Here is a 56032-nt window from a genome sequence, read left to right as displayed (position 1 = left end):
TGCCGGACGGCAGGGTTCTGGCCGCGGGCGCGGGCTACGACGGCGACGTGCACCGCTGGGACGCGGCAACCGGCGAACGCCTCGGCCCGCCCATGCCCGGCCACTCCCCGGCCCTGCGGGCGATCGCGACCGCCACCCGCCCCGACGGCAACCTCACGATCATCTCCGGCGACGAGACCGGTGCATTGCGCCGCTGGGACGGGGCCACCGGCTCGCCGGTCAGCGCGCCGCAGCGCACCGCCGCCGAGACCCTCACAGGCCTGACCGTGCTCACCCGCGCCGATAATCGTCAGGTCCTCGTCGGATGCTGCGACTCCGGCCTGCTGCACCAGTGGGACCCCCACACCGGTGAGGTCCTGCGGGCCCCGCTGCCGGTCCTCGCCCGCGCCGACGTGCTCCAAGCGTTCTTGGACCCGGCGGGCCGGCCCGCTGCCCTGGTCCTCGGCGAGAACCCCGACGACAGCCATGGCGACCTCATCGCGGTCCGCTGCGACCTGGAGACCGGCGTCGAGCCCGACGACCTGCTACCGCAGACCGCCTGCGCCGTTTATGTCGACGTCGGCCGCACCATGCTGGTCCTGGGCGAGCCCGACGGTAGCCTGGTCGTCCGCCCGTGGTGAACGCCGCGAGCGCTGACGAGGGTGTAGACGGGACCCAGGCGGGTAGCCCCACCACGATGGTGCTCACCGAGGACGAGGCGCTCGAGCTGCTCGCCTATCTTGTCACCGCCGCCCGAACCCAGCTCGACGAGGCCGCGGAGTACGGCCCCTTGCGGCTGCTGACCGCCGCGCAGCGGCTTGCCGGCTACATAACGCCTCGGGTGTCACCTGAGACGCGCGCGCTGCTGGAGGGCCCGATCCAGCACGTGCCGCAGACGGCGACGCGTTCGGCCGACCCGGACGGGTACGCGGCCTCGCTGGACACCGTGTGCCGCGTCCTCGCAGAGCATCTCGTCGCTCGATACGGCATCGATCGGGGTGCCCGGTGAGCCGTGACGCGCTCGAGGTCATCAGGACGCGCCGAACCGTGCGCGCGATGACGAGCGAGCCCGTACCGCGCGACCAGTTGGAGCGAATCCTGGACGCCGCCGCGCACGCCCCGAGCGCGGGCAACCGCCGCCTGCAGCGTTTCGTCGTGATCGATGATGCCGCGACGCTACGCGTGCTGCGCATGGTCTCGCCCGGCATGCTCCAACGCCCGGCGGCGGCCGTCGTCATCTGCGTCGACGTGGCACGCGCCATGGAGTACGGCTTCTCGGCGACGAGCAGCGGTCTCTTCATCGATGTTGGCACCGCCGCGCAGACGATCCTGCTGGCTGCCCACGCGCTCGACCTCGGGTCTGGACCGGTCACCTCGTTCAGCAAAGCGGCCGTCAGCGCAGTCCTCAACCTGCCCGCCCGGTGGAGCCCCGAAATGATCGTGTGCCTCGGCCACGCCGCCGCGACGCAACCATCTCCGGTGGGCCCGCACCGGCGGCGCACCTGGCGCGACCTCACCCACTGGGGCCGTCTGGACAGCAATGCGAACACAGCAGCCAGCTCGTGAGCTGTTTGCGTCGCGCAGTCGTCAGGATGGCGTACCGCAGTGGTTGGCCCTGGTTAGCCGAGCAGGTGCCGGGTAGACGCGCGTGCAGGTTCAGCATCGGGTGACGGGCGAAGGGAGCGGGCATGCGCGCGGTACAGGTGGCGAAGCCCGGAGCGGATTTCGAGCTGGTCGATCGGCCGGTTCCACAGCCCGGACACTGGCAGGTCCTGGTGCGCACCGCAGCCTGCGGCGTCTGCCACAGCGATGTCATGACCAAAGACGGCATGGCCGGCGCCTATCCCCGCACGCCCGGGCACGAGGTGGCGGGCACGGTCGAGGCGGTCGGCGACGGCGTGGCGCAGTGGCAGGTCGGCCAGCGTGTCGGGATCGGGTGGTTCGGCGGCGCCTGCTTCACCTGTACGCCCTGCCGAGAAGGTGACTTCATCTCGTGCCGCGCCGCGCGGGTCACCGGTCTGTCGGCCGACGGCGGCTATGCCGAGTACGTCCTCGCTCCGGCCGACGCCCTCGCGGCCATCCCGGACGAGCTGTCCGACGTCGAGGCCGCGCCACTGATGTGCGCCGGGGTCACCTGCTTCAACGGGCTCCGCGGCAGCGGCGCCCGCGCGGGCGACCTGGTCGCCGTCGTCGGGCTGGGTGGGCTCGGCCATCTCGGCGTGCAGTTCGCCAACAAGATGGGCTTCGAGGTGGTGGCCATCGCTCGCGGCGAGGAGAAGGGCGAGTTCGCCCGGCAGCTCGGCGCGCACCACTACCTCGACAGCACGGTTGTCGACGTCGCCGCCGAACTGGCACGGCTGGGCGGCGCCCGCGCCGTGCTCTCCACGGTCACCAGCTCCGCGGCCACAACGGCGACCGTGGGCGGCCTGCGGCCACGCGGGCGGCTGGTCGTGATCGGTGTGCCAACCGAGCCCCTGCAGGTGTCCGCAGCCGACCTCATCCTCGCCAGTCGGCTGGTGGCCGGCCACGCGTCCGGTACCGGCATGGACAGCGAGGACACGTTGCGCTTCGCCGCGTTGACAGGTGTGCGGCCGATCGTGGAGACGTTGCCCATGGCGGAGGCGAACCGTGGCTACGCGAGGATGATGGCCGGACAGGCGCGCTTCCGGATCGTGCTCACCACTCGGTGACCGCCCCCAGAGCCGGCCACACCCTCATATTGCGTTTCGCGCCCAATTGTTTCCATGGGCGCCATTTCTTCCTTTCCGGCTAAATTCGCCACAGGCCCGTTCTTGGGCTGCCCCTGCCGGGCCTGGATCTTCCGACCTCGGCGGCAACTGTCGGCTGGGCGACAAGGAGTCACCTGCAACCTCAGGGTGCGGTCCTGCGTGTTGTCGTCGAACGGCCGGGGATCGCCGGTCGCCGATGGGAAGGAAGGGCAGTGTGGTCACCTTGCTTGACGGGGGCAGTCTTGGGAGCCTGTCCGACAATGGACCGCCGCGCGATGTTGTGTTCGAGGATTTCTACGCGGCGCACTTCCGGCCGCTGAGCATCCAGCTGTTCGCGTACACGGGCGACATGGCCACGGCGCAGGACATGGTGCAGGAAGCGTTCTGCCGGGCGTTGGCGCGGTGGAAGCGCGTCGCGGCCATGGACGATCCGGCCGCTTGGGTGCGACGGGTCGCCTGGAATCTGGCCACCAGCCGGTGGCGGCGGACCCGGGTCGCCGCGCAGTTCGCTCGGCGGCAGCGCGAGGAGCACGTAGCGGCGCCCAGCCCGGACCGGGTGGCGCTGGCGCAGGCCCTGAGCACACTGCCGGCCCAGCAGCGCCGCGCGGTGATCCTGCACTATTTGGCCGATCTGCCGATCGGCGACATCGCGCGTCAGGAGGGTGTGGCCGAGGGGACAGTCAAATCCTGGCTGCACCGCGGGCGTATCGCTTTGGCAGCTCAACTCACCGACAAGGAGAACTACCGTGGCTGATTTCAACGACCAGTTCCTCGCCAGCGCGTTCGCGGAGTTCCGTGGCGAAGTCGAACCTCACGTCAAGCCCGCCGGTACCGCGGCGGCTCACGACACCGTGCACCGCCGGCACCGAGTGCGGATGATCACCGCGACCGCACTCGCCGCACTAGCGGTTGCCGCGCCGGTGGCCGCGTATGCGGCGGTGACCGGCGACCCGCACGGCCCACCACCGGCCGTGACCGGCGACGCGCCCAGCGACCTGCCCAGCGCCACGTCCAGCGATCCGGCATCGCTCGAGCCGAGCGTGGCGCCGGCGGTTGCCGGGTCCGCGGCACCGGACGGCCGGATCAGCAAGGCGGACCTGAGCAACGCGACGCTGAACATCCCGGCCTGGCCCAAGGGCTTCGACGAAATCTGCCCGACCGGCAAGGTGAAGTTCAGCGGTGGCAAGGCAGGGGACCGCGGCCTGGCGGCGCTGCAGGGCGACCCGGTGTACGTGGACGTCGACCACGACGGGGCGCTGGAGACGGTCATCCTCATCTCGTGCAGCCCGCAGGGCAGCGACTACCAGGTCGTCGCCCTCGACCGGGACACCACCGGCAAGATCGTCACCCTCGGCAAGGTCGTCGGCTCCGCCGGCAACACCGGGAAGGAGGGCTCGGACATCATGACGATCTGGGCGATCAAGGCCGGCGACAACGGCCAGGTCCGGGTCGACGTGGGCGAGTTCCGGCCCTGCTGTGAGATGGCGCAGGCATCCCAGCACCAGTGGCGTGAGTACGGCTGGAACGGCAGCCGGTTCACCCAGACCGGCGGACCGGCCGAGTTCGGGCCCAACCCGAAGGTCACCGATCTGGTCATCACCGCCGACCGACTGATCATGACCAAGCAGAGCGACGGCTCGTGGGCGGGCACCCTACGGGTGAACATCCACAACGCGGCCAAGGTCGCCACACCGGGCAAGGTGTGGTTCGGCCTCTCCATCGACGCCGGTTGGCAGTCACAGCCGGGCACGGACTGCCCCCTCAACCACGACAGCCCGCAGAACTGCACGCTGCCCGGCATCGGCGCGGGAGCGGACCGATCCCTCACCATTCGGCTCACCGCGCCGGCCGGCTCGTTGAGCACCAATAGCAGCCTGTACGCCCATGCGGTCGACGCCAACGGTCTCGTATATCCGGACCGTAAGGAGTTCGGGGGAGTCGTCGCGAACGTACAGGTGGTCCAGGGCTGAGCCCGGATCGACGGCCCGCCACGGATCTCGGTCCGTGGCGGGCCGCCGCTGTCCTGTCTGGGTAACGAGCACAACCACGATCGACAGAGCCCTGGACGCCGACGCGTGCGCAGGTCGGGTACCGTCGGCGGAAACTCTGTGATCGACGGGGCCTGAGGTGAACAGACGCGCACTGTTTCGAGGTGGTCTGCTCGTGACCGCCGGCGCCGCCCTCGGGGCGGCCGCGGTTACGATCCCCCGCGCCTGGCCACAGGGCCACCTCCCGTTCGACGGCGGATACGCGCCGGCTGCCGACCGGGTTGACTACGACGTCCAGGGGCATGTCGCGGTCACCTGGCACGTGGAGACGTCCGAACCGGTGGTGGCGTTCACGTTCGACGACGGGCCGGCTCCGAAGTGGACCTCCGAGGTGCTGGACGTGCTCGAGCACCACCAGGTGCCGGCGACGTTCTTCCTCGTCGGGAAGAACGTGGCGGCCCACGGCGACCTGCTGCGCGGCCGGCTGGACCGGCACGAAGTCGGCAACCACACGTGGTCGCACCCTGACCTGGCGAGATTGGACGCGCCGACCATCGACAACCAGTTGGCCCGGACACACGACACCATCCGGGCGGTGAGCGGGCGTGAGCCGAAGCTCTTCCGTCCGCCATACGGCCACCTCGGCGGGTCCACGCTCATGGCGGCCAACAAGGCCGGCTACAGCCTGGCGCTGTGGTCGAAGAAGATGAACGAGGACCTGTACATCAAGAACCCGCCCGGGCAGGCGCAGGACATCATCGAGAACGCCCGTCCCGGTCAGATCATCCTGGCCCACGACGTCGGCACCGCCAACCGTTACGTGGCGCTCAGCCAGCTCGGCGCGATGTTCACCGGGCTGCGCCAGCGCGGCTTCCGGTTCGTCACCGTGTCCGAGTTGATGGCGATCGGCCGGCCGACGCCCGCGAAGGGCTGATCAGGAGGTTCGCGGTATGCGCGGAAACGGGATGATCCGGTGATCGAGCGCTGGGAAACTGTCGAGGCCATCACGGCCGCGCGTGACCGGTTCGAGGCCGCCATTCCTGGTTGGCGACCTCCTGCGGCGTTCGGCATCGCCCGTGACGGCGCTGGAGGGCCATCGTTCGTGCGGGTCGGTAGCGCCGAGAACCGGCTCCCGGCGGCGGTGCTCGCCACGGTCTGCGACCACACCGGCGGATCGGGGTCGTATCGCCTCGGCCGCGACGACCTGGAGCGGGCCATCCGGCTGCTGGCTCCGGCGCGGGCGTGCACCGACCTCGAGCACCCGAACCTCGTGGCTTGGCAGTGGTTGCATGCCGACCTGGCGCCCGATGAGGACGTGGTGGCCGTGTTCGCCGCCGATCTGACGGACGCGGCCGGCGACCGGTATGCGGCGGCGCTGCTGGCGGCCGTATTCGCCGGGCGGGTGGAGAACCCGGACGGCACGACGACGCCGTGATCCAGGCCAGCGGGTCACGGTCCTGACCGGTGTCGCGTCAGGAGGCGACGGCTTGGGAGCCGTCGGTCAGTGCGATCATGGCGCGGCGAATGCGGCTTTCCGCCGCCGGGTCGGCGCCATCGGTGAGTGCGACGTGGTGCAGCACGCCGACGACGGCCAGAGCCAGCGCCTCCGTGTCGGCGGCTGCGGGGATCCGTCCGACTCGCTGCTCGGCGACCAGGTATTCGACGATCGCGCGTTCGAGTGCCTGTAGCGCGGCGCTCCCGTCGCCCAGTACCGCTTCGACGTTTGCCGCCAGCGCCGGCCGGTAGGCCATCAGCCGGGTCATGGCCAGCAGCGTGGTCAACGGGGTCGTGAGGACGGCCTCGCTGAGATTCCCGGCGACCGTCCCGGTGCCGGCGCGCCCCGGAAGGCCGGCCGCGGCGACGGAGATCTGGAAACTCCGGTCCACCGCGTAGCCGACGAGGAAGTCGTCGAAGTTCGTGAAGTGTGCGAACAGCAGCCCCGTGGCGACGCCGGCCTCGCGGGTCACGGCTCGGCTGGTGAGCCGGCTGGGGCCTTCTGCCGCGATCACACGTTCCACGGCGGCGAAGAGTTGCTGCCGAGGTTCGGGGATGGCGACTCCACGAGGCATGCCCGAATTCTAGGCGCCGGCCACCACCGTGTTGCGCATCGGATGAGCACATGCTCATACTATTTGAGCAGATGCTCATTCTGGCCTCGGGAGTACGGATGAAACGAGCGGTGATCGTCGGCGCCGGCATAGCCGGTCTCGCCACGGCCCTGCGACTGGGACAGGAGGGGTGGCACACGCTCGTGGTGGAGCGCGCCTCGGCCCGGCGAAGCGGTGGCTACCTGGTGAATCTGCTCGGGGCCGGCTACGACGCGGCCGAGCGGCTCGGGCTGATCCCCGCCCTGTCCGACCGCGCGCTGGGCCTGTTCACCACCGTGCTGGTGCGGGCGGACGGGCGGCCGAAGCTCACGGTGCCGCCAGCCGTCGCCGAGGCCGCTCTGGGCGCCCGCACCATGTCGGTGTTCCGCGGGGACCTGGAGACCGCGCTGTACGAAGCGGTACGCGACCGCGCCGAGTTCCGCTTCGGCACCACCGTCTCGTCCATCGACCAGGACGCCCACCGGGTAACGGTCAGGCTCAGCGACGGCACCACCCAGGACGCCGATCTGCTCATCGGCGCCGACGGCGTTCACTCCGCCACCCGTACGGCGGCGTTCGGGCCTGATCACCGGGTCGACCTGCCGTACGTCGTGGCGGCGTTCCCGCTCGCCCATCCCGTGGCGGACGTGCCCGAGTCGTCTGCCACGACCTTCATCGGTCCCGGGCGCACGGCGGCGATCGTCAACCTGGGCCCGCAACGGTCCTCGGCGTTCTTCACGTACCGCTGCGCGAACCCGGGTCTGGAGCTGGAACACGGACCGGTGAACGCGCTTCGCACGGCCTTCGGCGACCTGGCCGCAGGCGTGCCCGAGGCGATCCGCGACCTCGAGAAGGACCCCGCCGGCGCCTACTTCGACCGGGTCAGCCAGGTCGTCATGCCACGATGGAGCACCGGCCGGATCGCGCTCCTCGGAGACTCGGCCTGGTGCGTCACGCTCTTCGCCGGGCACGGCGCGGCGCTGGCGCTCGCCGGCGCCGACCAGCTCGGCACCGCGCTGCACCGGCACGGTCAGGACATCCCGGCGGCCTTGGCGGACTGGGAAGCCGGCCTGCGACCTGAGGTCACCAAGCGGCAGGCGCTCGCTCACCGAGGCATGCACCAGTACGCGCCGCCCAGCCGCTTCCACGTGTGGATGAACGACGTCACGATCCGAGCGATCACCCTCCCCGGCATCCGTGGCATCGTCCGGCGCGGCATCGAACGACAGAACCGCTGAAGCGCAGACCTCAAGCCCGGACGCCGTGATCGCCTTCCGTCGCGGTGTGGGTGTAGTCCTTCAGCGTGATCGCGTCCGCCTTGCTGAACTGCTTCTCGAGCAGGCTCTTCATCGGCCAGACGCCCATCATCCGCATGGAGAGCGCGCGCAGTCTGATCATCAGCTGGGTCCTGGGTGCGAAGCCGCGCATGCCCCCGGGTGGCAGTTGCATGCCGCTGGCCACGTACGCCGCCATCTGTTCCTGGTAGGCCGCGAAGGCCGTCTCCACCGGGCCTGCGGCGGCCAGTTCGCCGGCCAGCACGTACGCCCCGACCAGGCTCATGCTCGTGCCGAGACCAGCCAGCGGCGAACCGCAATAGCCGGCGTCGCCGAGCAGCACCACCCGCCCGCGCGACCAGCGATCGACGCGCACCTGACAGATCGAGTCGAAGTAGAGATCCGGGGCGTCCGGCATGGCCGCGAGCAGGGCGGGCACCCGCCAGCCGACGCCGGCCATCCGCTCGGCGAGGACCTGCTGCTGCTCCACACGGCCGAGGCGGTGGTAACGGTCCGCGGCGGTGAAGCTCAGGCCGGCCTTGGCCGTCCCGCCGCGCTCCGGCCGCAGGCTGGCGACCCGGCCGCCGGGGGCGTTGAACATGAGGAACCAATGGTCGAGGTCGCCGGGGTCGGGCACGGTGAAGTACGCCCCGTAGCCACCGAGGTGGCTGACGAAGTCCCGCTCGGGGCCGAACGCCAGAGCGCGCACCCCGGAGTGCACGCCGTCCGCGCCGACCACGATGTCGAACCGCTCGGCGCCGCCCTCGGCGAAGGTCACGTCCACCCCGCCGAGGTCCTGGCTCAGCGCCACGATGCGATCGCCGAACCGGTAGGTGCTGGTGGCCGCGGTCGCCTCGTAGAGGACCCGGCTCAGGTCGCCGCGAGCGATCTCGATCTCCGCGACGATGCCCTCGCCGCCGAAGAGCTCGGCGGGCATCTCGGCCAGCCGGCGTCCGGTCGCGTCGACCAGCGCCACTCCGCGCTCGTCCACCCGGTTCGCCAGCACCGCGGGCATCAGGCCCATCTGCTCCACCACGCCGCGCGCGACGCCGCGGATGTCCACCGCCTGGCCGCCCGGGCGCGGACCCGTGGCCCGTTCCACGATGGTCACCTCGGCCCCGGCTCGGTTCAGCCAGAACGCCAGGGCTGGTCCGGCGATGCCGCCGCCGGAGATCAGAACGCGCATGTCTTCCTCCTTGCGTACTCCGTACATTGATGTACTAGCCAAGGTATTGGGCCGTATTGAGGCTGGCAAATTGCACTAGTACAGTCGCCGATGAGGCAGCGGGCGTACTAGGACGGAGATAGTGATGGGCGAGGCGGTGCCGCCGTACCGGCGGATCGCGGCTGAGGTGCGCCGGCGGATCGAGGCGGGAGAGCTACGCCCGGGCGACCGGGTGCCGTCCGCCCGTGCGATCACCGAGGAGTGGGGCGTCGCGATCGCCACCGCCACCAAGGCACATGCCGCGCTGCGCGAGGAAGGACTGACCGTCGCGCGTCCCGGTGTCGGTACGGTCGTCGCCGGGCCGGCGCCGCGTCGCGACCACGAGCTGACCCACGAGCGGATCGTCACGACCGCCATCGCGATCGCCGACGCGGACGGTCTGGCCGAACTTTCCATGCGCCGGATCGCCGTCACCCTCGGGGTGGCCACGATGTCGCTCTACCGGCACGTACCCAGTCGCGACGACCTGACGTTGGCGATGATCGATGCGGCCTTCGGCGACCTGCGGTTGCCACCCCGGCTCCCCGGTGGATGGCGAGCCGGCCTGGAGCTGTGCGCCCGCCGGCAGTGGGCACTGTTCAAGCGGCACCCGTGGCTCGGCCCGTCGATGTCGCTGACCCGGCCGCAGCCAGCCCCCAACGCGCTGCGGCTCACCGAGTGGGTCATCGCCGCGTTCGACGGCACGTCCGTCCCGCTCGATCAGCGGATGTACATCCAGATCCTGCTGTTCAGCTTCGTCCGGGGCGCGGCAAGCGCGCTGGAGCCGGAGGCCGAGGCGATGCGGGAAAGCGGCCTGACCGCAGACCAGTGGATGGACTCCCAGGCAGCCGCCATGAACCGGCTGAACATCACCGGCGGAATGCCGAACATCCAGCAGCTGACTACCGCCGACTTCGACTTCGACCTGGACAAGCTGTTCGAGTTCGGCCTGGCCCGGCTGCTGGACGGGATCGACCTCTTCGTCCGGGCACACGCCGAGTAGCCCGGACGACCGTGTCCGGCCTGCCTCGGCGGCCACCGACTTCACCTTGCGTACCAGTGGTCCGCCCACTGGCAAGGGCGGACTATTGGGGTATGGCCGTCCAACTGAACCACACCATCGTGTCGGTCCACGACAAGCAGGAGTCGGCGGAGTTCTTCGCCGAGATCCTGGGGCTCGACAAGCCGGCGCCCTTCGGCCCGTTCTTGACCGTGCAGGTCGACAACGACGTCTCCCTCGACTTCGCCGACGACCTCGGGCCGGTCCATCCGCAGCACTACGCGTTTCTGGTCAGCGAGAGCGAGTTCGACGTGGTCTTCGGTCGAATCCGCGCACGCGGCCTGTCGTACTGGGCCGACCCGGGCCAGCGCCGGCCGGGCGAGATCAACACCCGCGACGGCGGTCGAGGCGTCTACTGGCAGGACCCTAGCGGGCACTTCCTCGAGATCCTCACGCGTCCGTACGGCAGCGGAAACTGAACGCTGACGCCGACCGCCGGCCCGGTCACGGATTCGGCAGGGGGTTGTCCGGCCACGCTGCCGGATCGTCGCCGCCCAGCCACTGCAGGGTCGCGGCGAGTTCGCGCACGGCCGATCCCTTGTAGGAGCCTTCGGCGACCATCGACAGTGTCGTGCCGCCGCCCATCCCGATCTGGATCTCCAGGATCGGGCGGCCGCCGTCGCCGGGGTGCTCGAGAACCCGGGCCGGGCGGCCGCCGAGCGTCTCGTTGGCCGCCGCGGTGGCTGGGCCGTCGCCGCGCTCCGTGGTGAATTTGACGTACGAGGCGCCGATCGCGATGGTCGTCGCGGTACTGCGGGACGGCCCGCCGAAGAACGTCATGCCACACGAGTCCGCCTTGGTGCCGGCGGGTACCGACGGCAGGCGGAAGGGCACGGCGCAGCGGTACGTGCGGTCGACGCGCACGCTGTTCGCCACCGCGAGCGCCGCGGCCTCGTCGAGCTGGCCGTACACCTGCAGCCAGAGGCCGTTGGCGAGGCGCCAGCGCAGCGTGCCGTCGCCGGACCGGGAATCGTGCGCGAACGTGCCGGAGCGGCCGTTGACGACGACGGACCGCTGCGCTCCGGTGAGCGGCTCGAAGTCGGTGGTACCACGGGAAAGCCGGACGGTCAGCATCGACCCACCCTGGATCATCACCCACTCACCGTCGGCGGAAGTGTGGTACTGCACGACGGAGGCGGGGAACGGCAGGGCGTCCATGCCGAGATGCACCAGCCACGGGCGGCCGACCTGGGCAGGGTCGCTCAGCGCGCTCGGCGGCCCGTCGGCGGGCGGCAGGAGCGGCGGCGCCGTCATCTTCGGCGGCGCGGCGGCGGTCGTGGACTTCGCACTGGGCGCGGGCGACGGTGCGGCGATCGTCGCGGGTGGCGCCGCCGGCATGCCGTCCGCGGTGGTGGGCAGCAGCGCGGCGGTCAGAGCGATGGCGGTACCGGCGACGGCGACGGAGAACGCCGTACCCGCCACGATCGCCACCCGGCGGCGCCTGCGGTGGCGGATGCCGCCCGCCCTCGCCGCGGCCAGCAGCCGCTCCACGTGCACGTCGTCGTCGGCGACCCGCGCCAGCGCCTCGGTGACCACCCGGTCGAGTCCCGTCACGACTTCCCTCCGTTGAGGGTCAGGCCGACCGAGCCGGCGCCGGATTCTTCCTTCGCCAGCCGGGTGCGTAGCGTGTCCAGGGCGCGTTTCACCTGGCTGCGTACGGTCTCCCGGCTGCAGTTGAGCAGTGCCGCGATCGCCGCGTCGTCGAGGTCCTCGTAGTAGCGCAGTACCACGGCGGCACGCTGTTTCGGTGGCAGCGCGCGGATCAGCCGCCACGTCGCGTCGCGCTCGGCGGCCTCCGCGCCCAGGTCACGAAGGCCGGGCACATCCTGCGGCTCGGCCACCGCGACCTCCCGGTTGGACGCCAGCCGCCACCGGGAGATGGCGGCGTTGACGAGCATCCGGCGCAGGTACGGCTCCGGCGGGTCGGCCGTGATCCGATCCCAGCGCACGAACGCCCGGGCGAGCACCTCCTGCACAAGGTCCTCGCCCTGGTGCCGGTCGCCGGTGAGCAGGCGTCCCAGCCGCACCAGCGCGGCGCCGCGTTGCCGTACGTAGTCATCGAACTCCACGCGGAAGCCCTCCCGTCGCGCGTGCCATCATCGAACTGCACGCGGCGGCGAGCCCCGGCTGTTGCATCGCCGCACGTTCACCCGCTAGACCGTGATCTGGGTCACTATTGATCACCACGTACGAGGTTGCGGGCAGGTCCACACAAACCGCGCGGTGCGCGATTTCGGCGCCCTGGGTACAGTGACCCACGGTCACGTCCACGAGGGCACCGCCCCCGGTGCCGGGCGGGGCTGCCGCCTAATCGCCGCACCGTGGCGAGCCGGGGACCCACGGTAACGTTGGGGTGAATCCGCCCTTCCTCGGAAGGGTGGTAGGGGTCGTTCCGTCCCGAACCCGTCAGCTAACTCGGTCGGCGGCCGACGGAAGGAACAACGAACCAGATGTCACCGCGACATCCCTACCGGCGCACGTTCATCACGCTGCTGGCGGCGATCGTGCTCGGGGGGCTCGCCGTCACACCCGCCGCGGCCGAGCCCGGCGGCGACACCGGCGACGAGGGCTCCGGCGCCAACCCGACGCTCAACTCCGTCCTCGAGAACACGACCCGCAAGTGGTCCGAGGCCAATGAGCGGCTGAACGCCTCGATCAAGCGTCAGGGCGAGCTCAACGCGCAACTGCAGGCGACCGAGGCGCAGCTGGCGGTGATCCAGGATCATGTGGCCGCGATCGCCGCGGCGGCGTACCGCACCGGCCCCCTCACCACGTTCGCCGCCCTGATGGACGCGAAGACCCCGGACAGCTTCGCCGAGCGGGCCGGCTCCATCAACGAGATCGCCCACCACAACAACAACCTGCTGCACCAGGCCAAACAGCTGCGGGACGACCAGACCGCGCAGAAGAAGGCGCTCGACGGCGAGATCGCCACGCAGCAGGAGCAGAAGCGCATCATCGAGCAGCAGAAGAAGGACGCGGAGAAGGCGCTCGCGCAGGCCGGTGGGCCGAGCAGGGGCTTCATCACCGCCAACCTGCCGACCGCCGACCCGGTGCCGCGCAACGCCAACGGGTCGCTGCCCAAGGAGTCGTGCAGCGTCAAGGACCCCACGACCAGCGGCTGCCTCACGCCACGCACGCTGCACGCGATGCAGCAGGCGCAGAAGGACGGCTTCAAGCGGTTCGTGTCCTGCTACCGCCCGAGCGGGCCGTACGAGCACCCGAAGGGCCGCGCCTGCGACTTCTCGGTGCAGACCAAGCCCGGCTTCGGCGGGGTGGCCACCGGCGACGACTACACCTACGGAACCACCCTGGCGACGTACTTCGTGAAGAACGCCGACCGCCTCGGCGTCATGTACGTCATCTGGTTCAAACAGGTGTGGACGCCGACGGTCGGGTGGCACCACTACTCGGGCGTCGCCGGAGACCCCTCCAGCGACCATACGAACCACGTGCACCTCTCGATCCTGTAATCCTCACGTTCCCGGGCGGCCGGTCGACAGCGGAACGTCGACCGGCCACCGCGGCTCAGAGGATCTCCGTGTCGCGCAGGAGCCGCCACAGGCCGGCGCCGTCGGGGGCGCCCAGCCAACGCCGATCGTTGAGCGGGACCCGCTTGGAGCTGCCGGCCACCCCCGGGAACGCGCCGGCCAGCACCGCCTGGGTCGGCGAGAGGTGCCGGATCGCCACCGCGGCCACGCTGTCGGGGTGCTCGGCGGCGAACTCGGCGTAGATCTCCGGATCGTGCTGCCCGTCGTCACCGACCAGCAGCCAGCGGATGTCCGGGAACTCCTCGGCGAGGCGGGCCAGCGACGCCCGCTTGTGCGCCTGGCCGCTGCGGAAGAACCGGTCCGGCTGCGGGCCCCAGTCGGTCAGCAGCAGCGGCCCGGCCGGGTACAGGTGCCGGGAGAGGAACCGGGACAGCGTCGCGGCCACGTTCCAGGCGCCGGTCGACAGGTAGAAGACCGGCGCGCCCGGGTTGGCGTTGACCAGCCGCTCGTACAGCACCGCCATGCCCGGCACCGAGGCGCGGGCGTGCTCGTCGAGCACGAACGTGTTCCACGCGGCGAGCAGCGGGCGCGGCAGCGTGGTGACCATGACCGTGTCGTCGACGTCGGAGATGATGCCGAAGCGGGTGCCGGGGTCGATCATCCGGATCGGCGCCTCGACGGCGGCGCTGTTCTCGGTCTGCAGCGTGACGGACGCCCAGCCGGGCGCGAGGTCGGCCTCGACGACGACGTCGATGAACCCGCCGCGGTCGCAGCGCACCTCGCGGGTCTGGCCGCCGGCCTCGATGCGCACCAGGGCGTCGCTGACCGACACCGCGGTGAACGAGCGCCAGCCGCGCAGCTTCTTGAGCCGCTTGGCCGGCTTGGGGTCGATCCGGGCCAGCAGCACGCGGCCGAGCACCCGGACCCACCCGGGCCGCTCGGCGGTGGCGCAGGCGCCGTACCCGGTGTACGCGGTGACCGCGACCTTCCACCCGCGCCGGCGCAGCCGCCGCTCGAGGACGTTGTGGATCGCGTCCTCGATGCGGGCCGCGCGGTGCAGCGGCAAGGGCTCGCTGCTCGGCGTGTTCGGGATCAGCGACACGGCCCCACCCTGTCACAGCCCGCCAGGGACCGCACCCCGCCCGGGGATCAACCCTGGGTGACCACCACACGACGGTGGGATGAAACCGTCGCGAGCGACTCCGGCTTCGTGGCCGCCCGAGCCGGCCCAAACGTGAGTTGTTTTTCCTGATTGCCGCTGTTGCGCAACTTGTCCGCTCCACACTGGGTGCCAAAGCCGCACAACCTGGGAGGACAGCGTGGAACAGCACAAACTCACGATCGACATGAACGAGGCCACGGTCGGACAGCTGCGCGACCACCACTTCGCGTTGTTCGGGCTCCACGCGATCGCCACCTCGGCGAGCGGCGCGCCGACGATCTGGCTCTCCGCGCACTACCTCGACCGCCACCTCGAGCTGGCGTGGACCGAGACGTACTCGATGTTCACCGCACGGCACATGCCGCACGCGCCGAGCAGCAGGGTCGTCGTCACGCACAACTACCCGGCGCCGCTGGGCAGCGTGCTGACGGTCTCCGGGAACGACGGCGCCGGCATCGTGACCCCGGGCGGACCCGCCGGGCACATGGAGATCGACAACGTCGGCCGGGTCGACCTCAACGCCGGGCTGTGCATCCACGACACGCACGGGATGTACCAGCCGGCCGGCGTCTTCGACCTCGTCGACGTGGACCTCTTCCAGCCCGTGCCCAAGGTCGCGTTCTTCTTCTCGCCGATCCCGCACATGGCCGGCGAGATCGCCACCCGCTCGCTCGGGCCCGGCGTGCTGCTGGACTACCAGATGGCCCGCAACCGGTCGCTATCGATCGAGTACGACATCCACGAGGGCTGGAGCGTGGCGAACCGGCCGTACGCTCGGGCGATCGCCGCCAACGAGCCGCTCAGCCCGCTCCTGCTGATCCGCTCGTCGGCGCTGCAGGCCCTGGCGATGCAGCGGCAGCGCTCGACTACTCGTTGAGCACCCAGCGCACCTCGTGCGCCTCGGTCGGGTCGGGCAGCTCCCAGCGCCCGGCCAGCCGGTCGATCACCGCGGCCGGCACCCGGCGGGGACGCGCCCGGTTGCGCCGGTGCACGACGTCCGGCGGCGCCTCCACGCTCACCAGCTCGACCCGCGCGCCGTAGCCGGCGGCGAGCCCGATGCACCGCGAGCGCAGCGCCCGGGTCACGTTCGTCGCGTTCCAGACGTACGGCGTGGCCGCGCGCAGGTGCTCGCGGGCGCGCGCGTACGCCGCGGCGATCACCGGGCCCTGGTCATCCGTCGGCCGCACGCCGAGCTCGTCGCGCAGGTCGTCGAGGCCGACAACCGGCACTCCGGGCCGGTTGGCCGCGATCCAGTGGTCCTTGCCCGAGCCCGGCAGCCCGGACATCACGGTCACCGTGCAGCGCGTATCGTCGAATGCCGCGTAGTCCGGGTCCCGGCCCGGGGTGCGGAAATATTCGAACCGCGCATGGTCCGAGGCGAAGGCGCGCGGTCCGTCGAGGCAGCCGATTTCCCGGGTGTACTCCATGAAGAGCGCGACCTCGTCGAGCAGCGCCCCGGCGCCGGGTCCGCCCCGCGCGAGGACGTCGGCGGTCGCCAGCAGCGCGAGGTCGTCGTTGCGGGCCAGCAGGCTGACCCGAAACGCGACGCGGTCGAGGTCCGGGCGCTCCAGCGCGCCGAACGGCAGCCCCCGGTGGCGCACGAGCGCGCACACGTGCTCGCGCCAGGCGATCGGCACGCCCATCTCCCACAGCCGGCGCCGGGCGGCGAGCTCGCCGCGCCGGGCCGAACCCGGATCGCTACCGCCCACGAGCAGGGCGGCGGCGAACAGCCGCGCCCGCTCGGCGGGCGGGCGGGCCCGCCACCGGTCCAGCCCGGCGAGGGCCGCCACGGTCCGGCGGGCGTGCGCGTCCGCCTCGGGCTCGAGGTCACGCAGCTCGTCCCAGGGCACGGCCCAGGACGGCGGCGCCGGGCAGAGCCGCTCGAACGCGTTCACGCCCGGACCCGGTTGGCCACGATCGGCCGGTCCTGCCAGTGGCTGCCGGAGTCGAGGATCGCCGTGTGGAAGCTGGGCCGGACCCACTTGTAGCGGCCCAGCACCGCGTCCTCGTCCTCGAGCTTGAGGTACAGGCCCTCCATGTCCTCGGACATATCGGTCTCGCGCACGACCTGGCCGGGGTCGGCGCCGCCGGCGACCGCCGCCTCCCGCAGGGCCTCCCGCCAGCCGCCGGTACGGCAGGTCGACGGGCCGACCAGCTTGGTGAGCGCGGCGAGGCCGGCGAAGGACCCCTCGTGCAGCACCGGCACGGACGCGACGCTCAGGCCGGCCAGCAGCTCCCGGCGGCGCGGCGTGGACAGGAACACCTCGGACCGGCGGTCGTACACGTCGAACTCGCAGAAGTGATGCGGCAGCGCGTCGTAGAAGACCGTGTGCTTGGCATAGAGCCATTCGCCGTACACGATGAATCGGTCTCGCAGCGCCGGCCACAGTTGATAGCGCATCCCGGCCGCCCACGCCTTGAACGGGGCGAACTGTTTCTCCCGCGGGCCGCCGGTCAGGTAATGGCCGCGCGACTGCAGCAGCAGCCCGCCCTCGGCATCGAAGCTGATCGCGGCGTTGGCTCCGTCGAGCTTCTCCTCCACGACCAGGGGGCGTCCGGCCAACTCGGCGAAGGGCACCTGCGCCAGGTCGTGGTCCCCCGGCTGTAGTCGCGAACCCCGCAGATGGGGCGTCCGGGGGTACTTGCGCAGCATCACACCGTTGTACCGGAGTCGATTCGACGTGCGACACGGGTTTCTCGGGTGAGGGAAAGGGTGTTACGGCTTCCGCGCGGCGCCCCTGACCGAAAGCATCGGCGTGACACTGTTTGACCCGAATCACTTGCCCAGACATTCCCATCTGGGCAAATTGGGAGGGTAGTCGTGAAGAACAGAACCGTGAAGGGGCTGGTCCTCTTCACCGCTGCGGCCACGCTCGCGGCCGTCGCGCCGGCCTCGAGCGCCCTCGCCGCGCCCGGGGGCGACGGCTACAGCCCAGCCCCGATCCCGTGGGGCCAGTGCGCGAGCCCCGGCCTGCAGCGCCGCGGCGCCGAGTGCGGCCTGCTCACCGTGCCCCAGGACTACGGCAGGCCCAACGGGCAGAAGATCCAGATCGCGGTCTCGCGCATCAAGCACAAGGTCGCCGACAAGGACTACCAGGGCGTCATGCTGGTCAACCCGGGCGGCCCCGGTGGGTCCGGGCTGACGCTGTCGGTCCTGGGCGAATATGTGCCCAACGGCGCGGGTGCCGCCTACGACTGGATCGGCTTCGACCCGCGCGGCGTCGGCTCCAGCGTGCCGGCGTTGCACTGCGACGACGACTACTTCAACGGCCCGCGGCCCGAATACATCCCGTGGAACAAGAGCATCGAGAACACCTGGCTGAACCGGTCCAAGAACTACGCCAAGGACTGCGGCAAGGCCGGCGGCGCGCTGCTCGACCACATGACCACCGTCGACTCGGTCAACGACATGGAGTCGATCCGCAAGGCGCTGGGCGCGAAGCAGATCAACTACTACGGCTTCTCGTACGGCACCTACCTCGGCCAGGTCTACGGCACCCTGTACCCGGACAACGTGCGCCGCATGGTGCTCGACGGCAACGTCGACGTGCGCAAGGTGTGGTACGAGGCGAACCTCGACCAGAACGTGAACTTCGAGCGCAACGAGAAGATCTGGTTCGGCTGGCTGGCCAAGTACGACAGCGTCTACCACCTCGGGACCACCGCGCAGCAGGTCGAGGCGCGCTGGTACAGCGAGCTGAACAAGCTGCGCGGCAAACCCGCCGGCGGCGTGGTCGGCGCGGACGAGTGGACCGACATCTTCCTGAACGCCGGTTACTACCAGTCGACGTGGCTCGATCTGGCCGACGCCTTCGCGGGCTGGGCCAACGACCGCAACACCGACGTGATCGTGGCCGCGTACGAGGACTACATCGCCCCCGGCGACGACAACGGCTTCGCGGTCTACAACGCGGTGCAGTGCACCGACGTGAAGTGGCCGCAGAGCTGGAACCAGTGGCAGCGCGACAATTGGCGCACGTTCCCCCAGGCGCCGTTCCTGACCTGGGACAACGCGTGGTACAACGCGCCGTGCCTCTACTGGCCCGGCAAGGCGCAGAAGCCGGTCAAGGTCGACGGCTCGAAGGTCAAGAGCATCCTGTTCGTCGGCACCACCCTCGACGCGGCCACGCCGTTCGAGGGCAGCCTGCAGGCCCGCCGGCTCTTCCCGCACGGCAGCCTGCTCGCCGAGGCCGGCCAGACCACGCACGCGAACTCGCTCAACGGCAACGCGTGCATCGACGACACGATCGCGGACTACCTCGCCACGGGCAAGCTGCCGCAACGCAAGTCGGGCGACCGGCCCGACAAGACCTGCGACGCCCTGCCGCAGCCGGACCCGACCGCGGCCGCGCTGTCGGCGAAGTCGCTGCGCGCGGACAGCGAAGTGCGGGAGCCGTTCTACCCGGTACGCCACTAATTTCAGCAAGAGGGGCGCGGCCGTCGATTGGCTGGTGACGGCAGCCGATGCGCGGGGTTCTCCATTATCACGGAGTGAACGTGCTGCTTCTTGTGCATGTTCACTCCGTGATCATGGAGAACATGACGAGGGGCGCGGCCGTGACGGCCGCGCCCCTCGTCTTTGCCGGCGTTACTGCTGGACGATGAACTCGACCCGGCGGTTGACCGCGTTCGCCGCGTCGTCGGTGCCCTGGACCTTGGGCCGGCTCTCGCCGAAGCCCGTCGAGCTCAGCCGGTCGGACGCGATGCCCAGCGAGACCAGCGTGTCGAGCACCGTCTTGGCCCGCGCCTCGCTCAGCGCCTGGTTGCGCGCGACGGTGCCGGTCAGGTCGGTGTGCCCCTCGATGCTGACCTTGGTCGCCGGGTTGCCGTTGAGGATCGACGCGGCGTTCTCGACCACCGCCCGGCCCTTGGCGGTCAGCGTCGCGCTGTCGTTCTCGAACTCGACCGTCGGCAGCGCGACCAGCTGGGTCTGCACCTGCGCGGGCGCGGCCGCCTGCCCGACGACGAGCTCGTTGCGGACCGCCTGGCCCTTCGCGGCCGCCTTCGCCGCCGCCTCGGCCTTGTCCTTGACCTCCGGCGAGGCCACCGTACCGGTCAGCGTGATCACGTGGTCGGTCAGGTCGACGACGCCGGCCTTGGTGTCCTTGCCGAGCGCCGCGAGGACGGCGCCGAGCCCGGCCAGGTCGGCGCCGTCGGCGGTACGCTTGGCGTCGACGGCGAGGTCGTCCCGCACGTTCTCCGCGCCGAACGCCTGCTTGGCCGCGCCGCCGAGCTCGGCGCGGTCACCGTCGGCCGGCACCGTGCCGGTGAGCGTGACCTTGCCGTTGTCGACCAGCAGCTTGACCGCGATCGGCCGGGGCGGGGCCGATGGCTTCTCCACCCTCGGCGGCGCCTGCACGTCGACCACGCGGACGCCCTCGACGCCGAGCGTGACATCGCGGGCCTTGCCGGCCTCGCCGGCCGAGCCGACCTTCACGCGACCGTCCCGCCCGGTGAAGCTCACCTCGGCGTCGATGCCGGCGTCGGACAGCGCGACCTTGGTGCGGTCGGTGAGGTTGTCCTCGATCGAGTGCCGGTGCGGCGCCTCGAAGGCAATGACCAGAGCCGCCAGCCCGACGACCGCGGCGCCGACCGGGATCAGTGGGTGCCGCGGCCGCACCTCCCAGCGCGCGCCGCTCGTGGAGTTGGAGCGGGTCGTGCCCGCCATCACGTACGCCCGGTGTCGCGACCCGCGACCAGGCGCCGGGTCAGGTCGGCGAAGCCCTCCTCGTCCCCGTCGGCGAGATGCCGCGCCTGCCGGGCCCAGGTGACGAGGCTCGGCGCGAACCGCAGACCGGCGGCCGAGATCGCGGCCCGCAGGGTTTCGACGTCGGCGTCGGCCAACTGCGCGTACGTGCGGATGCCGGCCGCCACGAGCGCGGCGGACATCTTCGGCCCGATACCCTCGATACGCTTGAGGTCTTCCACGCGCCCGGCCTCCGCCGCCGGCGCCACGGCCTCCGCCGCCGGCGCCACGGCCTGCGCCGGCACAACGACCGGCTCCGGCTCAGCTTCGGCCGCAACCGCCTCCGGCTCGCCTGCAACCGGCTCCGTCTCGGACTCGGCTTCCACCGCAACGGCCTCCGCCACCGGCTCCGGCTCGACCGCAACGGCCACCGGCTCGGGCGCGGGTTCGATGGCAACCGGCTCGGGCTCGACTGCAACGGCCTCCCGCCCAGCCTCAGCCACCTCCGGCTCGACCGCAACGGGCTTCGGCTCCGGCTCCACCGCGACGGCCACCAGCCCAGCCTCAGCCACCTCCGACTCCGGCTCGATCGCAACGGCCTCCGGCCCAGCCTCAGCCGCAACCGACCCAGACCCGACCACAACCGGCTCCAGCTCGACCGCAACGGCCTCCGGCTCCACCGCGATGGACTCCGGCTCGGGCTCGATCGCAACCGGCTCCGGCTCGGATTCAGGCTCGACGGCAACCGGCTCGGGCTCCGGTTCCACCACCACCGACTTTTCCACGACCGGCTCATCCACCGCCGGATCGTTCACGGTCGGCTCGGGTCCGGGCTTCGCCGTGACCTCGCGACCGGCGACCAGACGGTCGGTGAGCTCCTTGAAGCCGGCCTCGTCCCCGTCGGCGAGCAGCCGGGCCTGCCGCGACCAGGTCGCGATGCTCGGCGCGAAACGCAGGTTGGCCTTCTCCAGGGCGATCTCCACAGTGGTGCGCTCGGCGTCGGCAAGCTGCGCGTACGTGGTGATGCCCGACGCACGCAGCGCCGCGCCGATCTTCGGCCCGATGCCCTCGATGCGCTCCAGATCGTCTTCCGGCGTCCCGTCCGCCTCGAAAGCGGATTCGACGTCCGCGATGAGCGCGGCGTCCACAGTGGACGTTTCGGGCTCGGCCCCGACGACCGGTTCGGGATCGGCGACCGCAACTGGCTCGACAACAGGCTCGGACTCCGCCTCGACGACGGACTCGGGCTCAGCAACGGCGACCGGCTCGGCGACACCGACCGACTCGGCCACGGCAACCGGCTCGGCCACAGCGACCGGCTCGGGCTCGGGCTCGGCAACCGCGACGGCGACCGGCTCGGGCTCGGGCTCGGGCTCGGCGACAGCGATGGCCGCGGCGGGTTCGGCGGGGGAAACGGCCGCGGCTACGGGCGCCGGGGCCGCGGGTGTGGTGGACTCGGTTACGGACTCGGACGACCGGACCCGGCGCAGGCGCAGGCCCCACCAGAGGTAGCCGACCAGCAGACCGAGGAGGAAGGCGAGCAGGATCAACAGAAGTGACTGGTTGGTGTACCAGAGCACGACAGGCCTCCGGAGGATTTGACCTACACGACGAGGAAACGCGTGATTGGGGAGTTCGCGGGCAGCCTTGCACACCTGGATGTCCGGCAACAGAGCCTGGCCGGTCGCGTCCAGCGGTGGCCGCCGGGCGTACGGAGCGCCACGAGTGACGTTTCCGCAGATCGGAGGCCTTCGAAGGAGGTCGGCCGGGTCTGGCTGGCCGGAGTACCGAGAGAAAATCGAAACGGACGGGTGCTGAACCTCACCACAACTGGAGGCGACGGGGCAATGGGGAAAACGACTCGGGTGCTCGCTCTGGCCGCGGTGGCGGCCGCCGCCGGTGGCGTGGCGTGGGCGTTGCGCGACCTTCCGGCGCAGCTCGGGGCGATACCGGCGGGCGCGCGGGCCGAGCGGATGCGCCGGTCCACGCAGTACGCCGACGGGCGGTTCCGAAACACGGTGCCGGCCGACATGCTGCCGCCGCACGCGATGCGGGGCGCGTTCGTGGAGCTGCTCACGGGCCAGCAGCGGCGCCGGCCGCTCGGCGAGATCCCGGTGACCCGCCCCGAGCTGGGCGGCCGGCTCGCGCCGGACGGGCTGCACGTGACCTGGCTGGGTCACTCGACGGCGCTGGTTGAGATCGAGGGCGTGCGCGTGCTGTTCGACCCGGTGTGGAGCGAGCGCTGCTCGCCGACGCCGTTGTTGGGGCCGAAGCGGCTGCACCCGATGCCGCTGCCGATCGGCGAACTGCCCCGCATCGATGCCGTGGTCATCTCCCACGACCACTACGACCACCTCGACCTGGCCTCGATCCGCGCGCTGTTGCGCACCCAGCAGGCGCCGTTCCTCGTACCCCTGGGCGTGGGCGCGCACCTGGAGCGCTGGGGCGTACCGCAGGACCGGCTGATCGAGCTGGACTGGGACGAGCAGGCGACGGTGCGCGGCGTCACGCTCACCGCGACCGCCGCCCGGCACTTCTCCGGCCGCCGCTTCACCCGCGACGGCACCCTGTGGGCGTCGTGGGTGGTCAAGGGCGCGAGCCGGAGCCTGTTCTACACCGGCGACTCCGGGTACTTCGACGGATACAAGGAGATCGGCGAGCGGCACGGGCCCTTCGACGCGTCGCTGATCCAGGTCGGCGCGTACAACGACGCCTGGCCGGACATCCACATGAAGCCCGAGGACGGGGCGAGCGCGCACCTCGACGTCCAGGCCCGGGTGCTGATCCCGCTGCACTGGTGCACGTTCAACCTGGCCCTGCACGCGTGGTCCGAGCCCGTCGAGCGGCTCCTGGAGGAGGCGCGGGCGCGCGACATCGAGCTCGTCGTGCCGCGGCCGGGTTACCGGGTGGACATCGATGCGTTACCGGCGCTTGAACCCTGGTGGCGGCCCATTGCGTGACCATTAAATGACCTGGTCAGGGCACGTGTTGCGACACACATGCCAGGACCGGGCAAACGACTGGTGGCCGGACTCCCCTCGGCGTACTGTATCGATACAGAAGGGTTCTGAATCGATGCAAAGGGAAGGGGGGATCCGGCGCCATGGCGGCGACGTTGCAGACCATCGCCGACGAGCTGGGCGTGTCACGGAGCACCGTCTCCAACGCTTACAGCCGGCCGGATCAGCTCTCCCCCGAGCTGCGCGCCAGGATCCTCGAGGCGGCCGAGCGGCTGGGCTACCCGGGCCCCAACCCGACGGCCCGGTCGCTGCGCCGGGGCAAGGTCAACGCGATCGGGGTGCTGCTCACCGACGACCTGTCGATGGCCTTCACCGACCCTTACGCGGTGGCCTATCTGCGCGGGCTGGCCGAGGCCGCGTCGGCGCGGGAGACCTCGCTGCTGCTGCTCAACCTGCCCGAGGACGAAGAGGCCGTCCGGCGGGTGGTCAGCAACGCCGCGGTCGACGCGTTCTGCCTGTACTGCGTGCCCGACTGGCACGGCGCGCTGGAGCTCATCCGCAGCCGCGGGGTGCCGATCGTGATCGGCGAGGACCCGGCCGCGTTCGGGCCCGAAGCCGGCTATGTCGGCATCGACGAGCGCGCGGCGGCGCGCCGGCTCGGCGAGCACATCGCCAGGCTCGGTCACCGTGACATCGCGGTCGTCGCGCACTGGATCGTCCACGGCGGCGTCACCGGCCCGGTCGACGCCGACCCGGACGCGCTGCGCTACTACGTCACCGGCGAGCGGGTGCGCGGGTTCCGCGACGCGTTCGCGGCCGCCGGTCTGCCGTGGGAGCGGGTGCTGCTCATCAACGCGGCGCGCAACGGCCGCGAAGAGGGCGCGGCCGCGGCGGCGCACGCCCTGGACCGGCTCGACCGGGCCACGGCGATCCTCACCACCTCCGACGTCCTCGCGCTCGGCGTGCTCGATGCGCTGCGAGTGCGGGGCCTGCGTCCCGGCCGAGACGTGTCGGTCACCGGGTTCGACGACATCCCGGAGGCCGAGCCGGCCGGGCTCACCACGATCCGCCAGCCCAGCGTCGAGCGCGGGCGGCTCGCGGGCGAGATCCTGCTCGATCCGCCCGAGGACCCACGACGGCGGCGCCTGACGCTGCCCGTCTCACTGGTGGTCAGGGCGACCACCGGCCCCAAGCCACTCAAGGAGAAGCCATGACCCCGTTCGCACTGCTCATCACGCTCGACACCTTCCGCGCCGAGGCGCACTCGGCCCTGCCGAACGCCCCCGTCGTCGACGACCGCCGGCCGGAATCGGCCACAATGACGAAGGTGCGCGGCCTCACCGCCCGCACGCTTCGCCGGGCCGCCGACCGAGTAGAGCCCACGCCGGCGCTCACCTATGGGTAACACCCGGTGGTAGGCGTGCAAGAAAACCAGTGAGGGAGGCAGGCCACCGCCTGCCTCCCTCACTGCTACCGGACCTCGGCCGCCTCGACGGACTCGATCCGGGCGGTGTTGGCCCGGGCGCCCAGGCCGATCGCGTCGTAGTCCTGGCGGTTGATGCTGCGCAGGATGAGCGCCCAGACGATGCCGATGACCGCGGCCACGCCGTACGCGGCCGGGAACGCCCACGTCGCGGCGCTGCTCTGGCCCGGGGCGAGGCCCAGCAGCAGGCCGAAGTTGTTGAAGACCTGCCACATGACGTAGCCGAGGGCGATCGTGGACAGGATCGGCGCGATGAGCCGTGCCCAGGCACCCTCGCCGCGGTTGTCCCGGGCGAAGTAGAAGATCACCGACAGCGAGGTCGCCGTGACGAGCAGCAGCACGCCGATGCCGCCCGAGGTACCCAGCCAGAAGAACAGGTTCACCAGCGGGTCCCAGCCCTGGATCGCGAACACCACGATGACCACGAGCGCGATGACCGTCTGGAACAGCGAGCCCGACGCCGGGGCGCCCGAGCGGGCCCGGGTACGGCCGAAGAACGCCGGGAGCACCCGCTCGCGGCCGAGCGCGAAGGCGTAGCGCGCGGTCGTGTTGTGGTAGCTCAGCGCCGCCGCCGCGATGCTGGTGATCAGCAGCACGGTGCCCACGTCGTGGGCCCAGGCGCCGCCCTTCGCCGCGAGGGTCGGGAAGAACGGGCCGCCGGTGTCCAGGGTGTCCTGGGCCGCCTTCACGGTGCTGTCCACGCCGATGCTCACCGACGCCGCCCAGCTGGTGATCGCGTAGGAGACCACCATGACCGCCAGGCCGAGGAAGGTGGCCGTGGCGACCGTGCGGTTCTTGCTGCGGGCCTCCTCGGCGAAGACCGGTGCGGCCTCGAAGCCGACGAACGCGGTGACCGCGACGGCGAACGCCGGGCCGGCCGCGCCCTGGAGCGCGCCCCACGTCCACGGCTCGAAGCTGACCGAGCCGCCGGCCGGGTTGCTGAGGAAGATGACGTCGAAGATGGTCACCACGATGAGCTCGGCTCCGAGCAGCACCATGAGGACCTTGCTGTTGACGTCGACGCGCAGCAGGCCGAGCACCGCGACGAACAGCCACAGCGCCAGGCACAGGACCCACCACTCGACGTTCACGCCGGCCTTGTCGGCCAGGAACTGCGACAGGAACGCGCCGAACGCGCCGTACAGGCCGACCTGCAGCAGGTTGTAGGCCACCAGGGCGACCATGGCGCCGCCCACGCCGAACGGCCGGCCGAGGCCCTGGGCGATGTAGGAGTAGAACGCGCCGGCGTTGGTGATGTGGCGGGACATCGCCACGTAGCCGAAGCTGAACACCGCCAGAATGATCGCGATGATCACGAAGGCGAGGGGGAAGCCGGTCGTACCGACGACGCCCCAGCCGGTCGAGACCAGCGCGCCGACGACCATGAGTGGCGCGGCCGCCGTCAGGGCGAACATGATGACAGAAGGCACGCCCAGCCGGTCACGGGCCAGTGCCTGAGATACCACGCTCGGTCGCGGGGGCGACGTTGCGGACATCGGTCCTCCATGGTTTTGAGGGGAAGGGGAGAGGGAAGTCCGACCGCGTCGTCACCCGCGCTGCGACAGCACCGAGTCGCCGACCGCCGACTCGACCTGCAGGATCAGGTCGCGCAGCGGCGGCGGCAGGGTGGTGATCGCCTGTTGAAGTCTTCTGATGTCGGCCGGTTCGCGATCCCACAGGACGTGACCGGTCAGCCCGGTCGCCTCGGCGAGGCCGGCGAGGGTCGTGTCCGCCACCCGCATCGGCTCGGCGCCCGTGAGCAGGCGCCGCAGCCGGACCACTCGCCCCGCCGGCAGGTTGACGTCGGCGGGTAGCCAGCGGGTCTCGGAGCGCAGTAGCCGCCGCACCTGAACCTGCTCGACCAGGCCGACGCGCGCCAGGCGCTGCCCGACCGCCTCGACCGCCGTACGGCCAAGGAACATCAGCCACGTGCGCACCTCGCGGTGCTGCTGCTCGGCCACCATCGTGGCCAGGTTGGTGTGTGCCAGAGGGTCGGACGGGGGATCCCGGTTGATCACCCGGAGCCGCGGACCCTCCACCAGAATCCGCTGCTCAAGGACCAGTTCGCCGAGCATCGCGCCGGCCAGCCCGAGCTCCACGGCGCGCGGCGACAACCGGGATTTGCCGCCCCGGTCGTCGTGCGCGATCAGGAAGAAGTCATCGGCCAGCAGCATAGGCCTGAACCTCTAGTCGACCGGTCTTCCATCGACCGCGCACGTCACTGCTCTTTCGTCCGGGCGACCGGCCCCACGGACCGGACGCTCCCCGGGTTCCCCAGACCCAGAGACCGACAACTGGTTAGGGCCCGAAAGACCGTGCGACCCAACGCGAAAGCATGCACTGCGTGTTGGTCGGTTCGCAACTCTCGAATGCTAAATCGTGTTAACGCAGGTCAGACAATATCGTATAGACGATAGTCCCAGGGGTTAAAAACTACGGAACGTAACGCCCGGAGTTTCGGGTGCCGACGCACGGTCGGTAACAGCCTGGCCCCGGCCACGCCGGTGATGTCCGGCCTTTGACGCGGGCGGATCGGAGAGCGTTTTCCCTATGTTCCGGGGCGAACAGTGCCGATGCGCACCCACGATCGGCGGGCGGTGATTTCACCGCCCGCCGAATTCGATGCGGAACATTCACGTGCACATGACCTGCAGTAACGCCCGGCGATCGCAGGCTTCCCGTACCGCATTCACGGTCAGTAGCCGTCCGGCCGCTCCCCTGCCCGAACCACCTCGGCCGCCTCGTCGACGACCTCGAGGAGTTCGTCGAGACCGTACCCGCCGTCGTGCCGGATGCCGTTGATGAAAAAGGTCGGCGTGCCGGCGACACCGCTTCGCACGCCCCCGACCAGATCGCGGCGCACGCGGTCGAGGTAGAGGTGCGCGCCGACCTCGTCGCCGATCTCGGCCGAGGGCAGGCCGAGCCGCTCGACGCCGACCATGAGTTGGCGGGGGTTGATGCTGCGCTGGCTGTCGAAAAGCCAGTCATGCATCGGCCAGAAGGCATTTCGCACCCCGGCCGCCTCGGACACCTCGGCGGCGAGGTCGGCGTACGGATGCACATTCGTCAGCGGGAAGTGGCGGAAGGTGAACCGCAGCGTCTCACGCCGCAGTCGCAGCAGGTCCTGCATGATCGAATGCGCCATCGCGCAGTACGGGCACTGGAAGTCGCCGTACTCGACCAGCGAGACTGGGGCGGTCTGCGGGCCGATGGTGTGGTCGTCGGGGCCCACCGGAACCGCCAGCCGGGGAACCGTGACCTGGAAGGGCGTGGTCATTCTTCTACGGTTCGCCGGACACCGCCCGGCCACGTCACCCGGGCGGGGCGCCCTTGTCACATGGGTGTGACCCGCGACACCAGCCGGGAGCTGACGGCCAGAAGGAGGCCCAGGGGCGCTACTGGGGCGTGGCCTTGAGCAGTGGGATCGAGACGCGGAAGGTGGCGCCCTCGCCGGGGGCCGTTCGCAGGGTCACCTCGCCGCCGTGAGCCGCCACCAGCGCGGCCACGATCGACAGGCCCAGGCCGGAGCCGCCAAGGGCACGGGTGCGGCTCGGATCGGTGCGGTAGAAGCGTTCGAAGACTCTTGACGCGTCTTCCGCGGACATGCCCGGGCCGTTGTCGGAGACCTCGAGGATGGCGTGCTCGGCCTCGGTTCCGACGAAGACGGTGACCTCCGTGCCGGCGGGGGTGTGGGTCAGGGCGTTGGACAGGAGGTTCTGCACGACCTGGCGCAGGCGGACCCCGTCGCCCAGGACGATGGGGGGTTCCACCTCGGCCTCGTCGTCGCCGCTGCTGGCGGTGCGCAGGCGTAGGCGGTGACCCGTCGCGGTCACGCGGGCGTCGATGAGGGCGTCGGTGGCCAGGGACAGGAGGTCCACGGGCCTCTTCTCCAAGGCGCGTTGCTGGTCCATTCTGGCCAGGAGCAGCAGGTCGTCGACCAGGAGGCCCATGCGGGTCGCGTGGTGCTCGATGCGCGCGATCGTCTCGTCGCTCTTACCCGCCTGGCGGTGAAGCTCGGCGAAGCCGCGAATCGAGGTCAACGGGGTGCGCAGTTCGTGCGAGGCGTCGGCGATGAAGCGACGCATGCGATCCTCGGAGGCGCGGGCCTGTTCCTCCGAGGCGCGGGCCTGCTCTTCGGATGCCCGACGCTCGTCGAAGGCGGTCTCGATCTGGCCGAGCATCGTGTTGAGGGCCTGCGAGAGGCCGCCGATCTCGGTGCGTGGGTCGGCCTCGGGGACGCGGCGGCTCAGGTCGCCGGCCGCGATCGCCTCGGCGGTCTGCTCGACCTCGACCAGGGGACGCAGGCTCGAACGGACGAGGAGGTAGGCGACGACCGCAAGCACCACGAGGACGAAGGCGCCGATCGTCACGCTCGTCCAGAGCTGGCGCGTGACGGTCGCGTCCACGTCGTCGAGGCTGATGGCGATGACGACCGGGGCGCGGGCGTAGCCGGGACCGCCGGGCTGGCGGGCGAAGAGCACGCGCCACTGGTGGCCGTCGCCGCCCATGGGAGACACGGTGGCGTACGCACCGATGGTGTCCCTGTCGAGCCGCGTGATGGGGCCGATGCCCTCGGCGGTCGCGGGCAGCGCGGGGCGGCGCTGGCCCGTCGCGATCGGGTTGAAGAAGCGCTCGTCGATGGCGCCATTCCGGTCGATGCAGGCCACGTAGTAGCCGTTGCGCTGCATCGGGGCGACGCCCGGACCGCCGAACTTCGTTCCGGGGCTCTCGCAGGCCATCGCGGCCTGGCGGACGCTGCCGAGGAGCTGGGCGTCGACCCGGGTGAGCAGGTAGTCGCGCGTGCTGTACACGCCGGCGGTGCCGGTCGTCACGAGGGCCGCCGCGAGCAGGACGAGCATCAGCACGACGAGCTTGACGCGCAGCGGCCAGGACTTCATGTTCGGGGCAGCCGGAGTGAATAGCCCACGCCTCGCAGGGTCTGCAGCAGGCGCGGTTCAGAGGTGTCGATCTTCTTGCGCAGGTAGGAGACATATGACTCCACGACGCCGGCGTCGCCGCCGAAGTCGTACTGCCAGACGTGGTCGAGGATCTGCGCCTTCGACAGCACGCGGCCGGGGTTGGTCATGAAGTACCGCAGCAGCTTGAACTCGGTCGGCGAGAGCTGGACCTCCTGGCCCGCCTTGAACACCTCGTGGGTGTCCTCGTCCAGCTCGATGTCGGCGAAGCTCAACCGGGAGGTCTGGGCGGCCGCACCCCCCGCGGGATCGGCGACGCGGCGCAGGACTGCCTGGATGCGGGCGAGGATCTCGGACAGGGAGAAGGGCTTGGTGACGTAGTCGTCGCCGCCGAGCGTGAGGCCCTTGATCTTGTCCTCGGTCGCGTCGCGGGCGGTGAGGAACAGCACGGGCACGCGGGTGCCCTCGCCGCGCAGCTTGCGCAGCACCTCGAAGCCGTCGAGCTCGGGCATCATGACGTCGAGCAGGATCATGTCCGGCCGGAAGCGCCGCGCCTCCTCCATCGCCTGCCGCCCGCTGGTGGCGCTCGCGACGTCGTAGCCGTGGTACCTCAGGCTCGCGGAGAGCAGTTCGACGATGTCCGGCTCGTCGTCGACCACAAGCAGCCGCGTCATGATTCGCTCCAAATACCCTCAGAGTTCCCCTGTCATGTCGAGACTGCCGCCGGATCCTGACGCTCGGATGCGGTTTCCCTGAAAACCAGCTGTGAACCGGCTGTACCGGACGCTGACAGCAGCGCGAGCAGGACGGGGAACTCGAGGTATGCGTGGTAGGAGGCGAACGCGCCGTACAGCGCCCGGCCGGAGGCGTAGTCGATCACGAACAGCACGGCGAACGCGGCGCCCAGCCCGCCGCCCAATGCCCAGGCACGCCAGCCTCGCAGCACGCCCAGACGCGCCTCGAAGGCCCGTGCGGCGTCGGGCGCGTGGCGGGGCAGGAAGTACACCCACACGAAATAGTGCATAGTCTGCAAAAATGCGAATACTACTAAAAACCGGGCACCGGTGATCGTGGTCGAGCCGGGCGGCGCGCTGGCGGCGATGATCCGGGCTGGGTCCCCGGCGAACGCGGCGACCGTCGACGGTGCGATGCCGCCGAGCGCGAAGTCGAGCGCGCCGGCCAGGATCAGCGCGGGCACGCCGAGCACCCACGCGACCTGCGTCCAGCGGAACACGGCCGCACGGCGAAGCCGGCCGCCCCACTCCCACAGGAAGAACAATGGCACGACGTTGTGCAGGTGCGCCAAGATCACGAAGTGGTACCCAGGGAAGCCCAGCGACATCGCCGCCGCCACGGTCAGCACAACCGCGGCCGCGCCGAGCCGTCGGCCGCGCAGCGCGTGGGCACAGCCCGCGGCGAGCACCGCGTAGCCGACCAGGATCTCGGCATAGCGAGCCGGCTCGCCGACGAACATGGCGGCGAGGCGGCACACGACGATCGCGCTGATCAGGCCGAGCAGGACGACGAGGAAGCGACCGCGGAGCACCGGGGCGAACCGACCGGCGACGTACCGCAGCTCGAGCACGTTGTGCAGGACGCCGAACGCGATCAGCCCGAGCACGGTGGTAGCCAGCGGCGCGTGCAGCGCCACCGTCAGCGCGGCGCCGGCGGCGAGGCCGAAGAGCAGGCTTATCTTCATCGCGTGCTACCCGCCCTGCTGCTGACCCTGGCGGTCGAGGTGCCGCTGTACACGGCGGCCCTGGTGGTGCTGCGGCTGGCGGGCATCCGGCGGGCCGCGCTGCTCGGCGTCCTGGTCAACCTGGCGACCCACCCGGTGCTGTGGCTCTTTCTCGCCCCGCACCCGGGCGCGGCGAGACTCTGGTCGGCCGAGGCGCTGGCCACCGCCGTAGAGGCACTAATCCTCATAAAGGCGATGAATCGGGATAAAGTGCTACTGGTGGTTGTCGCGGTCGGCGCGAACGCGAGCTCGCTGCTCATCGGGCTGCTGGCACCTCAGTAGCGGCCGTTCTTGGTCCGGCGGACCAGCCACACGATCAACACGACGAGCGCGGCCACGAAGACCAGGCAGCCCAGGGCCACGACGACGGCGGTACCCGCCGTGAACGACGGCGGGGGCGCCGCATCCGCCAGCACGATGTTCATGCCGGAGAGTGTGCGGTGCCCGGCTCCGGTTTGGATATCGGCTCCGCGACCCGACCGCAGACCTAATCGCGGACTTGATCGCCGGCCTGGTTCGCCGGCGGGATGTCCGAGGTCGCCGGCGGCTCGGCCGGGCGCAGCCGCTGCCACAGCAGGAACAGCAGACCAAGCGCGAGCATCCCCAGCCCGATCCAGAGGTTGATCCGCACGCCCGCGGCCTTGTCGATCTCCGCCTGCGTGTCGAAGATGCCCAGGATCGTGACGATCACGCCGTACACCGTGAAGAGCCCTCCGATGACCCGGCGGACGTCGAAGAGCCGTGCGGCCCGGGCGGTGTCGATCTTCTGATCACTCATGACGATGCTCCCGAAGCGCCCCAGGTTTACAGGAACGGCAGGTAGAAGAGGGCGGCGAGGACGAGGGCGCCCGAGCCGAGCAGCACCGGCGAGCGATACCAGGCGGTGTCCCCGGCGATCGCGTCGGCGCGCAGGTCGTGGCGGCCGATGCCGTACACCAGGCCTTGGAGCTCGGACTCCGGCTTGCTCCTGGTGAGCGGCGTGACGATCAGCGCGACGATCGTCACCACCACGAACGCGATGCCGGCGCCCCAGAACGACTCGTCCAGGTCGGAGCCGAAGGAGAACCAGCCGAACCACTTGTACCCGGCGTACGTGACGAACGCGGCGACCGTGCCGGCCAGCAGCCCCCAGAAGCCCGCCCACGCCGTCATCCGCCGCCAGAACATGCCAATGATGAACGCGGCGAACAGCGGGGCGTTGAACAACGAGAACAGCGCCTGGATGTAGTCCATGATGTTGCTGTACCCGGCCGCGATGAATGCCGTGCCGATGCCGATGAGCACGCCGACGACGGTGATGAGCCGCCCGACCTTCAGGTAGTAGGCGTCCGGCCGGTCCTTGGCCACGTACTCCTGCCAGATGTCGTACGTGAACACCGTGTTGAACCCGGACACGTTGGCCGCCATGCCGGCCATGAACGACGCCAGCAGGCCGGTCACGGCGATGCCGAGCACGCCGCTGGGCAGGAAGTCGCGCATCAGCAGCGGGATGGCGTTGTTGTACTGCAGGTCGCCGGTGCCGGCGCCGAGCCCCTTCACGGTGACCAGGGCAACCAGGCCGGGGATCACGGTGACGAAGGGGATGACGAGCTTCGGGTAGGCCGCGATGATCGGCGTGCGCCGGGCCGCGCTCATGTTGCGGGCCGACAGGCCGCGCTGGACCTCGGCGAAGTTCGTCGTCCAGTAGCCGAAGGACAGCACGAACCCGAGCCCGAAGACGATGCCCCACCACGGCGCCCCCAGCGGGTTGTCGCTGCCGGCGGTGCCGGCCCAGGTGTGCAGGCCGGCGTCGCCGAGCTTGGTCTGGCGTACCGCGTCGAACAGCCCGTGCAACCCGCCGACCTTCACCAGGCCGATGATCGCGATCGGCAGCAGGCCGGCGATGATCACGAAGAACTGCAGCACCTCGTTGTAGATCGCGCTGGAGAGGCCGCCGAGCGTGATGTAGGCGAGGACGATGAGGGCGCCGACGACGATCGCCGTCCACAGCGGCCAGCCGAGCAGCGCCTGCATGATCAGCGCGAGCGCGTAGAGGTTGACGCCCGCGATCAGCACCTGGGCCAGCGCGAACGACAGCGCGTTGAGCACGTGCGCGGGCCGGTTGAAGCGCCGGCGCATGTACTCGGGGACGCTGCGCACCTTCGAGCCGTAGTAGAACGGCATCATCACGATGCCCAGGAACACCATCGCCGGGACGGCGCCGATCCAGTAGTAGTGGACCGTCATGATGCCGTACTTGGCGCCGTTGGCCGCCATGCCCAGAATCTCCAGGGCGCCGAGGTTGGCGGAGATGAACGCGAGGCCGGTCACCCATGCCGGCAGCGAGCGGCCGGAGAGGAAGAAGTCCACGCTGTTGCGGATCGAGCGGCGGGCGGCGAGACCCACCCCGAGCACGGTGATGAAGTAGAGCGCCAGCAGGACGTAGTCGATCGTGTCCATCTGCAGGCGCAGGCCTGAGGCGAGAGTCTGCACCCGTCCCTCCTCATTTGCCGTGTGAGTGGAGCCTCAGGCACCTACCCAGGCAGGGGTCGGGATCAAACCCATCGCTGTCAGCTTAGGTGTGATGCGATCATTGTCACCAGATCAGCGGCTGCGTACGGTTTGTCCAGGAAGGCGTCGCAGCCGGCCGCCATCGCCGCGGCCCGCTCGTGTGGCAGGACGCTCGCGGTCAGGGCGATCACGGTCGGCCGGGCCGGCACCTCGGTCAGCTCGGCGGCGAGCTCGAGGCCGTTGCCGTCGGGCAGGTTGACGTCGAGCAGGATCAGGTCGACGGCCTCGGCGGCGAGCGTGTCGCGGGCGGCGGCCAGCGAGCCGGCCTCGAGGAGGTCGGCGTTGCGCACCGCCGGCGGCTCGGCCCGCGAGATGATCGCTCGCACCAGGACCCGGTTGAGCTCCTCGTCCTCGACAAGCAACACACGGCCCATCACTCGACCTCCTCTCGGGTGGAATCCGGATGCGGATCGCGGGCGTCGGTGAGGGAGTTCGCCACCGCCGCGAGGTCGATCCACTCGCGCACGCCGTCGGCGGCGGCCGAGTTGCGCGGTACCGTGCCGATGACCTTGCCGGTGAGGCGGCGCCGGTCGGCGGCGGAGAGGTCCGGCGCGGTCAGTGCCAGGACCGGGATGCCGCGCGTGGACGGCTCCCCGTCCAGCCCGGACAGCAGCGCGAAGCCGTCGACGTCCGGCATCTGCAGGTCGCAGATGATCAGGTCGAACCGGCGGTCGCGCGACAGGCGCAGGCCCTCCGGCCCGTCGTCGCAGGTCACGACGATGATCCCGGCCTCGCTGAGCTGACGTTCCACCACGGCGCGGGTGTGGTCGTCGCGGTCCACCACCAGTACCGAGGCCTGCTCCTGCGACAGCGCGGGCACGACGTGGCGGGCCAGCTGGGCCAGCAGGGCGTCGTGATCGACGGGCTTGACGAAGAAGTCCGTGGCGCCCAGGGCGAGGCCGGCGCGCCGGTCGTCGACGATCGTGGCGAAGAAGACGGGGATCGTGCTCAGCGCCTCGTCGCGCTTGAGCCGGCGGATCACGTCCCAACCGTCCAGGCCGGGCATGATGACGTCGAGCAGGATGGCGTCGGGGCGCCAGGCGCCGGCCTCCGTCAGTCCGGCCTCGCCGCTCGAGGCGGTCCGGACCTGGTATCCGGCGCCGGTCAGGTACGCCTCCAGCAGCTCGGCGGCGCGCGCGTCGTCGTCGATGATCAGCACGCGGCCGCGTCCCGGACTGGAGTCCGCGCCCGGCGCGGCCTCGCCCCCGGGCGCGGCCTGCGGCGCGTCGGCGACGGGCAGCCGGACCGTGAAGCGGCTGCCCTCGCCGGGCGCCGACGCGAGCCCGATCGTGCCGCCGTGCGCCTCGACGAGCCGGCGGGTCAGCGCGAGCCCGAGCCCGGTGCCGGCCTTGCGCTGCGCGGCCGGCCCGAGCTGCTGGAACTCCTCGAACACCCGCTCCTGGTCCTCGGGCGCGATGCCGATGCCGCTGTCGGCGACGGTGATCGACACTTCCTCGGCCTCCGGGGTGACCGTGACCGCGATCAGGCCGCCGTCTGGGGTGAACTTGATCGCGTTGGAGAGCAGGTTGTCGAGGATCTGCCGCAGCCGCAGCGGGTCCGCGCGCACCGCGGCTGTCGGCGGCACGTCGAGGTACACCTGCAGCCCCTTGCGATCCGTGAGCGGCCGGAGCGTGGTGATCACCTCGCCGACCGCGGTGTCGAGCGAGATCGATTCGAGGCCGAGCTCGAGCCGGCCCGCCTCGACCTTGGCCAGGTCGAGGATGTCGTTGATCAGCCCCAGCAGGTGCCGGCCGCTGTTGTGGATGTGGTCGACCCACTCGGCCGGCACGCTGCGCCGATCGTCCTCGGCCGGCTCGGCGCGCATCAGGTCGCTGAAGCCGATGATCGCGTTGAGCGGCGTGCGCAGCTCGTGGCTCATGCCGGCCAGGAAGTCGCTCTTGGCCTGGCTGGCGTGGGTGAGCGCGGCGACCGAGTCGGCCAGCCGAGCGGCGAGGTCGCGCTGCTCGGCCAGCACCGCGCCGCGCTCGGCGAGCACCCTGGCCTGTGTGCCGAGCACGCCGGTCAGGCGCAGATCGTCGATGCTGAACAGGGCGCGGTAGCGGTCCAGCAGCAGCGCCGTGCCCACGCCCTCGATCCGCAGCACGGTGGCCAGCCGGGCGCCGGTGGCCTGCGCCAGCGGGTGGTCGGCGCGCAGCGGCACCGGCTGGCGGGTCGCGGCGAGCCCGGCCAGGTCGAACTCGAGTGGCGCGTGGGGCAGCCGGGTGCCGGAGCGGCAGACCGCGGCGATGCGTTCGAGCCGGCCGCCGGCGTCCGCCTCCCCCAGGAGCAGCACGACGTCGGTACCCGTGGTGTCGTGCACGACGTGCACGAAGCGCCGCCAGATCTGGCCGGTGCTCACGTCGGCCGGCAGCCGCTGGAGGTCCTCGGTCGCCTCGTACCAGACCGTCGCCGACATCATCCGGCGCATCCAGCCGGGCGGGACGAAGGCGAGCAGGTACAGCAGCGCGCCGGCCAGCCCGACCAGGCGCCCGGCCGGCTGCAGCCAGACCCGCTCGCCCGGGTAGCGCGCCGCCGCCGTGACCAACAGCAGCAGCATCACCGGGAACACGTAGGTGGCCGCGGCGGCCAGGCGCAGCCGCACCCGGGCGGCGCCGGAGCGGCGACCGGCCGCGCGCAGCAGCATCCAGCCGGCGATCGCCTCGGTGACCGTGAACGTCGCCGTGACGAGGACGAGGTATCCGGTGCTGAGCGGGCGCGGCGCGGCGGTTACGGCGGCGATGCTGCCCAGCAGCAGGACCAGCAGGCCGACGTCGAGCCAGCGCGGCACCCGGCCGAGCCGCGCCGTGAGCCGCAGCGTGAGGTACGGCTGGATGAGCAGCAGCGCGGTCGCCGTGGCGCTCGCGGCCACCGGCAGCGGCCGGTGCGTGAGCTCACGGACCGCGGCGTTGGCGTAGACCGCCAGGGTGGGCAGGAAGATCAGGGCGATGTCGCGCTGCACCGGGTCCCGGTGACGGAGGAAGCCCCCGAGTGCCCGCAGGAACACCGCCGCGATCAGGACACCCGTGATTAGAGTTACCATTTGACTACGCCCCGTTACGATCGCGAACGGGACTCACTCTAGTCAGCGTTTTCCAGGCGGGGGGCCGGATGGGCGAGGATGCGCTGCGCGCGACGGTGGCCGCCACCACGCACGACCTGTCCAACGCCCTGGGTGCGGTGCTGAACTACGCCACATTCCTCGCCGAGGACCTCGCCGGCGACGGGGCGGCGGTCGAGTATCTGCCGCACCTGCGAAGCGCGGCGCAGCGCGCCCTGGACCTAGTAGCGGTGCTCGCTGCGGCTCTTGCAGCCGACGCAGAGGGTGACTGACGGGAAGGCGGCCAGGCGGGCCACCGGGATCTCCTCGCGGCAGGTCTCGCACGTGCCGTAGTGGCCCGCGTCGAGGCGCTCCAGCGCCCGCTCGACCTGCTCCAGCCGGTTGCGGATGGAGACGGCGAGCGCGAACTCCTGCTCCCGGTTGAACGCCTTGGTGCCGAGGTCGGCGACGTCGTCACCGGAGTCGGCCGTCCCGGCGAGGGTCATCTCCGCGACCGCGGCGGTGTGCTCCTCCGCGAGCTCCGCGCGCCGTGCGTCCAGCGCCTTGCGGATGTCCTGGGTACGTGTCTCTTGGTAGACGAGCATGGTCGGCCCCCCGGTAGCGGAAATGATTGGCTTCCGGTGTGCCCAGCGCGGTGGCCACGCAAACCTGCCGGTTTCCTCGCACCCGCGCGGCGCGGGAGTGATGTCGTGAGGCGGTAGGGCGCTCAGGCGAGCGCCATACGGAGGGCGGTCGTCAGCGCTTCGTCAAGATGGTCCAGCAGGTCCTGCGGGTCCTCATACACGGCGGCGGCGCCGTGGTCGAGCAGCTCGGCCGCGCACAGGCCGCCGCTGGTCACGCCGATGCACGGAATCGACAGGTGCCCAGCCGCCCGCACGTCCCACACCGAGTCGCCGACGAAGACGACCTCCTCGGCGGACAGGCCGGAGCGCTCCAGCGCCACCTCGACGATGTCCGGTGCCGGCTTGCTGCGCCGCGCGTCGTCGGCGCTCGTGACGGCGGTGATGGACGGGTCAGCGTCGAGGCAGTGCAGCAGGGCGTCGAGCTCGGGGCGGGACGCCGAGGTGGCCAGCACGGCACGCAGGCCACGTGCGGCGCAGGCGTCGAGCAGTCGGCGCGCGCCCGGCAGCGGGCGCAGCGCGGGCCAGGAGACGGCGTAGAGGCTCGCGTGGGCGGCCCGGATCGCGCCGTCGGCCGACGCGTCGCGGCCCCGGCCGAGCAGCGCGTCGAGGATCCGGTCGGAGCCCATGCCGATCGCCCGGTGGATGCGCGCGGCCGGAACGTCGTGGCCGTGCTGGCGCAGTGCCTGCCACCAGGCCACGGCGTGCAGGTAGACGGTGTCCACAAGGGTGCCGTCGACATCGAACAGCACACCGGCCACAGGTTTGGTCATATTCGGGTGATACCCACCCGCGCGGGGGTATCACAGATACGTGACCGAGTCCGACCATGCCGGCCCAGCCGGACCAGCCGATCCGGGCGGCGCAGCCGCCGTTGCCGCCGAGCCGTTCCCCGGCTTCGACGCCGACGACCTCGGCGACTTCGCCTCCGAGCACTGCAGCGTGACGCTCGCGTGGCAACTGGCCGGCGGCCCGGAGCACGCACCCGAGCCGGAGAGCCCACACGGGCTGGCGGGCATGGACGAATAGGCTGGCCCTGAACGAGTAGGCAGCCATCCGCGCTCATAAATGCCGACAAAACACCCCCACGCCGGCGTGGGGGTGTTTTGCGGAGTAACCGGACCCCACCCTCGTCGTTGCCCTACCCCTCGTAACAAGAATGTCGCCCCAGGCGCACGCCCCCTATCCAGGGCGTGGAAAAGCTGGCATGTTGAGGCGGCGCGCATTGAGGTCGTCCCATATGCGCGCATTAGGCACATGTCCAGTGAGAGGGGGGCACGATGAGCCGACGGAGATGGGTGCACGCCGCGGTCGCGACCGCACTCGTTCCGCCATTGCTCGTGATCGCCTCGGGTGGCCCGAGCGCGGCAGCACCGATCCCGGCAGGCAAGTTGTCTCTGGTACAAGGCCTGAAGGCGGCCAAGCAAACCTCGGCGGCGAAATCGCCCACGAGCCGTATGGCCAAGACCGACCCGTCGCTGCTCAACCGCAGTGACACCACCAGGGTGGCGATCGCGGTCAAGCTCGACTACGACTCGACCGCAACATATTCCGGTGATATCGCCGGATATGCGGCGACCAGTCCATCCGTAACAGGGAAGGCCCTTTCGGGAAACGCCGACGAAAAGCGCTACGAAAACCGGATCACCGGAATCGAGGACAAGTTCCTCGCGGAACTCAAGAAGCAGGTCCCGGACGCCCGGGTCGGCCAGCGGCTGCGCACCGTCTATGGTGGCGTCGCGCTGACGGTGCCGGCCAACAAGGTCGACGCGATCCTGGCGCTCGACAATGTCGTGGCGGTCCAGTCCGACACGCTGCGCGCTCTCCAGACCGACTCGACGCCGGCGTTCATCGGCGCCGACCAGGTCTACCCGAAGCTCGGCGGCGCACCCAACGCCGGCAAGGGCGTGATCTTCGGGACGCTGGACAGCGGCGTCTGGCCCGAGCACCCGTCCTTCGCCGACAACGGCAACCTGGGCGCACCGCCCGCCAAGGCCGACGGCACCCCCCGTGCCTGCGACTTCGGCGACAACCCGCTGACCCCGGCGAACGACCCGTTTGTCTGCAACCACAAGGTCATCGGCGGCAAGGGCTTCCTGGACACGTACAACACGCTCCAGCCGGTCGAGCGCTACGGGTACACCGCCCGGGACTCCGACGGCCACGGCACCCACACCGCGTCGACGGCGGCCGGTGCCCCGGTCTCCTCGGCGAAGATCTTCAACATCGAGCGCGGGCCGATCAACGGCATCGCGCCCGGCGCGTGGGTCTCGGTGTACAAGGTCTGCGGCGCCACCGGCTGCTACGGCACCGACTCCGCCGCCGCGATCGCCCAGGCGGTCAAGGACGGCGTGAACGTCATCAACTTCTCGATCTCGGGCGGGTCGAGCCCGTACACCGACGTCGTGGAGCTGGCGTTCTTCGACGCCTACAAGGCCGGCGTCTTCGTCGCCGCCTCGGCCGGCAACTCGGGCCCGGGGGCCGGCACGTCCGACCACCTCTCGCCGTGGGTCACCACCGTCGCGGCGTCCACCCAGAAGCGCTCGTTCCAGTCCACGCTGACCCTCGGCTCGTCCGACGGCACGGCCGCGACCCTCACGGGCGTCTCGATCACGCAGGGCGTCAGCGGCCCGCTGCCGGTCGTCCTGGCCTCGGCGGCGCCGTACAGCGATGCCACCTGCACGCACCCGGCGGCGCCGGGCACGTTCGCCGGCAAGATCGTGGCGTGCCAGCGCAGCCCGGGCCGGGTCGTCAAGGGCTTCAACGTCCTGCAGGGCGGCGCGGCCGGCATGATCCTCTACAACAACCCCAAGGCCGACGCGCTCAGTGACAACCACTGGCTGCCGACGGTGCACCTGGCCGACGGGGCGTCGTTCCTGGCGTACGTCGCGGCCCACCCCAGCGTGACCGCGAAGTTCACCCAGGGCGAGAAGGTCGTGGGCACGGGTGACGTGATGACGAACTTCTCGTCGCGCGGGCCGGGCGGCAACTTCATCAAGCCAGACATCACCGCGCCCGGCGCGCAGATCCTCGCCGGGCAGACCCCGACACCGGACGACCCGAGCAGCGGCCCGACCGGCCAGTACTTCCAGGCCATCGCGGGCACGTCGATGTCCTCGCCGCACATCGCCGGCTCCGCGCTGCTGGAGAAGGCGCTGCACCCGAACTTCACCCCGGGTCAGATCAAGTCGGCGCTGATGACGACCGCGACCACCAAGGTGGTCAGGGACGACGGGGTCACCCCCGCCGACCCGTTCGACCTCGGCTCCGGTCGCGTCCAGGTCAACCTGGCCGCGAACCCGGGCCTCACCTTTGACGAGTCGGCCGACCGGATGTTCGCCCTCGGCAACGACCCGGTCAACGCGGTGCAGATCAACCTGCCGTCGGTGAACGCGCCCGTCATGCCGGGCAAGCTCACCGCGGTGCGGACGGCGAAGAACGTCACCAACAAGACGCTGGTCTACCGCGTCGAGACGACTTCGCCCGCCGGCGCCTCCATCACGGCGTCGCCGGCGATCCTCACCGTCAAGCCCGGCAAGACGGAGCAGTTCGGCATCACGATCAAGTCGAACGCGCCCACGGGCCAGTACTTCGGCGAGGTCCGCCTGATCCCGGTGAACGGTGGCGTCCCGACGCTGCACCTGCCGGTGGCGTTCGTGCCGAAGCAGGGCGACGTGAAGGTCACCCAGGACTGCACGCCGTCGATCGCGCCGCTCGCGACCGGCACATGCACGGTCACCGCGACGAACGAGACCTTCAACGACACCACGGCCGACTTCACCACGACGGCGCCGCTCAACGCGATGATCGTCGGGGCGAACGGGGCCACGGTCGTCAACCCGTTCAAGGCGGAGAAGAAGGGCGCGGCGCTGGCCGGGGCGGTCCCCGGCACACCGTCGCTGACGCCGGGCACGATCGCCGGGTACCTCCCGCTCGACCTGTTCGGCATCGCCCCGGTCGCCATCGGCGACGAGGACCTGACGAGTTTCAACGTGCCGGGGTTCGTCTACAACGGCATCACGTACAACTCGCTGACGGTCGACTCGAACGGGTACCTCTATCCCGGCAGTGACCACAGCAACGAGAACAACAACTGCTGCAACATCGACCCGATCCCCAACCCGGCGAAGCCGAACAACGTGCTGGCACCGTTCTGGACCGACCTGAACGGCACCGGCATGCCCGGCCTCTTCGTCGCGACCCTGACCGACGGGGTCGACGAATGGATCGTCGTCGAGTGGCGGGTCAACGACTGGGGGACGTCGACGAAGCGGTCGTTCCAGGTCTGGCTCGGCATCAACGGGGTCCAGGACATCGTGTTCGCCTACGACCCGAGCACCATCACCACCCTGCCCGTCGGGCAGGACCTGGTGGTCGGCGCCGAGAACGTCAACGGCACCGGCGGGCAGGGTCTGCCGGTGAACACGCTGCCGACCGAGGACCTGCGCGTCGTCAGCACCGACCCGGTGCCCGGCGCGTCGACGTCCTACACGTTCACCCTCCGTGGCCTGGTCCCGGGCCCTGGCGAGGTCACCACCTCCGTCGTCACCCCGGCGGTGCCGGGCACGACGGTCGTGAAGAGCACGGTCACCGTGACCGGGCGGATCAACCGCACCGGCACCTGATCGCGCGCTTCACCCTCGCGTTCCTCGCAACCGCGGCCGGCCCCTTGCACCGGGGGCCGGCCGCCCCGAGGATCGAGTCATGAGGACGTTTGGCAGCGCCGCGGAACTCCTGGCCGCGGTCGGTGAGCACCTCGGCCACAGCGGCTGGCAGGAGGTGACGCAGGAGCGCGTCGACCTCTTCGCCGAGGCGACCGGCGACCACCAGTGGATCCACACCGACCCCGAGCGCGCCAAGGCCGGACCGTTCGGCACGACGATCGCGCACGGCTACCTGACGCTGTCGCTCCTGCCGACGCTGGTTTCGCAGGTGTACCGCGTGGAAGGCGTCCGGATGGCCATCAACTACGGCCTGGACAAGGTCCGCTTCCCCGCGCCGCTGCCGACCGGCTCAAGGGTGCGCGTGGGCGTCGAGGTCCTCGCCGCCGACGACCTGGGCGAGGGCTGGGTACAGCTGAAGAACCGCGCCACCATCGAGCGCGAGGGCCACGACAAGCCGGTCTGCGTCGCCGAGCCGCTCACCCGCCTGCTGATCTGAGCTTCCCTTCTACGCGGGCAGGTTCACCAGCTCCGCCAGCAGGGCGCGGTGCCGGGTCGCCGAGCCGAGGGCGGTGGCGTTGGCGCGGGCGCGTTTGAGCCGCCAGTGCGCCGGGTGCTCCCACGTGAACCCGATGCCGCCGTGCAGCTGGACGCACTCCTCCGCGGCCCGGACCGCCACCGGCGAGCAGAACGCCTGCGCGAGCGACGCCGCCACGGGCAGGTCCGGATCGTCCGTGGCGAGGCAGTCCGCGGCGTATCGCGCCACCGCCCTCGCCTGCGTGATCGACACCCACAGGTCGGCGAGCCGGTGCTTGACGGCCTGGTACGACCCGATCTGCCGGGCGAACTGCCGGCGCGTCTTCACGTACTCGACGGTGGTCTCCAGGCACCATTCGGCGATCCCGAGCTGCTCGGAGGCCAGCAGCGCGGCGCCCGTGACGAGGGCGCGCGCGACGAGCGGCCCGGCGTCCCCGGCCACCAGGCGGCCCGGCGCCCCGCGGAACGCCAGGTCAGCGAGGGGCCGGGTGAGGTCGAACGAGACGACGGCCGCGCGGACGGCGGCGGTTCCCTCGACCGCGAACAGGCCCTCCGCGGTCGGGACCAGCAGCACGTGAGCGGTCAGGGCGTCGGCCACGGTGGTGACCTCGCCGTCGAGCCGCCCGTCGCAGGCCGAGACCGTCCACCGCGGACCGTTGCCCGTCGACGCTGGCCCCGTCGACATCGGCACCGCCAAGGCCGCGCTGCGGGCGCCGGAGGCGAGCTCGGCCAGCAGCGGGTCGCCGGCCGGCAGGGCGGCCGTGGCAAGCACCGCGCTGCCGAGGAACGGCACCGGGGCGACCGCGCGGCCCAGCTCCTCCATCACCACCGCGGTCTCCCGCCAGGTGGCCCCGGCCCCGCCGTCCTCCTCCGCGACGGGCAGGCCGGCGCAGCCCAGGTCGGCCGCGAGCGTGCGCCACAGCTTCAGGTCGACCGGCTCGGGACCCTCGACGCGGCTCAGGTCGACGCGGTCCCGCAGCAGCGCGCGGACGGAGGCGCGCAGCTCCTCCTCGACCTCGCAGTACAGCAGATCGGTCACTTGGGCAGGTCCTTCCACGCGACGTCCTTGTCGGCCCGCTGCTCCTGCGGCAGGCCCAGGACGCGCTCGGCCACGATGTTGCGCAGGATCTCGGAGGTGCCACCCTCGATCGAGTTGCCCTTGGCCCGCAGGTACCGGTAGCCCGCCGTGCGGCCGGCGAAGTCCACGATGGACGGCCGGCGCATGGTCCACCCGTCGTGCCGCAGCCCCTCCTCGCCCAGCAGGTCGAGCTCCAGTGCCGAGATCTCCTGGTTGAGGCGGGCGAACAGCAGTTTCGACGCCGAGCCCGCCGGACCGGGCTGGCCGGCCGCAAGCTGCTGGCGCAGCCGCACGCCGGTGAGCCGGGCCGCCTCGGCGTCCACCCAGAGCCGCAGCAGCGCGTCGTGCAGGCCGGGCGAGCGCAGCTCGGGCCGCTCGCGCCACAGGTCGGCGACGATACCGATCATGCCGCCCTCACGCGGGACGGCCCGGCCGCCGATCGAGACCCGCTCGTTCATCAGGGTCGTCTGTGCGACGGCCCAGCCCTCGCCGGCCGCGCCCAGCCGGTCGGTGTCCGGGATCCGCACGCCGGACAGGAAGACCTCGTTGAACTCGGCCTCCCCGGTGAGCTGCCGCAGCGGTCGTACCTCCACCCCGGGCGCGGTCATGTCGAGCACGAAGTAGGTCAGCCCCTGGTGCTTGGGCACGGCCGGGTCGGTGCGCACGACGAGGATCGCCCAGCGGGCCTCGTGCGCCATCGACGTCCAGACCTTCTGCCCGTCGACCACCCAGTCGTCACCGTCGCGCACCGCGCGGGTGGCCAGGCCGGCCAGGTCGGATCCGGCGCCGGGCTCGCTGAAGAGCTGGCACCACACCTCCTCGCCGGTCCACAGCGGGCGCAGCCAGCGCCGGCGCTGCTCGTCGGTGCCGTGCCGCAGAATCGTCGGGGCGGCCATGCCCAGCCCGATGCCGATGCGGCGCGGGTTGTTGTCGGGCGCGCCGGCGTCGGCGAAGACCTGGTCCACGGCGGGCTGCTCGGCCCGGGGCAGGCCGAGGCCGCCGAGGCCGGGCGGATACTGCACCCAGGCCAGCCCGGCGTCGAAGCGTGCCCGCAGGAACTCCAGCGGCTCCATGGTGGCGGGATCGTGCCCGGTCAGGAACTCGCGGGCGAGGTCGGCTGTGCTCACGGTGCTCCTCCGGTCGACGGACTACCTAGTCGAGTGGCCCGCCGGCCACGTAGACGACCTGGCCGGACACGAAGCCGGCGCCGTCGCTGACCAGGAACGAGATCGTGTGCGCGACGTCGTCGGGCCGGCCCACGCGGCGCACCGGGATCTGCTCCGCGGCGTTCTTCTGGAACGTCTCGAAGTCGACCTTCAGGCGTGCCGCGGTCGCCGCGGTCATGTCCGTGGCAATCAACCCGGGCGCGACCGCGTTGGCCGTCACGCCGAAGGGCCCGAGCTCGATCGCGAGCGTCTTGGTGAAGCCCTGCAGGCCGGCCTTGGCCGCCGAGTAGTTCGCCTGGCCGCGGTTGCCCAGCGCCGAGGACGAGGACAGGTTCACGATCCGACCGAACTTCGCGGCGGTCATGTGCACCTGGGCGGCCCGGCTCATCAGGAACGCCCCGCGCAGGTGCACGCCGATGACCGTGTCCCAGTCGGCGTCGGTCATCTTGAACAGCAGGTTGTCCCGGATCACCCCGGCGTTGTTGATCAGCACGACCGGCGGTCCGAGCTCGGCGGCGACCCGGTCGACGGCGGCGGTCACCTGCTCGCCGTCGGCGACGTCGGCGCCCACGGCGAGCGCCCGGCCGCCGGCGGCGGTGATCCGCTCGACGGTGTCCGCGCAGGCGCTCTCGTCGAGGTCGAGCACGGCGACGGCGTGCCCGTCGGCGGCGAGGCGGATGGCGGTCGCGGCGCCGATGCCGCGAGCCGCGCCAGTCACGATGGCCACGCGGTTCAAGTCAGTGTTGGTCACGGCTCCGATCCTCGCGCGTGAGACACGGTTCCGGAAAGCGTGCACGAACAGTTCGTTTTGTCCATATTATGGTCAACTCGGCGAACTTGTCTGTTTGGTGGAATCCCAAAGTTCCCCCTCGGGAACCGTTCAGGTGCGACAGGGTTGCGCCGATGGTCTCGGCGGCGCACGGATGAGACGCACAACGGGGGGCAAGGATGAACGGTACGACGATGACGAAGGCGCTCACGGTCGCCGGCCTCACCGCGTCGACCGGGCTGAGCGTGCTGCTCGGCGCCACCGCCACCCATGCCGCCGCGGCCCCCCACGGCGGCAGGACCATCGTCTACGTCCGCAACGGCGTGATCTACCGCAGCCACGGCACCGGCGAGGTCCGCCTCACCGAGGACGAGGTCAATGCCCGGCCGCGGTTCTCGCCCGACGGGACGAAGCTGGCGTACCTGCACAACGGCACCGTCTGGGTGATGGGCGCCAACGGCGAGGACAAGCACCAGGTCAGCGACCGCGTCGCCGGCGGGCCGTCGTGGTCGCCCGATGGAGAGTGGATCGCGTACGCCGCACTGTCCTGCACCGGCGGCCCGGGCGTGTTCCGGGTCGGCACCCGGGGCGGCACCGCCTCCGAGCCGCTGTTCCCGGCCTCGTGCCGCGACCAGGCCGCGCCCGAGGTCGGCTACGCGATGGAGGCCCCGGCCGGCGGCTCGGCCGCGCCGGGCGCCACGCTGGCCGAGCGCCTGCGCACCGACGACGCCGTCGCGTGGTCGCCCGACGGCACGCGGATCGCCTTCCGCGGCGGCGAGTGCGAGAGCATCGCCGACAACTGCCTCAGCGTTGGCAACGTAGCGACCGGCGGCGAGCGCGCGCTCGACGTGTACGGCGGCGGCGGCAACGGCACCAGCGGCTTCGGCGTGGTCCCGGCCTGGCGCACGGACGGCCGGAAGGTCGCCTGGACCAGCTACAGCACCGACGGCCGCGCGGTGGCGGTCACCGAGGCCGACGCCGACGGCGCCAACCGCCGCCAGGTCGGCCGGGCCGACGACCGCGAGATGGTCTACGCCGGCAGCCGCACCGGCGTGCTCACCGCCGCCCACGCCGGCCGCTCCTGGATCACCGCGGTCGACCTGGCCACCGGCAGGCGCACCCCGCTGCACCAGGGCTCGCAGCCGACCGTCGCGCCCTGACCGCGAGTTGGGGCGTTTTGCACCGAAAACATCCATGATGTCGATCCGGGTCATCGGTTGCGTCCGCCGTCGCGATGGGCGCTGAGGCGGGCGGGCCACGATAATCAAGATCAAGTGACGACAATGGAGCCTATGCGGCTGGGCACGTTCAACCTGATGCACGGGCGCTCGCTCACCGACGGTCTGGTCGACTCCGAGCGGGTCGGGGCGGCGGTCGCCGGCCTGGACGCCGACGTGCTCGGCCTGCAGGAGGTCGACCGCGGCCAGCCGCGCAGCGGCCACGCCGACCTGACCCGCATCGCCGCCGACGCGCTCGGCGCCACGGAGACGCTGTTCGTACCGGCGGTCGTCGGCACGCCCGGCGAAGGCTTCCGCGTCGCGACCGACGCCGACGGCGAGGGCCCCGATCCGCACTACGGCGTCGCGCTGGTCAGCCGATACCCGGTGACACAGTGGCGGGTCACCCGCCTGCCCGCGGCGCCGCTGCGCGCTCCGATCATGATCCAGGGGCCGCGGCGGGGAAGGCTGATGCTGCTCGACGATGAGCCCCGGGTGCTCGTCGCCGCCGTGGTCGAGACGCCGGTCGGGCGTATGACGATCGCCACTACTCACCTGTCGTTCGTGCCCGGCTGGAACGTGCGGCAGCTGCGGCTGGTCCTCCGGGCGCTGCGTGCCATGCCCGCCCCGCGCGTCCTGCTCGCCGACCTGAACCTGCCCGGCGGGCTGCCGCGACTGTTCTCGGGCTGGCATCGGCTGGCCGGCGTACCGACCTATCCCGCACACGCGCCACGCGTGCAGTTCGACCACATCCTGGCCGATCGGCGCGGCTTCGAGCGTCTGCCGCGGGTCGTCGATGTGGCCAGCCCCCAGTTGCCGTTCTCCGACCATCGACCGGTCGTGGTGACGCTCCGCGATCGGCCCGGCACCTCACTGATCGATTAGGACAGATTTAAGACAGCGTGGAATGCCGGGTTACAGCCGTTTGTCCGGTGCCGATTGCGAACCGTACTCGCCTAACTACGATTCTTCGCCGCCTTGTAGATTGGGCGTTCGTTTGTTGGGATGCGTACCGTCAGTGATTTTTCAACCGAAGGCACAAGGCCGCAGAGGCCGCCGGTCCGGAGGATATGAGCCGTGAAGGGTCGCCACCGCTCAGCGGGGTCGTCCGGCGGAGCCTTGAAGCTGGGCGCCGCCACCGTCGCCGTGCTCGTCGTCCTCGCCGGCAGTTGGTACGCGTTCCGCAAGTACTCCCAGCCGTCGTGCGGCAACGCCGCCAAGCTGAGCATCGGCGCGCCAGCCGACATCGTGCCCGCGCTGAAGGCTCAGGCGACCGAATGGTCGGAGCGGGCCAAGGTCGGCCACAACTGCGTCGACATCGAGGTCTTCGAGGAGGATCCGGCCGACGTCGCCGCGGCCCTGGCCGGCAAGGCCAACAAGGCGCTCACCGGCGTCGGGCAGGCCAACGGCAAGACCCGCATCCCCGATGTCTGGGTCGCCGACTCCTCGCTGTGGCTGCAGCGCCTGCACGCGGCCGACGCGCAGAGCGTGCCGGCCGACGCCAAGTCGATCGCCCTCAGCCCCCTCGTGCTGGCCATGCCTGAGCCGATCGCGACCACGTTCGGCTGGCCGCAGAAAGAGATCACATACCCCGACCTGATCGGCAAGGTCGCCACCGACCAGAAGGTCAAGGTCGGCATCGTCGAGCCGAGCCGGGACGCCACCGGCCTCGGCGGCCTGCTCACGCTCGCCGCCGCCGCGCAGGCCGCCGGCGGCGGGGACGCCACCCAGGCCACCCAGGCCGCCACCGCCGCCCTGCGGGCCCTGGCCGCCGGGCGCTCCTCGCTGCGCGCCGACCTGATGCAGAAGTTCCCGCGCGGCGGCGACGCGACGGCGCTGAGCGGCGGCCTGAGCGTGGCGCCGCTGTCGGAGCAGGCGGTCATCCAGTACAACGGCCAGCAGCCACCGGTCCGGCTCGCCGCGCTCTACGCCGAGCCCGCGGCGCCGGCGCTGGACTACCCGTACGCGGTGCTCGGCAACGACAAGGCCAGCATCGCCAACGAGCTGCTCAAGTCCCTCGACTCGCAGGGCTTCCGGGACAAGCTCGGCGCGATCGGGTTGCGCGGCGCGGACGGCACGGCCGGCAAGGGCTTCCAGACCCCGGCCAACGCGCCCGCCGCGCTGGCCGCGGCCCAGCCGCCCGACGCCGCCGCGGTCGAGGGCCTGCTGACGAAGTGGCAGGCGATCACGCTGCCGGCCCGCATGCTCGCCGTGATCGACGTCTCCGGCTCGATGCTGGAGCCGGTGCCCACCGCCGGCGGCGCCACCCGCATGCAGGTGACGCTGGAGGCCGCGCGCAAGGGCATGAGCCTCTTCGATGACTCGTGGGCGCTGGGCGTGTGGGTGTTCTCCACGCTCCTGGACGGCAACAAGGACTACAAGCAGCTCGTGCCGATCGGCCCGCTGGCCAGCCAGCGCACCCAGTGCCTGCAGGCCCTGTCCACGATCCAGCCGAAGCGCAACGGCGACACCGCGCTCTACGACACCATCCTGGCCGCGTACAAGGCGGTGCAGCAGGGGTACGAGAGCGGCCGGGTCAACTCGATCATCGTCATGACCGACGGCGAGAACGACGACCCCGCCGGCGGCCTGTCGCTGGAGCAGCTCATCGCCGAGCTCAAGAAGACCGCCGACCCGGCCAAGCCGATCCAGGTGATCCTGATCGGCATCGGTAACAAGGTCGGCGAGGCGCAGATGCGCCAGATCACCGACGCGATCGGCGGCGGCACCTTCGTCGCGCCGGACCCGGCGAAGATCGGCGACATCTTCCTGCAGGCCATCGCGCTGCGCGGGCAGGGCGCCCAACCGAAGTAGGGTGCCCGGCCGACGTGGCGGCTACCAGCCCGACTTCCGCGCCTGGGCCTCGTAGAGCAGGACCGACGCGGAGACCGACACGTTGAGCGAGTCGCCGGACCCGAGCATGGGGACGGCGACCCGCTGGTATCCGCGGCCGTACCAGTCCTTGGCGATGCCGTACCGCTCGCTGCCCACGACGAGCGCGGTGCGCCCGGCGTAGTCGGCCTGGCGGTAGTTGATCGCCTCGTCGGTGTCCGCGAGCAGGACGGTGAAGCGCCGGGACTCCAGCCACGCCACGGCCTCGCCGACCGTTTCGAACTCCAGCGTCGGTACCGTGAGGATCGTGCCCTGGCTGGCCCGGATCACCTTCGGGTGGGTGAGCCGGGTCTTGCGGTTCGTGAGCACCAGGCAGTCCGCCCCACAGGCGTCCAGCGAGCGGATCAGCGTGCCGAGGTTTCCCGGGATCTCCAGGCCATCGGCGACGAGCACCAGTGCGGTGCGTCCGAAGCGCAGGTCCCGCGGCTCCCACCGGGGCAGCGCGGCCAGCGACAGCAGGCCGTCGGGCTTGTCCCGCTCGGAGATCTTCTCCAGCGTGCGCAGGGAGATGCGAAACGAGCGCTCGGCCCGCTCCGCGATCTCCTCGGCCCGCTTGTGCGCCTCGTCGGCGTAGATCGCCTCCGGGCACCAGAAGAACGTGTCGATCGGCGCGCCGGACTCCAGCAGCATGTTGTGCGCCCACAGCCCCTCGGCGACGAAGAGCTTGTAGCGGTTGGGTGCGGTGTTGTTCTGGATGTGCTGCACCTGCCGCACCGCGGGGTGCTGAACCCCGATCGCCGGGATGGCCTGCGGTTCGATCACAAGGTGACGGTAGCCGAAAGCTCCCGCGCCTCGACGATGGCCCAGTCGCGCACGTTTCCGGCGGCGGTGAGGTCGGCGCGCACCCCCTCCAGCACCGCGACCGGCCCGGCCACCTCCAGCCGGGCCACCTCGGCGCGCATCGACTGCCGCGCCGCCGACTTGGCCCGCCGGATCGCGCCGAGCACCTCCGCGGCCAGCCGCAGCGGCGCCACGTCGGCGGCGGGCAGCGGCTCGGGCAGGGCCTGCGGCCACGGCGCGCGGTGCACCGAGCCGCCCTGCCACCAGGACCAGACCTCCTCGGCGACGTACGGCAGGAACGGCGCGAACAGCCGCTGCACCGTGGACAGCGCCACGGCCAGCGCCGCTCGGGCGGAGTCCACTTCGGACGGCGCGGCCTCGCCGTAGGCGCGCGCCTTCACCAGCTCCAAGTAGTCGTCGCAGAAGGTCCAGAAGAACTGCTCGGTGACCTCGAGCGCGCGGGCGTAGTCGAACTCCTCGAACGCCGCCGTGGCCTCGGCGACCACCCCGGACAGCGCGGCCAGCAGGGCCAGGTCGACCGGCTCGGTCACCGCGGCCGGGTCGGGCGCGCCGCCGAAGCCGAGGACGAACCGGCTCGCGTTGAGCAGCTTCACCGCCAGGCGCCGGCCGACCTTCATCTGGTTGGTGTCCAGCGCCGTGTCGACGCCGCGGCGGGCGCTGCCGGCCCAATAGCGGATCGCGTCGGCGCCGAAGCGCTCCAGCAGCTCCTCGGGCGAGTCCTTCGCGTTGTCCTTGGACTTCGACAGCTTCTTGCGGTCGGGGTCGAGGATCCACCCGGCGATCGCCGCGTGCCGCCACGGCAGCACCCCGTGCTCGAGGTGCGCGCGCAGCACGGTGGTGAACAGCCAGGTGCGGATGATCTCGTGCGCCTGCGGCCGCATGTCCATCGGGAACACCAGGTCGAACAGCGCCGGGTCGTCGAGCCAGTTGCCGGCGATCTGCGGCGTCAGCGAGGACGTCGCCCAGGTGTCCATCACGTCCGGGTCGCCGACGAAGCCGCCCGGCCGCCCGCGGTCGGTCTCCTCGAACCCGGGCGGCGTGTCGCTGCTCGGGTCCATCGGCAGCGACTCGGGCACGATCGGGTCGTCGTAGATCGGGTTGGCGTCGGCGTCCAGGCGGTACCACAGCGGGATCGGCACGCCGAAGAACCGCTGGCGGCTGATCACCCAGTCGCCGGTGAGCCCCTCGACCCAGTGCTCGTAGCGGGTGCGCATGTGCGGCGGCGTCCACTCCAGCTCGCGACCACGCGCCAGCAGCGCCTCGCGCAGCTCCGGCGCGCGGGCGCCATTGCGGATGTACCACTGGCGGGTCGCCACGATCTCGACCGGCCGGTCGCCCTTCTCGTAGAACTTCACCGCGTGCGTGATCGGCCGCGGCTCGCCGTCGAGCTCGCCGGAGGCCCGCAGCAGCGCCACGATCTTCTCCCGCGCCTGGTTGACGCCCAGCCCCGCCAACGGCGCGTAGTCGTCCTCGTCCACGCCCTCCGGCGCCCGGAGCCCGAGCCGCCCATTGCGCTGCATCACGGTGCGCGTCGGCAGGCCCAGCTCCCGCCACCAGGTCACGTCGGTGAGGTCGCCGAACGTGCACACCATCACCAGCCCGCTGCCCTTCTGCGGGTCGGCCAGGTGATGGGCCAGCAGCGGAACCTCCACATCGAACAGCGGCGTCCGGACGGAGGTGCCGAAGTGCGGCCGGAACCGCTCGTCGTCGGGGTGCGCGACCAGCGCCACGCAGGCCGGCAGCAGCTCGGGCCGGGTCGTCTCCACGAAGAACTCACCGAACTTGACGCGATGGTAGGCACCCGGGCGCTCGCGGTCCTCGAGCTCGGCCTGCGCGACCGCCGTGCCGAACGACACGTCCCACAGCGTCGGGCCGTCGAGCGGATACGCCTCGCCGCGCGCCAGGCTGTTGAGAAACCCGCGCTGCGCGGTGGCCCGGGCGCGGTCGCCGATGGTGGTGTACAGCAGCGACCAGTCCACGCTCAGCCCGACGTGGCGCCAGAGGCGCTCATACGCCTGCTCGTCGATCTCGGTCTGGCGCTGGCAGAGCTCCACGAAGTTGCGCCGTCCGACGAGCACCCGATCCTTCCCAGGGCGCTCCGGCGGCGTGAATTCCGGGTCGTACGGCAGGGTCGGGTCGCACTGCACGCCGAACGTCAGCTGCACGCGGCGCTCGGTCGGCAGGCCGTTGTCGTCCCACCCCATCGGGTAGAACACGGCCTTGCCACGCATCCGCTGGTACCGCGCGACGATGTCGGTCTGCGTGTAGGAGAACACGTGGCCGATGTGCAGGGCGCCGCTCACCGTCGGCGGCGGCGTGTCGATGGAGAACACGTCCTCGCGGGCGGCGTCGCGGTCGAAGCGATACGTGCCGTCTACCTCCCATACGCGCGCCCACTTCTCCTCGAGTCCGTCGAGACTGGGGCGCTGCGGGATACGGTCGGCTTCAGGCATGCACCTCATGCTATGACCGGTGCGCCGTGGTCACCTCTCAATTCCTTCGGCTATCACGTCGCGTAGCGATCGGGGCACACGCCCGGTCAGCCGCTCCACGTCGCCCGTAACCCCGGCGAGCTCGCCGGCGGCGATCGCCTCGTACGACGTGACCCAGCCGGCCACCTCGAACGCGGAGGCGCCGTACTTGGCCCGCGAGGCGTACGCCTCCTCGACGGTCTCCGGCTCGTACCGCAGGCCCAGCTCCGCCGCCGCCTCGCGCAGGGTGAACGCCTCCGGCCCGGTCAGGTCGTACGTGCGGCTGTCGTGCTCCGCCCCGCCGGTCAGCACGGCCACCGCCGCGGCGGCGATGTCGTCGTAGCTCACGGCTGCGACCCGCCCGTCGCCGGCCGGCCCGCGAATCACGCCGTCGGCCCCGGCCAGGCGCGGGATCATTTCGAGGTACATGTTGTCGCGCAGGAACGTGAAGCGCCGCCCGGTGGCGCGGATGTACTGTTCGGTGTGCCAGTGGTCGCGTCCGAAGGTGAAGGTGCAGTCGGGCGCGGCACCGAAGAACGAGAGATACACGATCCGCTCCGCACCAGCGGCGACGGCCGCGTCGACCGCGCTGCGATGCTCGGCCAGCCTCTCGGCGGACTCCCGCCCCGACACGAGAAAGACGGTGTCGGCCCCGCGTAGCGCCTCGGCCATCGCCTCCGTGTCGCGATATTCCGCGACTTTCGTTGGCTTATCGGATATAACGACCTTCGCCGGATCACGAACCACCAGCGTGTGCGGGACGCTGAGCAACCCAGCGACACGCCCACCCACTTGGCCGGACGCCCCAGTAACGGCGATCATGCCGCCAGTATGCGCCCGCCGGACTATTTGGGCTGCAGCGTCGGATTACGGCCAACGATTCGTGCCGCGGTTCCGCCAGGTGCGCTGATAACGATGGATGTACGGCAACTCCACACCTCCGCCGAGGACGACCGGGTACACGCGCCGTACGTGCTGGCGCTCCACCTCGGCCCCAGCTCCAACGGTCCGACCTCGACGACAAGACGATCACGGTCCGTCGCCGACCGGCGTTAGTGCTGGTCAGATAGCAATTCCCGCAGCTCAAAGGCCCCAGTCACGATCCGCGTTGTTTCACGTGCAACAGCGGTAGCCGAGGAGCACGCCGTGCTGTCGACTAGCGGTCGGCCGAGGTCGAAGCCGCCTTCGGCAAGCACGTCGATCGCCTCTTCGTAGCAGGAGTCCAGTGACCGGTTCCTCGTTCACCACATAGACGTCCCACTTCCGATGTGGTCACGGAGCGCATATAGCGAAAACTATGCACACGACTGTGGGCGTACCGTTACGGCGTGCCGAGCATGAGCCCGCGCAGGGCTGTCGTCGTCGGGCTGCTGCTGGGCGTGGTCATGGCCGTTGTCCTCGTAGTTGGGGGCGCATATGCCGCCCTGGGCTGGCTGATGCAAGGCTTTAATAGAGACGGTGACGCGGACGCGTCGCCGACGGCCGGAACGGCCGATGTGTGCTTGCGGTTCGATCGGGCGCTGCTCGACCGCCTCGTGCCCGCTGCCACCCAGTACAAGTCGGAGGTGCTCCGCGACGGCGGGAGTTGCTTCGTCAGCCATGGGGCCACCAGCATGCGGCTGGACGTCCGGCTCATCCCGGCGTCCGAGGCGGCCACCGTACTCGCCGGCATCTGCCGCAACGACCTCGAGGGTGTGCCGGTCCGCGTGGATGAGTCCTGCTCCGCGCGGGTCGGCACCGTCACGGCGACGACGGGCGTGCGGTACGCCGCACGCCGTGACGGCCTCGTGGTCCAGGCCGACTTCCGGCCAGCCGACCCGGTCGACGCCGCGAGTACCGACGGCGTCGAACAGGTCGTCATGGCGGTGGTGAATTCGAGGCTGCGGCGCGGAGCAGTCGATCCGGCCGTCGGCGTCGTAGCCGCTGCGGCGGAACAGCAGCCCTACCGTCAATACATGCCGCGCTGCAACACCTTGGCGACCGGGCCGGATGCAGCACCTTCCCCTTCATGCGACGGATAGTGCGCTCGTCGAGGCGAACCACATCGCCCACCGAGCGCCGCCGCGAAACGGGCGATCACGTCCTGGCCCGACACTTGGACCTGCTCGATCTGGGACACGCGTCCCTTGGTGACACCCATGCGTTCGGCGACCTCCTGCTGGGTCACGCCGCGCTGCTTGCGGACCTCTGCCAGCCGATGGCCAAGGACGGTCGCGAGGAGTTCCTGCTTGCCTGCCGCGACCGCTTCCTCGCCGCCGGCCCGCTCAACGTGTTCGGCACGAATGTCGCTCCAGCGCACGTAACTGCTCATCGCTGGTCACCTTCCTCCTGCGCCCGTTCTTGGCCTGGCTTACGCCACCAGCTCCTCGCTGAGGGTCCATAGGCGCGTGGCGGCCTCGGGGTCGCGGGCCAGGGAGCTCGGCTCGATCTGTTTGCCGCGGAGGAAGTAGCCTCC

Annotated in this window: 55 protein-coding genes and 1 riboswitch (1 of these 56 cut by a window edge); of the genes, 26 read left to right on the top strand and 29 right to left on the bottom strand. The window is 71.0% G+C overall.

The features are described 5' to 3' along the window. The 8 genes from ABT297_RS15935 to ABT297_RS15900 all read left to right on the top strand — a co-directional run. Positions 1-620, top strand: the 3' portion of a protein-coding gene (locus ABT297_RS15935) for a WD40 repeat domain-containing protein (RefSeq protein ID WP_350549434.1). 379 nt of this gene lie to the left of the window's left edge; the window shows 620 of its 999 coding nt (coding positions 380-999); the start codon falls outside the window, past its left edge; it ends in the stop codon at positions 618-620. Between the two features lie 56 nt (positions 621-676). After that, positions 677-988 (top strand): DUF6092 family protein, encoded by a 312-nt coding sequence (locus ABT297_RS15930; RefSeq protein ID WP_350549432.1) that lies wholly within the window; start codon positions 677-679, stop codon positions 986-988. After that, positions 928-1545, top strand: a complete 618-nt coding sequence (locus tag ABT297_RS15925; protein WP_350549430.1) for a nitroreductase family protein — start codon at positions 928-930, stop codon at positions 1543-1545. The genes ABT297_RS15930 and ABT297_RS15925 overlap by 61 nt, the downstream gene beginning before the upstream one ends. Positions 1546-1667: 122 nt before the next feature. Beyond that, positions 1668-2669: an alcohol dehydrogenase catalytic domain-containing protein gene (locus tag ABT297_RS15920; protein ID WP_350549428.1), complete on the top strand. Its 1002-nt coding sequence runs from the start codon at positions 1668-1670 to the stop codon at positions 2667-2669. Positions 2670-2904: 235 nt separating this feature from the next. Next, positions 2905-3462 carry a SigE family RNA polymerase sigma factor gene (locus ABT297_RS15915; RefSeq protein WP_350549427.1) on the top strand — a complete coding sequence of 186 codons (558 nt, stop codon included), beginning with the start codon at positions 2905-2907 and terminating at the stop codon, positions 3460-3462. Further along, a complete protein-coding gene (locus tag ABT297_RS15910; protein ID WP_350549425.1) occupies positions 3455-4678 on the top strand; it encodes a hypothetical protein in 1224 nt (407 codons plus the stop codon). The genes ABT297_RS15915 and ABT297_RS15910 overlap by 8 nt, the downstream gene beginning before the upstream one ends. Before the next feature lie 193 nt (positions 4679-4871). Continuing rightward, positions 4872-5630, top strand: coding sequence for a polysaccharide deacetylase family protein (locus ABT297_RS15905; protein WP_350549423.1), 759 nt, complete (start codon positions 4872-4874; stop codon positions 5628-5630). A gap of 168 nt (positions 5631-5798) precedes the next feature. Continuing rightward, the gene (locus ABT297_RS15900) at positions 5799-6131 is read left to right on the top strand and encodes a hypothetical protein (RefSeq protein WP_350549421.1); all 333 of its coding nucleotides are present in this window, start codon (positions 5799-5801) and stop codon (positions 6129-6131) included. Between the two features lie 37 nt (positions 6132-6168). Here ABT297_RS15900 and ABT297_RS15895 read toward each other — a convergent pair whose 3' ends face one another. Beyond that, positions 6169-6765, bottom strand: a complete 597-nt coding sequence (locus ABT297_RS15895; protein ID WP_350549419.1) for a TetR/AcrR family transcriptional regulator — start codon at positions 6763-6765, stop codon at positions 6169-6171. A 50-nt stretch (positions 6766-6815) separates the two neighbouring features. Between ABT297_RS15895 and ABT297_RS15890 the strand changes: the two genes are divergently transcribed. Then, the gene (locus ABT297_RS15890) at positions 6816-8021 is read left to right on the top strand and encodes an FAD-dependent monooxygenase (RefSeq protein ID WP_350549417.1); all 1206 of its coding nucleotides are present in this window, start codon (positions 6816-6818) and stop codon (positions 8019-8021) included. Positions 8022-8031: 10 nt separating this feature from the next. Here the strand turns inward: ABT297_RS15890 and ABT297_RS15885 are convergent, their stop codons facing one another. Continuing rightward, positions 8032-9243 carry an FAD-dependent monooxygenase gene (locus ABT297_RS15885; RefSeq protein WP_350549415.1) on the bottom strand — a complete coding sequence of 404 codons (1212 nt, stop codon included), beginning with the start codon at positions 9241-9243 and terminating at the stop codon, positions 8032-8034. Positions 9244-9367: 124 nt separating this feature from the next. Between ABT297_RS15885 and ABT297_RS15880 the strand changes: the two genes are divergently transcribed. Beyond that, on the top strand, positions 9368-10264 hold the full coding sequence (locus tag ABT297_RS15880; RefSeq protein WP_350549413.1) for a TetR/AcrR family transcriptional regulator C-terminal domain-containing protein: 897 nt from the start codon (positions 9368-9370) through the stop codon (positions 10262-10264). Between the two features lie 92 nt (positions 10265-10356). Next, positions 10357-10740 carry a VOC family protein gene (locus ABT297_RS15875; RefSeq protein ID WP_350549411.1) on the top strand — a complete coding sequence of 128 codons (384 nt, stop codon included), beginning with the start codon at positions 10357-10359 and terminating at the stop codon, positions 10738-10740. Between the two features lie 25 nt (positions 10741-10765). Here the strand turns inward: ABT297_RS15875 and ABT297_RS15870 are convergent, their stop codons facing one another. Together ABT297_RS15870 and ABT297_RS15865 are read right to left on the bottom strand one after the other, a co-directional pair. Continuing rightward, entirely contained in the window at positions 10766-11875 is a 1110-nt protein-coding gene (locus ABT297_RS15870; RefSeq protein ID WP_350549409.1) for a hypothetical protein, read from the bottom strand. Further along, complete coding sequence (locus ABT297_RS15865; protein ID WP_350549407.1) at positions 11872-12390, bottom strand: SigE family RNA polymerase sigma factor; 519 nt, start codon at positions 12388-12390, stop codon at positions 11872-11874. Before ABT297_RS15865 ends, ABT297_RS15870 begins: the two co-directional genes overlap by 4 nt. Before the next feature lie 225 nt (positions 12391-12615). Further along, a riboswitch (cyclic di-AMP (ydaO/yuaA leader) is annotated at positions 12616-12762 on the top strand. 9 nt (positions 12763-12771) lie between these two features. On the opposite strand from ABT297_RS15865, the gene ABT297_RS15860 reads away from it, so the two are divergent. After that, positions 12772-13794 (top strand): coiled-coil domain-containing protein, encoded by a 1023-nt coding sequence (locus ABT297_RS15860; RefSeq protein ID WP_350549405.1) that lies wholly within the window; start codon positions 12772-12774, stop codon positions 13792-13794. A gap of 55 nt (positions 13795-13849) precedes the next feature. Here the strand turns inward: ABT297_RS15860 and ABT297_RS15855 are convergent, their stop codons facing one another. Continuing rightward, a complete protein-coding gene (locus tag ABT297_RS15855) occupies positions 13850-14914 on the bottom strand; it encodes an App1 family protein phosphatidate phosphatase (protein ID WP_350549403.1) in 1065 nt (354 codons plus the stop codon). Between the two features lie 217 nt (positions 14915-15131). On the opposite strand from ABT297_RS15855, the gene ABT297_RS15850 reads away from it, so the two are divergent. Next, a complete protein-coding gene (locus ABT297_RS15850) occupies positions 15132-15851 on the top strand; it encodes a hypothetical protein (RefSeq protein ID WP_350549401.1) in 720 nt (239 codons plus the stop codon). Here ABT297_RS15850 and ABT297_RS15845 read toward each other — a convergent pair. Both ABT297_RS15845 and ABT297_RS15840 read right to left on the bottom strand, forming a co-directional pair. After that, positions 15841-16869, bottom strand: coding sequence for an AAA family ATPase (locus ABT297_RS15845; protein WP_350549399.1), 1029 nt, complete (start codon positions 16867-16869; stop codon positions 15841-15843). The genes ABT297_RS15850 and ABT297_RS15845 overlap by 11 nt on opposite strands. Continuing rightward, the gene (locus ABT297_RS15840) at positions 16866-17627 is read right to left on the bottom strand and encodes an RNA ligase family protein (RefSeq protein ID WP_350549397.1); all 762 of its coding nucleotides are present in this window, start codon (positions 17625-17627) and stop codon (positions 16866-16868) included. Before ABT297_RS15840 ends, ABT297_RS15845 begins: the two co-directional genes overlap by 4 nt. 168 nt (positions 17628-17795) lie before the next feature. Between ABT297_RS15840 and ABT297_RS15835 the strand changes: the two genes are divergently transcribed. Further along, on the top strand, positions 17796-19391 hold the full coding sequence (locus ABT297_RS15835; RefSeq protein ID WP_350549395.1) for an alpha/beta hydrolase: 1596 nt from the start codon (positions 17796-17798) through the stop codon (positions 19389-19391). Between the two features lie 171 nt (positions 19392-19562). On the opposite strand, the gene ABT297_RS15830 is transcribed toward ABT297_RS15835, so the two are convergent. Both ABT297_RS15830 and ABT297_RS15825 read right to left on the bottom strand, forming a co-directional pair. Beyond that, on the bottom strand, positions 19563-20642 hold the full coding sequence (locus ABT297_RS15830; RefSeq protein WP_350549393.1) for an OmpA family protein: 1080 nt from the start codon (positions 20640-20642) through the stop codon (positions 19563-19565). Further along, positions 20642-21808, bottom strand: a complete 1167-nt coding sequence (locus ABT297_RS15825; RefSeq protein ID WP_350549391.1) for a helix-hairpin-helix domain-containing protein — start codon at positions 21806-21808, stop codon at positions 20642-20644. Before ABT297_RS15825 ends, ABT297_RS15830 begins: the two co-directional genes overlap by 1 nt. 699 nt (positions 21809-22507) lie before the next feature. On the opposite strand from ABT297_RS15825, the gene ABT297_RS15820 reads away from it, so the two are divergent. From ABT297_RS15820 to ABT297_RS15810, 3 genes are all read left to right on the top strand, one after another. Continuing rightward, complete coding sequence (locus ABT297_RS15820) at positions 22508-23620, top strand: MBL fold metallo-hydrolase (protein WP_350549389.1); 1113 nt, start codon at positions 22508-22510, stop codon at positions 23618-23620. 143 nt (positions 23621-23763) lie between these two features. Continuing rightward, on the top strand, positions 23764-24834 hold the full coding sequence (locus ABT297_RS15815) for a LacI family DNA-binding transcriptional regulator (RefSeq protein ID WP_350549387.1): 1071 nt from the start codon (positions 23764-23766) through the stop codon (positions 24832-24834). Then, on the top strand, positions 24831-25025 hold the full coding sequence (locus ABT297_RS15810; protein ID WP_350549385.1) for a hypothetical protein: 195 nt from the start codon (positions 24831-24833) through the stop codon (positions 25023-25025). The genes ABT297_RS15815 and ABT297_RS15810 overlap by 4 nt, the downstream gene beginning before the upstream one ends. 65 nt (positions 25026-25090) lie before the next feature. On the opposite strand, the gene ABT297_RS15805 is transcribed toward ABT297_RS15810, so the two are convergent. The 6 genes from ABT297_RS15805 to ABT297_RS15780 form a co-directional block, all read right to left on the bottom strand. Continuing rightward, positions 25091-26599 (bottom strand): APC family permease, encoded by a 1509-nt coding sequence (locus ABT297_RS15805; protein WP_502885575.1) that lies wholly within the window; start codon positions 26597-26599, stop codon positions 25091-25093. Positions 26600-26650: 51 nt separating this feature from the next. Continuing rightward, complete coding sequence (locus tag ABT297_RS15800; RefSeq protein ID WP_350549381.1) at positions 26651-27277, bottom strand: GOLPH3/VPS74 family protein; 627 nt, start codon at positions 27275-27277, stop codon at positions 26651-26653. Positions 27278-27798: 521 nt separating this feature from the next. After that, positions 27799-28380 (bottom strand): DsbA family protein, encoded by a 582-nt coding sequence (locus tag ABT297_RS15795; RefSeq protein WP_350549379.1) that lies wholly within the window; start codon positions 28378-28380, stop codon positions 27799-27801. A gap of 118 nt (positions 28381-28498) precedes the next feature. Next, entirely contained in the window at positions 28499-30001 is a 1503-nt protein-coding gene (locus ABT297_RS15790) for a sensor histidine kinase (RefSeq protein ID WP_350549377.1), read from the bottom strand. Further along, complete coding sequence (locus ABT297_RS15785) at positions 29998-30693, bottom strand: response regulator transcription factor (protein ID WP_350549375.1); 696 nt, start codon at positions 30691-30693, stop codon at positions 29998-30000. Before ABT297_RS15785 ends, ABT297_RS15790 begins: the two co-directional genes overlap by 4 nt. A 32-nt stretch (positions 30694-30725) precedes the next feature. Then, the gene (locus tag ABT297_RS15780; protein ID WP_350549373.1) at positions 30726-31718 is read right to left on the bottom strand and encodes a hypothetical protein; all 993 of its coding nucleotides are present in this window, start codon (positions 31716-31718) and stop codon (positions 30726-30728) included. A 3-nt stretch (positions 31719-31721) separates the two neighbouring features. Here ABT297_RS15780 and ABT297_RS15775 point away from each other — a divergent pair, with 3 nt between their 5' ends. Continuing rightward, complete coding sequence (locus ABT297_RS15775) at positions 31722-32039, top strand: hypothetical protein (RefSeq protein WP_350549370.1); 318 nt, start codon at positions 31722-31724, stop codon at positions 32037-32039. Here ABT297_RS15775 and ABT297_RS15770 read toward each other — a convergent pair. From ABT297_RS15770 to ABT297_RS15750, 5 genes are all read right to left on the bottom strand, one after another. After that, positions 32033-32182: a hypothetical protein gene (locus tag ABT297_RS15770; RefSeq protein WP_350549368.1), complete on the bottom strand. Its 150-nt coding sequence runs from the start codon at positions 32180-32182 to the stop codon at positions 32033-32035. The genes ABT297_RS15775 and ABT297_RS15770 overlap by 7 nt on opposite strands. Positions 32183-32244: 62 nt before the next feature. Next, the gene (locus ABT297_RS15765) at positions 32245-32535 is read right to left on the bottom strand and encodes a hypothetical protein (protein ID WP_350549366.1); all 291 of its coding nucleotides are present in this window, start codon (positions 32533-32535) and stop codon (positions 32245-32247) included. Between the two features lie 26 nt (positions 32536-32561). Next, entirely contained in the window at positions 32562-34196 is a 1635-nt protein-coding gene (locus ABT297_RS15760) for a sodium:solute symporter family protein (protein WP_350549495.1), read from the bottom strand. 110 nt (positions 34197-34306) lie between these two features. Continuing rightward, positions 34307-34681 carry a response regulator gene (locus ABT297_RS15755; RefSeq protein ID WP_350549364.1) on the bottom strand — a complete coding sequence of 125 codons (375 nt, stop codon included), beginning with the start codon at positions 34679-34681 and terminating at the stop codon, positions 34307-34309. Further along, positions 34681-37347, bottom strand: coding sequence for an ATP-binding response regulator (locus ABT297_RS15750; protein WP_350549362.1), 2667 nt, complete (start codon positions 37345-37347; stop codon positions 34681-34683). The genes ABT297_RS15755 and ABT297_RS15750 overlap by 1 nt, the downstream gene beginning before the upstream one ends. Positions 37348-37415: 68 nt before the next feature. On the opposite strand from ABT297_RS15750, the gene ABT297_RS15745 reads away from it, so the two are divergent. Then, positions 37416-37637 (top strand): hypothetical protein, encoded by a 222-nt coding sequence (locus ABT297_RS15745; RefSeq protein ID WP_350549360.1) that lies wholly within the window; start codon positions 37416-37418, stop codon positions 37635-37637. Here ABT297_RS15745 and ABT297_RS15740 read toward each other — a convergent pair. Both ABT297_RS15740 and ABT297_RS15735 read right to left on the bottom strand, forming a co-directional pair. Continuing rightward, entirely contained in the window at positions 37587-37949 is a 363-nt protein-coding gene (locus ABT297_RS15740; protein ID WP_350549358.1) for a TraR/DksA family transcriptional regulator, read from the bottom strand. The genes ABT297_RS15745 and ABT297_RS15740 overlap by 51 nt on opposite strands. A 122-nt stretch (positions 37950-38071) precedes the next feature. Further along, on the bottom strand, positions 38072-38758 hold the full coding sequence (locus ABT297_RS15735; RefSeq protein ID WP_350549356.1) for an HAD family hydrolase: 687 nt from the start codon (positions 38756-38758) through the stop codon (positions 38072-38074). A gap of 40 nt (positions 38759-38798) precedes the next feature. Here ABT297_RS15735 and ABT297_RS15730 point away from each other — a divergent pair, with 40 nt between their 5' ends. From ABT297_RS15730 to ABT297_RS15720, 3 genes are all read left to right on the top strand, one after another. Then, on the top strand, positions 38799-39014 hold the full coding sequence (locus tag ABT297_RS15730; RefSeq protein WP_350549351.1) for a hypothetical protein: 216 nt from the start codon (positions 38799-38801) through the stop codon (positions 39012-39014). A gap of 428 nt (positions 39015-39442) precedes the next feature. Next, positions 39443-42610, top strand: a complete 3168-nt coding sequence (locus ABT297_RS15725) for a S8 family serine peptidase (protein WP_350549349.1) — start codon at positions 39443-39445, stop codon at positions 42608-42610. Positions 42611-42689: 79 nt separating this feature from the next. Beyond that, positions 42690-43145 (top strand): MaoC family dehydratase, encoded by a 456-nt coding sequence (locus ABT297_RS15720; RefSeq protein ID WP_350549347.1) that lies wholly within the window; start codon positions 42690-42692, stop codon positions 43143-43145. Between the two features lie 9 nt (positions 43146-43154). Here the strand turns inward: ABT297_RS15720 and ABT297_RS15715 are convergent, their stop codons facing one another. Genes ABT297_RS15715 through fabG form a run of 3 tightly spaced genes read right to left on the bottom strand, consistent with a single transcriptional unit; the run spans position 43155 to position 46178 of the window. Beyond that, positions 43155-44222 carry an acyl-CoA dehydrogenase family protein gene (locus tag ABT297_RS15715; RefSeq protein WP_350549345.1) on the bottom strand — a complete coding sequence of 356 codons (1068 nt, stop codon included), beginning with the start codon at positions 44220-44222 and terminating at the stop codon, positions 43155-43157. Then, on the bottom strand, positions 44219-45388 hold the full coding sequence (locus ABT297_RS15710; protein ID WP_350549343.1) for an acyl-CoA dehydrogenase family protein: 1170 nt from the start codon (positions 45386-45388) through the stop codon (positions 44219-44221). Before ABT297_RS15710 ends, ABT297_RS15715 begins: the two co-directional genes overlap by 4 nt. A 25-nt stretch (positions 45389-45413) precedes the next feature. After that, positions 45414-46178 carry a 3-oxoacyl-ACP reductase FabG gene (fabG, locus tag ABT297_RS15705; protein WP_350549341.1) on the bottom strand — a complete coding sequence of 255 codons (765 nt, stop codon included), beginning with the start codon at positions 46176-46178 and terminating at the stop codon, positions 45414-45416. 212 nt (positions 46179-46390) lie between these two features. On the opposite strand from fabG, the gene ABT297_RS15700 reads away from it, so the two are divergent. The 3 genes from ABT297_RS15700 to ABT297_RS15690 all read left to right on the top strand — a co-directional run bounded on the left by ABT297_RS15700 (position 46391) and on the right by ABT297_RS15690 (position 50227). Then, positions 46391-47356: a TolB family protein gene (locus ABT297_RS15700; RefSeq protein WP_350549339.1), complete on the top strand. Its 966-nt coding sequence runs from the start codon at positions 46391-46393 to the stop codon at positions 47354-47356. A 132-nt stretch (positions 47357-47488) separates the two neighbouring features. Then, the gene (locus tag ABT297_RS15695; protein ID WP_350549337.1) at positions 47489-48298 is read left to right on the top strand and encodes an endonuclease/exonuclease/phosphatase family protein; all 810 of its coding nucleotides are present in this window, start codon (positions 47489-47491) and stop codon (positions 48296-48298) included. A gap of 192 nt (positions 48299-48490) precedes the next feature. Continuing rightward, complete coding sequence (locus ABT297_RS15690) at positions 48491-50227, top strand: VWA domain-containing protein (protein ID WP_350549335.1); 1737 nt, start codon at positions 48491-48493, stop codon at positions 50225-50227. A 21-nt stretch (positions 50228-50248) separates the two neighbouring features. On the opposite strand, the gene ABT297_RS15685 is transcribed toward ABT297_RS15690, so the two are convergent. Genes ABT297_RS15685 through ABT297_RS15675 form a run of 3 tightly spaced genes read right to left on the bottom strand, consistent with a single transcriptional unit; the run spans position 50249 to position 54399 of the window. Then, complete coding sequence (locus ABT297_RS15685; protein ID WP_350549333.1) at positions 50249-51067, bottom strand: TrmH family RNA methyltransferase; 819 nt, start codon at positions 51065-51067, stop codon at positions 50249-50251. Then, entirely contained in the window at positions 51064-53559 is a 2496-nt protein-coding gene (gene valS, locus ABT297_RS15680; RefSeq protein WP_350549331.1) for a valine--tRNA ligase, read from the bottom strand. Before valS ends, ABT297_RS15685 begins: the two co-directional genes overlap by 4 nt. Before the next feature lie 30 nt (positions 53560-53589). Continuing rightward, the gene (locus ABT297_RS15675; protein WP_350549329.1) at positions 53590-54399 is read right to left on the bottom strand and encodes an NAD(P)H-binding protein; all 810 of its coding nucleotides are present in this window, start codon (positions 54397-54399) and stop codon (positions 53590-53592) included. A gap of 506 nt (positions 54400-54905) precedes the next feature. On the opposite strand from ABT297_RS15675, the gene ABT297_RS15670 reads away from it, so the two are divergent. Beyond that, on the top strand, positions 54906-55598 hold the full coding sequence (locus ABT297_RS15670; protein WP_350549327.1) for a hypothetical protein: 693 nt from the start codon (positions 54906-54908) through the stop codon (positions 55596-55598). Here ABT297_RS15670 and ABT297_RS15665 read toward each other — a convergent pair. Then, entirely contained in the window at positions 55526-55888 is a 363-nt protein-coding gene (locus tag ABT297_RS15665; protein WP_350549325.1) for a helix-turn-helix domain-containing protein, read from the bottom strand. The two genes, ABT297_RS15670 and ABT297_RS15665, sit on opposite strands and share 73 nt — an antisense overlap. Positions 55889-56032 lie beyond the last annotated feature (144 nt).

Source organism: Dactylosporangium sp. NPDC000555, assembly GCF_040300025.1.
In the GTDB taxonomy this organism is placed as follows: Bacteria; Actinomycetota; Actinomycetes; order Mycobacteriales; family Micromonosporaceae; genus Dactylosporangium.
Note: the sequence above shows the minus strand (reverse complement) of the source record. Positions and strands in the feature narration are given on the sequence as shown.

Excerpts from the sequence above, each read along its gene's own strand:
- ABT297_RS15930 (WP_350549432.1), top strand. The coding sequence starts at position 677 with ATGGTGCTCACCGAGGACGAGGCGCTCGAGCTGCTCGCCTATCTTGTC.
- ABT297_RS15920 (WP_350549428.1), top strand. The coding sequence starts at position 1,668 with ATGCGCGCGGTACAGGTGGCGAAGCCCGGAGCGGATTTCGAGCTGGTC.
- ABT297_RS15915 (WP_350549427.1), top strand. The coding sequence starts at position 2,905 with ATGGGAAGGAAGGGCAGTGTGGTCACCTTGCTTGACGGGGGCAGTCTT.
- ABT297_RS15895 (WP_350549419.1), bottom strand. The coding sequence starts at position 6,765 with ATGCCTCGTGGAGTCGCCATCCCCGAACCTCGGCAGCAACTCTTCGCC.
- ABT297_RS15890 (WP_350549417.1), top strand. The coding sequence starts at position 6,816 with ATGCTCATACTATTTGAGCAGATGCTCATTCTGGCCTCGGGAGTACGG.
- ABT297_RS15885 (WP_350549415.1), bottom strand. The coding sequence starts at position 9,243 with ATGCGCGTTCTGATCTCCGGCGGCGGCATCGCCGGACCAGCCCTGGCG.
- ABT297_RS15880 (WP_350549413.1), top strand. The coding sequence starts at position 9,368 with ATGGGCGAGGCGGTGCCGCCGTACCGGCGGATCGCGGCTGAGGTGCGC.
- ABT297_RS15875 (WP_350549411.1), top strand. The coding sequence starts at position 10,357 with ATGGCCGTCCAACTGAACCACACCATCGTGTCGGTCCACGACAAGCAG.
- ABT297_RS15860 (WP_350549405.1), top strand. The coding sequence starts at position 12,772 with ATGTCACCGCGACATCCCTACCGGCGCACGTTCATCACGCTGCTGGCG.
- ABT297_RS15840 (WP_350549397.1), bottom strand. The coding sequence starts at position 17,627 with ATGCTGCGCAAGTACCCCCGGACGCCCCATCTGCGGGGTTCGCGACTA.
- ABT297_RS15830 (WP_350549393.1), bottom strand. The coding sequence starts at position 20,642 with ATGGCGGGCACGACCCGCTCCAACTCCACGAGCGGCGCGCGCTGGGAG.
- ABT297_RS15820 (WP_350549389.1), top strand. The coding sequence starts at position 22,508 with ATGGGGAAAACGACTCGGGTGCTCGCTCTGGCCGCGGTGGCGGCCGCC.
- ABT297_RS15815 (WP_350549387.1), top strand. The coding sequence starts at position 23,764 with ATGGCGGCGACGTTGCAGACCATCGCCGACGAGCTGGGCGTGTCACGG.
- ABT297_RS15810 (WP_350549385.1), top strand. The coding sequence starts at position 24,831 with ATGACCCCGTTCGCACTGCTCATCACGCTCGACACCTTCCGCGCCGAG.
- ABT297_RS15805 (WP_502885575.1), bottom strand. The coding sequence starts at position 26,599 with ATGTCCGCAACGTCGCCCCCGCGACCGAGCGTGGTATCTCAGGCACTG.
- ABT297_RS15800 (WP_350549381.1), bottom strand. The coding sequence starts at position 27,277 with ATGCTGCTGGCCGATGACTTCTTCCTGATCGCGCACGACGACCGGGGC.
- ABT297_RS15795 (WP_350549379.1), bottom strand. The coding sequence starts at position 28,380 with ATGACCACGCCCTTCCAGGTCACGGTTCCCCGGCTGGCGGTTCCGGTG.
- ABT297_RS15790 (WP_350549377.1), bottom strand. The coding sequence starts at position 30,001 with ATGAAGTCCTGGCCGCTGCGCGTCAAGCTCGTCGTGCTGATGCTCGTC.
- ABT297_RS15785 (WP_350549375.1), bottom strand. The coding sequence starts at position 30,693 with ATGACGCGGCTGCTTGTGGTCGACGACGAGCCGGACATCGTCGAACTG.
- ABT297_RS15780 (WP_350549373.1), bottom strand. The coding sequence starts at position 31,718 with ATGAAGATAAGCCTGCTCTTCGGCCTCGCCGCCGGCGCCGCGCTGACG.
- ABT297_RS15770 (WP_350549368.1), bottom strand. The coding sequence starts at position 32,182 with ATGAACATCGTGCTGGCGGATGCGGCGCCCCCGCCGTCGTTCACGGCG.
- ABT297_RS15765 (WP_350549366.1), bottom strand. The coding sequence starts at position 32,535 with ATGAGTGATCAGAAGATCGACACCGCCCGGGCCGCACGGCTCTTCGAC.
- ABT297_RS15760 (WP_350549495.1), bottom strand. The coding sequence starts at position 34,196 with ATGGACACGATCGACTACGTCCTGCTGGCGCTCTACTTCATCACCGTG.
- ABT297_RS15755 (WP_350549364.1), bottom strand. The coding sequence starts at position 34,681 with ATGGGCCGTGTGTTGCTTGTCGAGGACGAGGAGCTCAACCGGGTCCTG.
- ABT297_RS15750 (WP_350549362.1), bottom strand. The coding sequence starts at position 37,347 with ATGGTAACTCTAATCACGGGTGTCCTGATCGCGGCGGTGTTCCTGCGG.
- ABT297_RS15745 (WP_350549360.1), top strand. The coding sequence starts at position 37,416 with ATGGGCGAGGATGCGCTGCGCGCGACGGTGGCCGCCACCACGCACGAC.
- ABT297_RS15740 (WP_350549358.1), bottom strand. The coding sequence starts at position 37,949 with ATGCTCGTCTACCAAGAGACACGTACCCAGGACATCCGCAAGGCGCTG.
- ABT297_RS15735 (WP_350549356.1), bottom strand. The coding sequence starts at position 38,758 with ATGACCAAACCTGTGGCCGGTGTGCTGTTCGATGTCGACGGCACCCTT.
- ABT297_RS15725 (WP_350549349.1), top strand. The coding sequence starts at position 39,443 with ATGGCCAAGACCGACCCGTCGCTGCTCAACCGCAGTGACACCACCAGG.
- ABT297_RS15720 (WP_350549347.1), top strand. The coding sequence starts at position 42,690 with ATGAGGACGTTTGGCAGCGCCGCGGAACTCCTGGCCGCGGTCGGTGAG.
- ABT297_RS15700 (WP_350549339.1), top strand. The coding sequence starts at position 46,391 with ATGACGAAGGCGCTCACGGTCGCCGGCCTCACCGCGTCGACCGGGCTG.
- ABT297_RS15695 (WP_350549337.1), top strand. The coding sequence starts at position 47,489 with ATGCGGCTGGGCACGTTCAACCTGATGCACGGGCGCTCGCTCACCGAC.
- valS (WP_350549331.1), bottom strand. The coding sequence starts at position 53,559 with ATGCCTGAAGCCGACCGTATCCCGCAGCGCCCCAGTCTCGACGGACTC.
- ABT297_RS15675 (WP_350549329.1), bottom strand. The coding sequence starts at position 54,399 with ATGATCGCCGTTACTGGGGCGTCCGGCCAAGTGGGTGGGCGTGTCGCT.
- ABT297_RS15665 (WP_350549325.1), bottom strand. The coding sequence starts at position 55,888 with ATGAGCAGTTACGTGCGCTGGAGCGACATTCGTGCCGAACACGTTGAG.